Source organism: Sphingobacterium sp. ML3W (genome assembly GCF_000747525.1).
Classification (GTDB): domain Bacteria; phylum Bacteroidota; class Bacteroidia; order Sphingobacteriales; family Sphingobacteriaceae; genus Sphingobacterium.
On the sequence record NZ_CP009278.1, the window covers coordinates 517,520 to 575,190 of the forward strand.

48 protein-coding genes (2 of these 48 running past the window's edge) are annotated in these 57,671 nt (G+C 36.3%); 32 read left to right on the forward strand and 16 right to left on the reverse strand.

Features of this window, described 5'->3' with window-relative positions:
- A protein-coding gene (locus KO02_RS02420; RefSeq protein WP_235212330.1) for a lysylphosphatidylglycerol synthase domain-containing protein crosses the window boundary here: on the forward strand, positions 1-374 show its final stretch. The gene continues 604 nt to the left of window position 1, outside the view; the window shows 374 of its 978 coding nt (coding positions 605-978); its start codon lies off the left edge, out of view; the stop codon is at positions 372-374.
- Positions 375-390: 16 nt separating this feature from the next.
- The gene (locus KO02_RS02425; protein WP_235212331.1) at positions 391-1,488 is read left to right on the forward strand and encodes a glycosyltransferase family 2 protein; all 1,098 of its coding nucleotides are present in this window, start codon (positions 391-393) and stop codon (positions 1,486-1,488) included.
- Position 1,489: 1 nt separating this feature from the next.
- Here KO02_RS02425 and KO02_RS02430 read toward each other — a convergent pair whose 3' ends face one another.
- A complete protein-coding gene (locus KO02_RS02430) occupies positions 1,490-2,227 on the reverse strand; it encodes a lysophospholipid acyltransferase family protein (protein ID WP_038695542.1) in 738 nt (245 codons plus the stop codon).
- Between the two features lie 142 nt (positions 2,228-2,369).
- On the opposite strand from KO02_RS02430, the gene KO02_RS02435 reads away from it, so the two are divergent.
- The 5 genes from KO02_RS02435 (at position 2,370) to KO02_RS02455 (ending at position 7,538) form a co-directional block, all read left to right on the forward strand.
- Complete coding sequence (locus KO02_RS02435) at positions 2,370-2,645, forward strand: DUF2089 family protein (RefSeq protein ID WP_038695544.1); 276 nt, start codon at positions 2,370-2,372, stop codon at positions 2,643-2,645.
- 1 nt (position 2,646) lies between these two features.
- Positions 2,647-3,129 (forward strand): hypothetical protein, encoded by a 483-nt coding sequence (locus tag KO02_RS02440; protein WP_051959736.1) that lies wholly within the window; start codon positions 2,647-2,649, stop codon positions 3,127-3,129.
- A complete protein-coding gene (locus KO02_RS02445) occupies positions 3,126-3,713 on the forward strand; it encodes a hypothetical protein (protein ID WP_038695546.1) in 588 nt (195 codons plus the stop codon). The genes KO02_RS02440 and KO02_RS02445 overlap by 4 nt, the downstream gene beginning before the upstream one ends.
- Positions 3,710-5,083: an alpha/beta hydrolase family protein gene (locus tag KO02_RS02450; RefSeq protein WP_051959737.1), complete on the forward strand. Its 1,374-nt coding sequence runs from the start codon at positions 3,710-3,712 to the stop codon at positions 5,081-5,083. The genes KO02_RS02445 and KO02_RS02450 overlap by 4 nt, the downstream gene beginning before the upstream one ends.
- A 247-nt stretch (positions 5,084-5,330) precedes the next feature.
- Positions 5,331-7,538 (forward strand): glycoside hydrolase family 2 protein, encoded by a 2,208-nt coding sequence (locus KO02_RS02455; protein ID WP_038695548.1) that lies wholly within the window; start codon positions 5,331-5,333, stop codon positions 7,536-7,538.
- Between the two features lie 31 nt (positions 7,539-7,569).
- Here the strand turns inward: KO02_RS02455 and KO02_RS02460 are convergent, their stop codons facing one another.
- The 3 genes from KO02_RS02460 to KO02_RS02470 form a co-directional block, all read right to left on the reverse strand.
- On the reverse strand, positions 7,570-8,277 hold the full coding sequence (locus KO02_RS02460) for an SDR family NAD(P)-dependent oxidoreductase (protein ID WP_038695550.1): 708 nt from the start codon (positions 8,275-8,277) through the stop codon (positions 7,570-7,572).
- Between the two features lie 11 nt (positions 8,278-8,288).
- Complete coding sequence (locus tag KO02_RS02465) at positions 8,289-9,200, reverse strand: lysylphosphatidylglycerol synthase transmembrane domain-containing protein (protein ID WP_038695552.1); 912 nt, start codon at positions 9,198-9,200, stop codon at positions 8,289-8,291.
- A 79-nt stretch (positions 9,201-9,279) separates the two neighbouring features.
- A complete protein-coding gene (locus KO02_RS02470; protein ID WP_038695554.1) occupies positions 9,280-9,612 on the reverse strand; it encodes a hypothetical protein in 333 nt (110 codons plus the stop codon).
- Positions 9,613-9,668: 56 nt separating this feature from the next.
- Between KO02_RS02470 and KO02_RS02475 the strand changes: the two genes are divergently transcribed.
- From KO02_RS02475 to KO02_RS02485, 3 genes are all read left to right on the forward strand, one after another.
- Positions 9,669-10,220, forward strand: coding sequence for a lipocalin family protein (locus KO02_RS02475; protein ID WP_038702013.1), 552 nt, complete (start codon positions 9,669-9,671; stop codon positions 10,218-10,220).
- A gap of 128 nt (positions 10,221-10,348) precedes the next feature.
- Positions 10,349-11,452, forward strand: coding sequence for a GDP-mannose 4,6-dehydratase (locus tag KO02_RS02480; RefSeq protein ID WP_235212332.1), 1,104 nt, complete (start codon positions 10,349-10,351; stop codon positions 11,450-11,452).
- A gap of 153 nt (positions 11,453-11,605) precedes the next feature.
- Positions 11,606-12,532 carry a hypothetical protein gene (locus KO02_RS02485; RefSeq protein WP_038695557.1) on the forward strand — a complete coding sequence of 309 codons (927 nt, stop codon included), beginning with the start codon at positions 11,606-11,608 and terminating at the stop codon, positions 12,530-12,532.
- A gap of 117 nt (positions 12,533-12,649) precedes the next feature.
- Here the strand turns inward: KO02_RS02485 and KO02_RS02490 are convergent, their stop codons facing one another.
- From KO02_RS02490 to KO02_RS02510, 5 genes are all read right to left on the reverse strand, one after another.
- A complete protein-coding gene (locus tag KO02_RS02490; RefSeq protein WP_144243248.1) occupies positions 12,650-16,270 on the reverse strand; it encodes an ATP-binding protein in 3,621 nt (1,206 codons plus the stop codon).
- A gap of 219 nt (positions 16,271-16,489) precedes the next feature.
- Entirely contained in the window at positions 16,490-17,251 is a 762-nt protein-coding gene (locus tag KO02_RS02495) for a succinate dehydrogenase/fumarate reductase iron-sulfur subunit (RefSeq protein ID WP_038702017.1), read from the reverse strand.
- Between the two features lie 62 nt (positions 17,252-17,313).
- Entirely contained in the window at positions 17,314-19,248 is a 1,935-nt protein-coding gene (locus KO02_RS02500; RefSeq protein ID WP_038695559.1) for a fumarate reductase/succinate dehydrogenase flavoprotein subunit, read from the reverse strand.
- Positions 19,249-19,301: 53 nt separating this feature from the next.
- Positions 19,302-20,072 carry a succinate dehydrogenase cytochrome b subunit gene (locus tag KO02_RS02505; RefSeq protein WP_038695561.1) on the reverse strand — a complete coding sequence of 257 codons (771 nt, stop codon included), beginning with the start codon at positions 20,070-20,072 and terminating at the stop codon, positions 19,302-19,304.
- A gap of 162 nt (positions 20,073-20,234) precedes the next feature.
- On the reverse strand, positions 20,235-20,837 hold the full coding sequence (locus KO02_RS02510; RefSeq protein ID WP_038695563.1) for a porin family protein: 603 nt from the start codon (positions 20,835-20,837) through the stop codon (positions 20,235-20,237).
- An 88-nt stretch (positions 20,838-20,925) separates the two neighbouring features.
- On the opposite strand from KO02_RS02510, the gene KO02_RS02515 reads away from it, so the two are divergent.
- The 6 genes from KO02_RS02515 to pruA all read left to right on the forward strand — a co-directional run bounded on the left by KO02_RS02515 (position 20,926) and on the right by pruA (position 25,127).
- Complete coding sequence (locus KO02_RS02515; RefSeq protein ID WP_235212333.1) at positions 20,926-21,135, forward strand: hypothetical protein; 210 nt, start codon at positions 20,926-20,928, stop codon at positions 21,133-21,135.
- On the forward strand, positions 21,135-21,473 hold the full coding sequence (locus KO02_RS02520; protein WP_038695566.1) for a tRNA-binding protein: 339 nt from the start codon (positions 21,135-21,137) through the stop codon (positions 21,471-21,473). Before KO02_RS02515 ends, KO02_RS02520 begins: the two co-directional genes overlap by 1 nt.
- Before the next feature lies 1 nt (position 21,474).
- Positions 21,475-21,942 (forward strand): nucleoside deaminase, encoded by a 468-nt coding sequence (locus tag KO02_RS02525; RefSeq protein WP_038695568.1) that lies wholly within the window; start codon positions 21,475-21,477, stop codon positions 21,940-21,942.
- A 101-nt stretch (positions 21,943-22,043) separates the two neighbouring features.
- On the forward strand, positions 22,044-22,652 hold the full coding sequence (locus tag KO02_RS02530) for a superoxide dismutase (RefSeq protein ID WP_038695570.1): 609 nt from the start codon (positions 22,044-22,046) through the stop codon (positions 22,650-22,652).
- 74 nt (positions 22,653-22,726) lie between these two features.
- Positions 22,727-23,392, forward strand: a complete 666-nt coding sequence (gene msrA, locus KO02_RS02535; protein ID WP_038695572.1) for a peptide-methionine (S)-S-oxide reductase MsrA — start codon at positions 22,727-22,729, stop codon at positions 23,390-23,392.
- Positions 23,393-23,489: 97 nt separating this feature from the next.
- Entirely contained in the window at positions 23,490-25,127 is a 1,638-nt protein-coding gene (gene pruA, locus KO02_RS02540) for an L-glutamate gamma-semialdehyde dehydrogenase (RefSeq protein ID WP_038695574.1), read from the forward strand.
- Positions 25,128-25,201: 74 nt separating this feature from the next.
- Here pruA and KO02_RS02545 read toward each other — a convergent pair whose 3' ends face one another.
- The 6 genes from KO02_RS02545 to KO02_RS02570 form a co-directional block, all read right to left on the reverse strand.
- Complete coding sequence (locus KO02_RS02545; RefSeq protein WP_038695577.1) at positions 25,202-26,386, reverse strand: metallophosphoesterase family protein; 1,185 nt, start codon at positions 26,384-26,386, stop codon at positions 25,202-25,204.
- A 3-nt stretch (positions 26,387-26,389) separates the two neighbouring features.
- Positions 26,390-27,166, reverse strand: coding sequence for an endonuclease/exonuclease/phosphatase family protein (locus KO02_RS02550; protein ID WP_038695579.1), 777 nt, complete (start codon positions 27,164-27,166; stop codon positions 26,390-26,392).
- A 76-nt stretch (positions 27,167-27,242) separates the two neighbouring features.
- Positions 27,243-28,262, reverse strand: coding sequence for a recombinase RecA (gene recA, locus KO02_RS02555; RefSeq protein ID WP_038695581.1), 1,020 nt, complete (start codon positions 28,260-28,262; stop codon positions 27,243-27,245).
- A 76-nt stretch (positions 28,263-28,338) separates the two neighbouring features.
- The gene (gene nth, locus KO02_RS02560) at positions 28,339-29,013 is read right to left on the reverse strand and encodes an endonuclease III (RefSeq protein WP_038695583.1); all 675 of its coding nucleotides are present in this window, start codon (positions 29,011-29,013) and stop codon (positions 28,339-28,341) included.
- A 53-nt stretch (positions 29,014-29,066) separates the two neighbouring features.
- Positions 29,067-29,249: a hypothetical protein gene (locus KO02_RS02565; RefSeq protein ID WP_038695585.1), complete on the reverse strand. Its 183-nt coding sequence runs from the start codon at positions 29,247-29,249 to the stop codon at positions 29,067-29,069.
- A 69-nt stretch (positions 29,250-29,318) separates the two neighbouring features.
- Positions 29,319-30,950, reverse strand: coding sequence for a S8 family serine peptidase (locus tag KO02_RS02570; protein ID WP_038695587.1), 1,632 nt, complete (start codon positions 30,948-30,950; stop codon positions 29,319-29,321).
- A gap of 166 nt (positions 30,951-31,116) precedes the next feature.
- Between KO02_RS02570 and KO02_RS02575 the strand changes: the two genes are divergently transcribed.
- Positions 31,117-33,249 (forward strand): S9 family peptidase, encoded by a 2,133-nt coding sequence (locus KO02_RS02575; RefSeq protein ID WP_081918290.1) that lies wholly within the window; start codon positions 31,117-31,119, stop codon positions 33,247-33,249.
- Between the two features lie 34 nt (positions 33,250-33,283).
- Here KO02_RS02575 and KO02_RS02580 read toward each other — a convergent pair whose 3' ends face one another.
- Positions 33,284-33,475, reverse strand: a complete 192-nt coding sequence (locus tag KO02_RS02580; protein ID WP_235212334.1) for a hypothetical protein — start codon at positions 33,473-33,475, stop codon at positions 33,284-33,286.
- 665 nt (positions 33,476-34,140) lie between these two features.
- Here KO02_RS02580 and KO02_RS02590 point away from each other — a divergent pair.
- From KO02_RS02590 to KO02_RS02660, 15 genes are all read left to right on the forward strand, one after another.
- On the forward strand, positions 34,141-34,857 hold the full coding sequence (locus KO02_RS02590) for an N-acetyltransferase (protein ID WP_038695593.1): 717 nt from the start codon (positions 34,141-34,143) through the stop codon (positions 34,855-34,857).
- A gap of 60 nt (positions 34,858-34,917) precedes the next feature.
- Positions 34,918-36,102, forward strand: a complete 1,185-nt coding sequence (argG, locus tag KO02_RS02595; protein WP_038695595.1) for an argininosuccinate synthase — start codon at positions 34,918-34,920, stop codon at positions 36,100-36,102.
- Between the two features lie 182 nt (positions 36,103-36,284).
- On the forward strand, positions 36,285-37,298 hold the full coding sequence (argC, locus tag KO02_RS02600; RefSeq protein ID WP_038695597.1) for an N-acetyl-gamma-glutamyl-phosphate reductase: 1,014 nt from the start codon (positions 36,285-36,287) through the stop codon (positions 37,296-37,298).
- A 503-nt stretch (positions 37,299-37,801) separates the two neighbouring features.
- Positions 37,802-40,735 (forward strand): SusC/RagA family TonB-linked outer membrane protein, encoded by a 2,934-nt coding sequence (locus tag KO02_RS02605; RefSeq protein WP_081918291.1) that lies wholly within the window; start codon positions 37,802-37,804, stop codon positions 40,733-40,735.
- Positions 40,736-40,754: 19 nt separating this feature from the next.
- Positions 40,755-42,272, forward strand: a complete 1,518-nt coding sequence (locus KO02_RS02610) for a RagB/SusD family nutrient uptake outer membrane protein (protein ID WP_038695599.1) — start codon at positions 40,755-40,757, stop codon at positions 42,270-42,272.
- A 17-nt stretch (positions 42,273-42,289) separates the two neighbouring features.
- The gene (locus tag KO02_RS02615; RefSeq protein ID WP_038695601.1) at positions 42,290-42,955 is read left to right on the forward strand and encodes a hypothetical protein; all 666 of its coding nucleotides are present in this window, start codon (positions 42,290-42,292) and stop codon (positions 42,953-42,955) included.
- A gap of 10 nt (positions 42,956-42,965) precedes the next feature.
- Positions 42,966-44,003, forward strand: coding sequence for a DUF5007 domain-containing protein (locus KO02_RS02620; protein ID WP_235212335.1), 1,038 nt, complete (start codon positions 42,966-42,968; stop codon positions 44,001-44,003).
- 47 nt (positions 44,004-44,050) lie between these two features.
- Entirely contained in the window at positions 44,051-47,206 is a 3,156-nt protein-coding gene (locus KO02_RS02625; RefSeq protein ID WP_158500259.1) for a SusC/RagA family TonB-linked outer membrane protein, read from the forward strand.
- Positions 47,207-47,216: 10 nt separating this feature from the next.
- The gene (locus KO02_RS23915; RefSeq protein WP_038702025.1) at positions 47,217-48,734 is read left to right on the forward strand and encodes a RagB/SusD family nutrient uptake outer membrane protein; all 1,518 of its coding nucleotides are present in this window, start codon (positions 47,217-47,219) and stop codon (positions 48,732-48,734) included.
- 12 nt (positions 48,735-48,746) lie between these two features.
- A complete protein-coding gene (locus tag KO02_RS23920; RefSeq protein ID WP_038702027.1) occupies positions 48,747-49,496 on the forward strand; it encodes a fasciclin domain-containing protein in 750 nt (249 codons plus the stop codon).
- Positions 49,493-51,103: a DUF5008 domain-containing protein gene (locus tag KO02_RS02640; RefSeq protein WP_051959741.1), complete on the forward strand. Its 1,611-nt coding sequence runs from the start codon at positions 49,493-49,495 to the stop codon at positions 51,101-51,103. The genes KO02_RS23920 and KO02_RS02640 overlap by 4 nt, the downstream gene beginning before the upstream one ends.
- 16 nt (positions 51,104-51,119) lie before the next feature.
- Entirely contained in the window at positions 51,120-52,859 is a 1,740-nt protein-coding gene (locus tag KO02_RS02645; protein ID WP_038695605.1) for a LamG-like jellyroll fold domain-containing protein, read from the forward strand.
- Positions 52,860-52,877: 18 nt separating this feature from the next.
- Positions 52,878-54,917, forward strand: a complete 2,040-nt coding sequence (locus tag KO02_RS02650; RefSeq protein WP_038695607.1) for a M60 family metallopeptidase — start codon at positions 52,878-52,880, stop codon at positions 54,915-54,917.
- A 10-nt stretch (positions 54,918-54,927) separates the two neighbouring features.
- The gene (locus KO02_RS02655; RefSeq protein WP_038695609.1) at positions 54,928-56,727 is read left to right on the forward strand and encodes a LamG-like jellyroll fold domain-containing protein; all 1,800 of its coding nucleotides are present in this window, start codon (positions 54,928-54,930) and stop codon (positions 56,725-56,727) included.
- A 17-nt stretch (positions 56,728-56,744) separates the two neighbouring features.
- Positions 56,745-57,671, forward strand: the 5' portion of a protein-coding gene (locus KO02_RS02660; protein WP_038695611.1) for a discoidin domain-containing protein. It continues 444 nt past the right edge of the window; only the first 927 of its 1,371 coding nucleotides appear in the window; it begins with the start codon at positions 56,745-56,747; the stop codon falls past the right edge of the window.

Sequence of the window (57,671 nt, forward strand, 5' to 3'; positions counted from 1 at the left end):
TTTTTTCAATATTGGAAGAATATACCTTTAAAGAATTACTTGTTGTTATTTTGATATCACTAGCTCGTTTTATCATTTTTACTTCACAATATATTATTTTAATGATGGTTATTCTGCCTAATTTGCCAGTTATGGCAATGGTTTTGATGATATTTATACTTTTCTTTGTACAAGCGGCCTTACCGACATTGGATATTTTTGATTTTAGTGTTCGGAGCTTTGTTGCAGGAAATTTATATAGTTATATTACAAATCAAGAATTGGCAGTAATGGCGATTGTTTCTTGTATTTGGTTTGTTAATTTGATCCTGCCAGCAGTTTTAGGGTCTATTTTTGTTTTGAAAATAAATTTTTTCGGTGATTCTAAGTCTTAGCTCTTTAACAATAATATTGGCGGTTATATATATCGCCTTAGTGCTGTATATGCGTTTAGGTTGGTTTGAGATATCCTCTGTGATATCAAACTATCGACCTACGAAGCGCGTATCTGTTATCATAGCTGCTCGTAATGAAGAGTCGGGGATAGCACGTACGATTGAAGCTGTTCTTAATCAAAATTTTCCAATGGAATTGTTGGAGTTGATTATTATAGATGATCATTCGGCCGATCGTACCAGTGAAGTTATTACATCTTATGCCAATCGCGGAGTTAAATTGATTCAATTGAATGAGAGTAATAAATTAAATTCATATAAAAAATTAGCTATTGCAAAAGCGATAGGCTTAAGTACCGGAGAGATTATTGTAACAACAGATGCTGACTGTAGGATGGGAGAGAACTGGTTGAAGACGGTAATAAGTTATTTCGAAACACAAGATTTATTTCTATTATCATCACCAGTCATTTATTCAGAAGAGAAATCTTTTTTTGAGCGTCTGCAGACTCTTGAGTTCTTATATTTAATTGGTTTAGGAGCTGCCGGTATTGGCAACCGAAATCCAACAACCTGTAATGGTGCAAATTTGGCCTACCGTAAAGATATTTTCTATGAGATGGGCGGATTTTCTGGGATTGACGAATTGGCTTCTGGAGATGATGAATTATTTTTGCACAAAGTAGCTGAAAAATATGCTAATAAAATAGGTTTTTGTAAATCCACAGAAGCCATTGTTTATACCGATGCCAAACCAACCTTAAAGTCATTTCTTAGCCAGCGAAAACGTTGGGCTTCTAAAAGCACAAAATATAAAAATAAAGCAGTTGTATTATTAGGGATAACGATTTGGCTATTTAATTTCTGCATGCTTGCCTGTTTTTTGGGAGGCATATGCTACCACTATTCTTACCTGTTTACTTTCTTGGTGATTTTAGTCGTTAAGATATTTGTCGAATATGTATTTATACAACCTTTGACAAAATTTGCAGGGAGAGAAGAGTTAATTCGTTACTTACCTATCCTTTCCCTATTACATATTATTTATCTTGTGTACATTGGTATCTTGGGTAATATTGGTAAATACGATTGGAAAGGTAGACAGGTAAAGTAGTCTAATTATCTTCCACCTTTTTTCGAATCTTTTGTTCAGCTTCCAATACGATTTCCTCTAAACTTTTATTTGTCTTATCAATAGGGTCTAATACTTCCCAACTCATTTTTACAAAAGGAGTAAATGGAAATGAGCCATTCTTAGTCATTTCATACGAGCCCTTAATTGCTATTGGGACAATTAGTGCCTGTGGATTTTTCTTCAATAGAGTAGCGATTCCGCCGATATGAAAAGATTTCATTTTCCCATTCCTTGTTCTAGTCCCTTCTGGGAAAATAAAAGCAGACCAATTTTTTGTCTTCATATTATTCGCAAGCTTTAAAATTTCTCCTATTGATTGTTTTGAATCTTTACGGTCAATGTTAGCCGCGCCACCATGTTTTAAGTTGAAAGAAATACTTGGGATTCCCTTAGCTAATTCAATTTTGGAGATAAATTTACCATGGAATCTCCTTAGAAAGAAAATCATTGCTGGGATGTCAAATGAACTTTGATGATTGGCGACAAAAATTATAGGACGTCCACTTGGAATATTTTTATTATCAATAAAAGTGACACTATTTAGTAAAAGGCAATTACAATAGGTTAACAAAAAATTGAGAATATCTACACTTCTCTTATGTGCTTCATATCCTCCTAATTTTAAACTCAACCACTGAATTGGATGGAAGATTAAAAGGCACAAGCCAAAAAAGAAATAAAAAATGGGTGTCAGAATAAAGCCAATAATCTTCTTCATGTTTAAATCTAGTAATTATTTGCAGCAAATATAATTATTAATATACTTTACAAATAATTGATAGTGCATGTTTTTAATTTTATTCAATTTTACTTTCATAATATTGATATTCCTCTTAATAATATTTATATTTATAGTACTAATGAAAAGATTTCCAAATAAATGTCCGAGCTGTGATGCAAAATTAGAGGTCAGTAAATTAACCTGTACATCGTGTGATACCGAGGTGATTGGTAAATTTACGTTACCCATTTGGACGCAATTAACACTTGAAGAACAACAATTTGTTCTTCAATTTTTATTAAATTCAGGTAGTTTGAAAGAAATGGCAAATCAATTGGGTAAGAGCTATCCGACAGTAAGAAATAAATTAGATGACCTTATCGAAAAATTATTGAAATTTAAAAATATTAAATAATATGGATTTTCACGAAAAACAATCTTTTTGGAATTGGCTGCTCGTTATATTAATGATGATATTGTTTATATCTACATTAGATTTTGATTGGGAAGCAGTATTAAAAGGCAATCTAAAAGAAATCAGTATTAACCCTAGTTTTTGGATTATACTCACAATTACGGTTTTATTTTCTTTGGTTAGGTTAAGAACAACAATTGATAGAAACGGTATTACGGTCCAATTTTTCCCTTTTTTATTAAAAAGTAAATTAATCAAGTGGTCAGAGTTGGAACAAATTTATGTCAAGGATTATAATCCCATCGCAGATTATGGTGGTTGGGGGTATCGAAATGGAGGTGAAGGTAAGGCATATAATACAAAAGGTAATCAAGGCTTACAATTAATATTCAAGGACGGATCTAGACTATTAATTGGCACTCAAAAGAAGAAAGAATTAGGAAGTATAGTTAATAAGGTAAATCAAGAAATATTTCTAAAATGAAGATAAATAAAATCATCGTAAATCCATTTGATAATCTTTCCGAATCGAAATTGATTGTTATTGGTTTCATTTCATTTTTGATAGGGACTTTCGCAGCTTATTATCTAGGGGGGTCTTATCCTGGCTTAATAAGTTTCAAATCTAATTCAGCGACATTATTACAATTATTTTATCAAAATGTGATAGCAACGATTTTACTAACCCTAGTTTTATTTATTCTAGGAAAGATCTTGACTTCTCGCGTGAGATTAGTTGATATGTTTACAACTGTTTTGGTGGCTAGATCTGCTATCTATTTTATGGCATTACTAAACACTAATAAATGGCTGAATCCGATTGCTGATTTAATGACAAAAAATGCATTGGACCCACAAGCTGTAACCACCGTTGATAAAGGTGATTTGATTTTATTGTTTATAGGGGTGATTATTATATTATTACTAATTATTTACTTCTTTTATTTGCTGATTAAAGGTTTTCGTATTGCTATTAATAGTAAGAAAAATTATCATGGTTTACTGTTAATAATAATAGTTTTCTTATCAGAAGCGATTAGCGCAATTTTTATACCCTATTACATATGATGATTTTCAAAAAATTTATTTATATAATTCTTTTATTGTGCGGTTCTTTATCCTCTTTTTCACAAGAATTTTCGGGGAAATGGCAAGGTGACTTGAAAGTTGGTCATTCAAGTTTAGTTTTTGTAATTCATATTTCTCAAGAAAAGGGTGTATGGAAGGCAAGCGCAGATAGCCCAGATCAAGGAGCATTTGATATCCCTGCACAAGTGAACATAACAGGTAATGGTATTGAAGTTGTTATTGATGGGGGTATCCGCTATTTAGGAAAATTAGAGCGAGTAGATTTTATAGGTGGGGAGTTCCAGCAAGGGGCATTTAAAGTGAAATTGGATCTATTAAAGTTAGGGGATATTAACAAAGAAACAAAACGGGTTAGATCACAACGAGTCATTCCGCCTTATTCTTACGATACAGTTGATGTATTTTTTAAAAATAAGTATGATGATGTTCAATTGAGCGGAACTTTAACAACTCCTAAACAGAAAGGAAAATTTCCAGCGGTAATTTTGATTTCAGGGAGTGGGCCTCAAGATCGTAATGAATCCATGATGGGACACGAGCCCTTTCGTATTCTTTCTGATTATTTGACCAAAAATAATATAGTTGTATTGCGTTATGATGATCGAGGAGTCGGGAAATCGCAAGGAAATTTTATGAATGCAACAATTGAGAATTTTAGTAAAGATGCGATGGCAGGGATAGACCTCCTTAAAGGGAGACCAAACGTCGATATGAATAAGATTGGTATTATAGGTCATAGTGAAGGGGGATTGATTGCAGAACTGCTAGCTGGTCAAAAACTACCATCACTATCATATATTATATCATTAGCTGGCCCTGCAATAGCTATTGATTCATTAATGGTAGCGCAATTATACCGTATTGGTCAAGTTGCGGGAATGTCAGAGGAGGCCCTAAATCATGCGATGCAAATCAATAGAAAAAATTTTGAAATTGTCAAGAGTAATAAGCCATACCAAGAAGCGATGACAGCGATACTCGATAATATGAAAATTGATGCAACAAAATTAAACTCAGCTAATCAATTGGAACTCGAGACGCTTTTGTTGCCGTCATATCGGTATTTTATGCGTATTAATCCGATTCCATTTATTAAAAAGATTACGATTCCAGTATATGCGGCTTTTGGAAGCTTGGATGTACAAGTCCCTGCAAATGAAAATCTGAAAAGTCTGAAATCTAATCTACCTTTTAATCGTAAAACTATTTTAAAAGAATATGAAGGCTTGAACCATTTATTTCAAAAAGCGACAACTGGTGCTGTTTCCGAATATGCAGAAATTAGCGAAACCATGAATAATGAGTTGCTAGTTGACTTGGTAAAATGGATTCATACAGTCAACAAATAAGCTAATTATCCTTATTAATTTGTATTATTTAAGTGACAGCATTTCTATTTTATTAAAAATGCGATAACGTTGTAAATTGCTATTGAAGCTAATTGAGACGTGATATTGATATTTTATAATAGTAAATGCTCATAAAGGGGTGCCCACCTCTTTCGTTGGAATTCAAATAGGTTTATATCTTTGTTATTACACGCCATCATTATAATCATGATGGTCACTATTAAACAAAAACCTTTATTTTATTATTATGAATTTCAAGGCAGTTATTATCTTAACTTTCTTAACTATTATGGCTTCAATAGCGACAGCTAGAGAGGTTATAGCTTTTAATCAGGATTGGGCTTTCAAAAAGGGACCTTTTACGACAGATGTTTTACAATACGGCAACGTTTTTTCTGGCAGTTGGCAAGTTGTATCAGTCCCCCATACGTGGAATGCAAAAGATATGCAAGTCCGTAATGACCGATTCACCTCTAATGAGAAGTTTTATGTAGGAGAGGCATATTATCGCAAGACCATTACTCCCGAGGAATCATGGCGTGGTAAGCGTATCTTTATAAAGTTTGAAGGAGTTAATACAAATTCCGAAGTTTACATCAATAATTCTCCCTTATCATCTAAAAAGGAAAAAGGTAACATGATGTATGATAGTTCAAAGCCTAATGGAAATTATCAAATTGTAGGAAGACATCAAGGTGGCTATTCGGCTTTCGTTTTTGAATTGACAAATATGTTGAAATTTGGAGAAGAAAATGAAATCCTTGTTAAAGTAAGTAACGAGGCTACCCCACAAGTTATTCCTGTAAACCATACGCTATTTCCTATGTATGGTGGTATTTATCGTCCAGTTGAGCTTATAGTAACAAATAAAATTAACATCGCTGTATCGGACTATGCTTCTTCTGGAGTATTTATAAGCCAAAAGCAAATAAATAAAAAGAGTGCTCACATAAGTTTAAAAGTAAAACTGGAAAATAAAAATGCTGATGCGCGCAATATAGCTATCGTAAGTACGATTCTGGAGCAGAATGGTACTGTTAAAACAAAGGAAATAAAGAACTATCAGATACTTCCACAAGGTAGACAGGAGGTAGTACAAGAAATTAAAATAAATAATCCGCACCTATGGCAAGGTATTGACGACCCTTACCTGTATAAAGTTGTGACGCAAATTATAGATGGCACCACTGTTATGGACGAAATTATCCAACCATTGGGACTTCGTAAGTTTGAAATGCGCGCCGGGGAAGGTTTCTTTTTAAACGATATTAAATATCCGATGTATGGGGTAACGCGCCATCAAGATAGATGGGGAAAAGGTTCTGCATTATCAAATGCCGATCATGACGAGGATTTAGCAATTATCAAGGAAATTGGGGCGACTACAATTCGCTTAGCACATTATCAACAGGCAGAGTATTTTTATGCCAAATGCGATAGTATGGGCTTTGTGGTTTGGGCGGAGATCCCATTTGTTAACCGTGTAACGACATTTGAAGAAGCAAATGCTAAACAGCAATTGACAGAACTAATAAGGCAGAATTATAATCATCCTTCCATTTATACCTGGGGGCTACACAATGAAGTCTATACACCCAATGCTTATACAATCGAATTAACAACAAAGCTCAACGACTTAGCAAAGACTGAAGATCCATTTCGATATACTGTACAAGTAAGTGGTTATAATATAATCGACCATGCTGTTAATAACAACGCAGACATGCAAGGGATAAATCATTATTTTGGGTGGTACAATGGCGTTATTCGTGATGTAGATAAATGGGCCGATCAAATTTCAAAAGACTTTAAAGATTATAAAATAATCTTTTCTGAATATGGAGCTGAGGCCAATCCCAGTCATCAGCAAGAAATTGTAGGAGATGTTGGCAATCAGTGGGCAAACCCCGCGTTTTTTCCGGAAGAATTTTCAACTAAATTTCATGAGATACATTGGGGGACGATCAAGAGACACCCTGTTTTTTTAGCGTCATATTTGTGGAATACATTTGACTTCGCTACACCTATTACAGCTTTAAATGTTGAGCCAAGAAACTACAAAGGACTGGTTACTTTTGACCGGAAGCTTAAAAAAGACCCTTTCTATTGGTACAAGGCAAATTGGAGTAAAGAGCCGGTATTATACCTAACTCAACGTCGCGTTGTTGAAAGAGCAAATGAGATAACAGCTGTCACTGTTTATTCTAATGTCGGCACACCTAATTTGATGGTAAATGGTGTTGAGGTAAAGGATTTCGCTATTGGAGAGACAGATGTCCATTATATCTTTCAAAATGTTAAACTGAAAGAAGGAGATAATACCATTCAGGTAAAAGCTTCAATAGATGGGCAGCAATTAGAAGATAAAATTAGCTGGCATTATACGAGAGATAATCCAAAGGCAATCAGGAAAGATGGGCCAAAAGATAATAAAAATGAACATATTGGTTTATAATAAAAGGGCTCATTAGAGCCCTTTTATTATTTTATGGAGTAGTCAATGCTACGGGTAAAATTTTACCATTGTAGTATTGATGCCCATTTTGGGCAAATTCTGCGATGTATCTACCCATTTCAAATGCTAATTTACCTGCTTCTACACCAGGGAATGCCGCTTCGAACATTTCTGTTTGAGCTGACCCGAGTGCCAAGCAATTCACACGTATCCCTCTATCCTTAAATTCTTCTGCAAGACATTCTGTCAACACTGCTAATGCAGCTTTGCTTGAAGAATAAGCTGCTAAACCACTGAATTTTGATGATCCTTGAACGCCTCCCATGCTTCCAATATTAAGAATATGGGCACCTTCTTGCATCATCGGGACGATATTTTGAATCATATTGGCATGTGCCAAAATATTGGTTTGAAACATAGAAGCTATTTCCTCCATCGAGCTTTCCATGAAGGGTTTGTTTATTAAAATTCCTGCATTATTGATAAGAATGTCTACCTGATCAAATTTTGATTTAATGAATGGTAATAGCGTTTGATAGTCATCATAGACAATATCGAACTGTGCTGGATATAAGTTGCCCCCATCAAAGTTTAAGTCTGAGGCAATCTCATGTAATCGTTTTAGCTTATCTGCTGAACGCGCCAAAGCAATCACATTATTTTCTTTTTTTGCAGTTAGATCTAAAACAGCTTCAAATCCAACACCACTGCTCGCTCCAGTTATTATAATATTTGGCATAATTTTTTAATTTAATCTTCAGTTTGTGATTCTTCCAGCTCTTTAACAGAGGGTAATTTATCGGTACCTAAGACGGAAGGATGAAAAATATAGTACGAACCTGTAAAGGCCATAATGGCAGATATAATATAAAATAGTAGGCTGATTAAAACAGCTAAATGCGAATCTAGGTGAAAGAAATTAGCCCCCCAAACGTATACCAATTCGCGCATACCCAATCCACCGACCGAAAAGGGGATGATGGCCACTAATGAAGATGCTAGGAAAAGGAACAGATAAGGCGAAAATTTACCTTCAAAACCTAATGCATATAAAATCATGATAGCAGAAATAACCTGCATGGATTGTACTCCTATCGCCTTCAAATGTGTCTTAACAAAATTTGATTTAAAATCTTTAAAGAACTTTCCAACTAAGATATAATATAGAATAGTACCAACAATAAAGCCAATGATGGTTAAATAATTAGGTATTCCAAGCTGAGGCATAAAAATCACCAATGCAGCTATAATTAGGCAAAGCGCCCATAGTCCACTTAGTCGATCAAAAAATAATGCACCTAAAAGTTTTCGGCCCTTAATACTATGTTTTTTTCGAAGAAAATAAATTTTATAACCATCGCCACCTACACCTCCTGGCAAGAACAGGTTATAAAATAATCCCAGTTGATAAAGCTTGAAGTTGTATCGTTCAGAAACATGAAGTCCTATTGCTGTCAGGAAACTGAGTAAGCGAGACGAGGATATCAGGATTGAGATCGCATAGGCTAGGAATGCAAGGAGTAAAAATAGCGGATTTGAATTAATCACAGCTTCTTTCAAATCTTGAATTGAAACCTGGCTAAATACCCAATAGAGAGCTGTGATAGTGACAACAACCTTCAATAGGTTTTTAGCTATTTTCCAAATTAGTTTTTTATTCATTAGATATTAAGAATATATTTTGACTTTCGAGATTGATTTTCAAAGTTATTAATTTGATTAAAAAAATACGTTAGGTCAATTATCCAATTAAAGGATATATACGCGAGTATAAAAGGATAAGATAGATTAACAAAAATATGGTACACAAAGAGAATTGCCAATTGATATCTACACGTGAATATTTATTTTTCAACATGATAACAAGCAAAACAATGAATATAACAAAAAGTAATGCAGGAGCCACTATAGCCATTTCATTTGGAAAAGCAACGTTCTTTGCATCTAATTTAGATTCTGCTTCCTGATTAGATAATAATGGAACAGAAGCAAGTGCTAAAAGTAAAACGAATATACGCATTAGTGATTTTGCTACAATCTTACTAATGGTATGATTTTTGGATGTCTCAATCATGATTTGTTGTTATATTTACAACAAAAATACAATAAGTAACTATAAAATTAATGAATATGAATCGAGTTCTTTTATCTATCACAACTCTCATGTTGAGTTTGGTTCTTTTTTCGGCTTGTAGTATGCAACCAAAAGGAACATCATCCAGTTCTTCATCAACTGCGATGACTACTGGCCCTAGCGCATCTGACTGGAAAGGCGCTGTAAAAGGAACTTGGGTACTAGATCAAATTGATCGTGAAAACTTACCGGCATCTTATACCATTAAAAGTGTATTTGAAGAAGCTCCAGCAGAGTGTTTTGTAGGCAGTACCTGGATTCTACCAGGTAATGGTAAAGGAAATATATCTTTTTCAGCTGATGGAAAGCTATGTGCTCCTGGTGCATCTAGAGATATCATATGGTCTATCTATAACCCGGGAAAAAATAATGGCGAGCCACAATTTCAATTCAAAAAAATCTATGCTGGGGATAAGGCAAAAAATGTTATCACTGGTTATCGTTTAGACCTCTCATATAGTGATGCAAATAAATTGGTTATGCGTATGCCAGTAACCATTACTAATGGAGAAGCATATTTAGTATTTACTTTTTCTAGAGTGAATTAGTAATTATAATGTTTAAATAAATAAAGCTATAGGGAACTATAGCTTTATTTATTTAAAAAAGAATGCTTTACAAGTGTGAATAGATTGAAAAAGTAATAAAATTAGTGCTAAATACGATGTTGTGCAGTGTGAAAAAAGTAGCTTTAATTACGGGAGTTCTGGGACATGACGGAGTATATCTTGCCGCGTTTTTATTAGATAAGGGATATTTTGTACATGTGATTAAAAAGCAAGGATATTTTTTTAATTCCGAACTTGTCAGTGCTTTGTGCCAAGATAGACCACTAATAGATCGACATATCATACTCCATGATAATGATTCGAAAGATTCAACAAATTTGAGCGCTATCATTCAAAAAGTTCAGCCAGACGAAATTTATAATTTAGGAGCTCAATCATTAGACAAAAGATCAAATAAATCCCCAGAATACTGCGTCAATGTTTATGAATTAGGTATCTTACGTATTTTAGAAGCTGTACGTTTATTGGGGCTAACAGATAAATGTCGCATTTATCATGGTTCCTCATCAGAAATATCCAGTCTTTTACAAGAGGAGGGGAAGGATAAGGTTGCACCTTTTTATTCAAGCAGTTCCTATGCTTTATCCCAACTATATGAATATTGGACAACCGTTAACTATCGAGATACCTATCAGATGTATGCATGTAATGCTGTTTTACTGAATCACCAAAGCCCTTTAGAAGCAGCTGAAGCGCATAAAATAATTAAAGCTATAGCACGAATAGCATTAGGCATGCAAGATCGTCTGTATCTAGAGAATTTATCAGTTCAAAGGAAATGGGGCAATGCTAAAGATTATGTAGAAGCAATCTGGCTTACATTACAACAAAATAAAGCCGCAGATCATGTCATCGACATAGGATTAACCTCTACAATACGTGAATTTATCAGATTAAGCTTTGCAGAGCTAGGTATAGAAGTTGAATTTTGTGGCAGGGGAGAGCAGGAAAAAGGTGTCATAATTGACATTGATGAAGAAAGATTAGCAAATCTTAATATTGATAAGGATGCGATAAAATTTGGGCAAACTGTTGTCAAAATCGGGGAACCAATTTTCAGCCCATTAAAAGTTGACTTTATATCAATGGATACTGATAAAACAAAGATTGGCTTGAAATGGACCCCTAAGTATGACTTGGGGATGCTTATTAATGAAATGATGTATTCAGGCCTATCGCAAGTTCGGGAAGAAGAATTTTCACAAGAATAGATTGCTCCTTCCTTAATTAGCGTAGTTTAGGAAAAGATTGCCAAATATTATTGGTGAAATATACTTAAAATACGAAATTGGAATAATATTTGTTGTAAACATATATCTACAGGGCTATTGGGTTAGTCAAATAAAAATTGGAGTTCAAGTGTAATGGAAACTGAATTAGTAAAAGGGAATAAACAGGAAGAGATTAAGAGAAATACGTCGAAAGTTTATTTTTTTATAATAGCAATAGCAGCTTTAGTTGTTACGAATGTTTATTTTTATGTAAAGTTTAAGTCTTCAGGAGAGAAGGTATATGCACTTACAGTCGAAAAAGAAAATCTCGAAGTAGAGATTGATCGGATTGAGGCCGAGCTGGATAAAATGAAAATAGAGAATGTTCAATTATCTCCTCCCTTAGTCGAAAAAGAATTAGATGCTAGAAATAAAATTGTCGATTTACGAGCTAAATTAGCTCGGAAAGAGCTATCACAATCTGATATTGATTATGCGCAATCAACAATTACCTCCTTAAAAAGTGAGGTTGCATATTTTACCTTAGATGTCAACAGGTTGATACAGGAAAATAAAATATTGGCGGAAAAGAATGACCTATTGCAGAAAGAAGTCTCTGAGTCATCCAATAAGATTTCAGATTTAAAAAATTCGAATCTAAATTTAGCGTCAAAAGTAAATGTTGCAGCTGCACTTAAGGTTTCAAATATAGCTGTTTATGGTCTTCAAGAAAAGCGAAATAAGAAGCTTGAAATTGAAGAGAGAGCTAAAAGAGTGGATAAACTCAGTGTCAATTTTACTATAGCTGATAATACTTTGGCTAAAGAAGGAAAAAAAGATGTTTTCGTCAGAATTATTGATCCTCAAGGAAATTTAATCGTCAATCAGGACGGTAATACATTCTATGCTCATGGAGAAAAGCTTCAATTCACTTTTAAAGATAGTCTTCAATTCACAAATCATGGAGAAGAATATACGCTCTACTGGACTGGCGATAATAAATTTGTAAAAGGAGCATATACTGTCCTTCTATATTCAGATAATGCTATTATGGGAAGATCAACAGTCGTATTAAAGTAATTATAACAATATCTTTTATTGCTAACGGTGAATATTATAAAATAAGGAGCACATAGAATATGTGCTCCTTATTTGTTTTTCAGCTTAGTTCAATGACTATTTCTATAACATCGTACCCTAATTAGTCTTGTATTTTGGTAAGACGATATAGAATGTCGTTCCATGTTCTTCTATGGACTCAAATTGTACGGTTCCACCCATTGCCTCAATAGTTTTCTTGACAAATACCAGTCCTAATCCAGTTCCAGAACTTTTTGTTGTAAAATTAATCTCGAATATTTGTGCTCGCATATCTTGAGGTATACCAAGGCCATTATCTTTTATTTTAACGAGGTATGTTTCATTTACTCCATCCGATATACTAATATCTATCTTAATTCTTCTTTTACCGAAACCTGCTTCTATAGCATTCTTCAATAAATTATTAAACGTTCTTAATAATTGGTCGCGATCTGCCTCTACAAATAAGTAGGCATCATTCGTTAGGTTCGTTAACCTAATTTGAGCTTGTGGATTTTGAATATATACACCGATGGATTTATTCAGTTTTTCCAGTAGGTTTACTTTTTCATATTTGGTGTCAGGCAATTTTGCAAAGGCAGAAAACTCTTTCGCAATATGGGTAAGACTATTGATTTGTTCAATAAAAGATGCCGTAATTCGCTTAAAACGTTCCTCAAATTTGACATCATTGTCATGGTATGATTTTGTTAATTGCTGAATTCCAAGTTTCATTGGTGTCAAAGGGTTTTTGATTTCATGGGCTACCTGTTGTGCCATTTCACGCCAGGTGGACTCGCGTTCGTTATCTTTAATTTTATTTGCATAGTCCCCTAGTTTCAATATCATAAGGTTATATTCCTTAATCAGTCCACCTATCTCATCATTTCGCTGCCAAAATAGAGGTTCATTTTGTTGGCCTAAATTAGTTTGAGCAAGTTTTTTACTAATTAGATTTAATGGCTCGGTTATTTTGTTAGCAACAAATGCAGCATAAAAACCAAAACCGATAATGATCAGTGAATAGATATTGATTAATGTATTTAAAAGAAGATTCTTATTTAAGTTATCATCCCTTTGGGCATTAAAATTAGGAATACCTAAGTAAGCGATAGTTGCATAGTTCTCATCCCGAATTGTTGCATAGCTCGATTCATATTTAAAATCTCCGACACGTTCATCTTCAATAGTTTCAGATTTTTTCAAAAGTGATAACTTTCTAAATGCATTTGCATTCATAAAAGTAGATAAGATGTTTAGATCATAAATTTTTGGTTGCGAGCTATAGAGTAAACGGCCTGATTTTGAGTAAAGTGAAAAGTCTTTGGAGAGTGATTCGGATAATAACTTTAGGTAATAAATGAGACGCTCTTCTCTTTCTTCAGCAGTAGCAGCAGTACTGACAATATTTTCTAATCTTTTGCTTATATCCATGACAGATTTCTCTCTTTCCAAAGTATTATTATAAGACAGTTGCATATTGATACTGATGAAAGATATAATACCCGATATCAATATGGCCAAAATGATAGAAGATATAAATAGCGTTTGGATTCTTGAACTATATTGGATGCTATTGACTAAATAAAGATAGTGATATTTTAAACTTCTAACTTTGAAAGATTTATTTTTTAATATTTTACAACCATAAGCGATGATGGAATAGAAAGAAAAAAAGATAAAAATAACCAAGAAAAGAAATGATGCCGTCGCTAAGTATTCCCATGCTGTTTCTTTAGGATTACTCACTAAAAATGTTGTATGACTATTGGGTCTATACATGACATGGAAATATTTATCATCAGTATCTAGATTGATGTATTCTCCTACCTTATTGGGATAAGCATTGTCATGGCTTGGATAGTTATATTTTCCATACTGAGTGATTAAATTTCCATCTTTAAATAAGCCAATTGAACTATTATTAAAAGACGCTACCTCAATGTTATTTAATCTGGAATCAACTAATATCTCTGGATATGGTACACTATTATTAAAAGATCTATTTTTTAGATTAAGATATAGAGATACTGTATTTTGTTGATCGATTGGAAGATTGATTATCGAAAAATACTCATGAGTCCCCAGTTCACTGTTTAATCTGTAAAAATTATTGCTGATTTTTAGTGAATTTTTTATTACCTTTTCTCTATACTCTTCAATTTTATTGTTTTTGTAACGTCCTAATTCCTTATTATTATGATAATAAAATCCCATGAATTCATACTTGGAAAGATATCCACTCAGATATTTTTGCTCAATATATTCATTTATGGTTTGTGTGTTGGTATTTGGTAAACTGATTTTAAATAGATGTTTTAGCTGCGCATCCTCTAAGATATCCTTTTCTATTTCAGTATACAGAGAAACAGCGTTGATATCATCCTCAGCCTCTAAATTACTTATGAAAAGCCTCATATTATCAAGCTTCTTCATTTTGTAGAAATGCCCATGATATATGGAAAAAATCACAGATAACAGGATGATAACGACGATGTGAGTAGCAAGTCTATATCGAGATTTTAATAACGAATTGAAAGATCTAATCAATATAATCAACGCTAATAGGATATTTACTAAACCATTATTCTCTTTTAATAATGTACCTATTAGAATAAATAAAATGAGGCAACTAAGGTGAATATTGATTAAAATGGTATCAGATATTTTCAATTTCCTGATTACAGAAGTGACTATATCAATATATAAAATGAGCGTAATTAAGCTTAAGCATAATATGAATAAGTCAATCCAAGTAAACATGTTTAATTCCACCAATTTAGTGAAATCTACAGCAGTAGTTGTTGAATGTGTAATAAGAGTACCTAAAGTTCTATAAAGTACCGTAAAGAAGAAGTAAATACTCAGTATCGCGATTACCGTAAACACAATCTTTGGTACTTTATTTTTAATATACCTTTCTATACTGAACTTAACTTTGATACTATGTAGGAAAAGAATAAATAGAAAGCAGAATATTACGGTTATAAGTAGCCCCCAAATATTGGGAAACATATTATTGTAGGCATAATTTTTAGGGTTGAAGATACTCAAATTAGCATGAATGCTGAGCCAATTGGAGTTAAGATCGATATACCGTAATATAACTAGAGAAGTTAGGTAAAGAATGACGCCAAGTATTGTCTTTCCTTTATTTACAAGATGTTTAGAAATACTATAGCTCAATGTAATAAAACATATTGCGGCCAATATCCAAGATAATGTTTGCAAGATGCTAAATATGTTCTGCACTTGCCCAGCTTTAAGCTTTATGGAAAATAGGTAGATTTTGTTTTTACTATAAATATTTTTAATGTTACCAATATCCTTATAATCGGCAATTTCGATGTTATTACTTTTGGAAATTAAAGGTGAGAACGCTTTTGTGAAATATTCATTATTGATGTTGAAATATTTTTTTATTGTAACATAGGCTAGTACAGTAGTGTTGCCGATCTCCTTTTTTTTAACGATAAATGTCCGATCGTTAGTAGTGATGTAATTGATTGTGTTTTTAAGACCACCATCGGTTAGCGGTACAAATATATTAGAACTCCAGAGAAGAAGCTCATGGTTTTTAAAAATAAAAAGTTTTATCCCTTCTTCTTTATCATATTTTTCTAATATGCGATAAGATTGGTCAGGATATTTTTCGGCATTTTTAAAAGTTTTTAAAATAATTGGATCCGTGAATAAATGATCGATTAAATCTTCTTTTTCATGGATCTTTGACTCCAAGTTGGCTGTCTCGAAATTTAAAATGTCTTTATCCGATACAACATTCTGTAATGTAATAGCTGTAACGATAAAGCTTAACGTTAGCAGTATAAGTAAAAGTCTTATTTTCGAGGATACAGGCACTTTATAATCTTTATTTTGACAGTGAATAGATATATAAATATATAAAAAAAGTCCTTACAAAAAGATTGTAAGGACTTATCTATAAAGTGATATTTTTTATCCGTGGATATCTTCCTCTTTGAATAATTTTGCACCTAAGTACTCACGATTCATACGAGCGATATTTGTTAATTTAATACCTTTAGGACATTCTGCTTCACAAGCACCAGTGTTAGTACAGTTACCAAAGCCTTCTGCATCCATTTGGTCAACCATCGCTTGAGCACGTTCATAACGCTCTGTTTGACCTTGTGGTAACAAAGCAAACTGAGATATCTTAGCAGAAACGAACAACATTGCCGATGCGTTTTTACATGCAGCAACGCAAGCACCACAGCCGATACAAGTAGCCGATTCGAAAGCCTCATCAGCAATACGTTTTGGTATCAAAATGTTATTAGCATCTTGTGCACCACCTGTGTTGACATTTGTATAACCACCTGCCTGTTGAATACGGTCAAATGATGTACGATCTACCGCTAAATCTTTTAAAACAGGGAAGGCTGCCGCTCTCCAAGGCTCAATAACAATTGTTTGTCCATCATGAAATGAACGCATGTGCAATTGACACGTTGTGATGCCGTATTTAGGTCCGTGAGGACGTCCATTAATCACTAATGAACACATTCCACAGATTCCCTCGCGACAGTCGTGATCAAAGTAAATTGGATCTTCGCCTTTACGCGTCAATTCATCATTGACAATATCAAGCATTTCTAAGAATGACATATCATCAGCGATATCATTTGCTTGTACAGTTACGAATTGACCTTTAGATTTATCGTTTTTTTGACGCCAAACTTTTAGCGTTAAATTCATATGTGCACTCATAATAATAATATTGAGTCTATCACTGACTACCCGCAGGTAGTCAGATGATATTATTTATAACTTCTTTGTGTTAATTTAACGTTTTCGAAAACTAACGCCTCTTTGTGAAGAACTTCTGGTTGGCTTTCACCTTTGAATTCCCAAGCAGAAACATAAGTAAACTCTTCGTCGATACGTAGCGCTTCACCTTCTGCCGTTTGCGACTCTAAGCGGAAGTGACCTCCACAAGATTCTCTACGGTTCAATGCATCATCAACCATCAATTCACCTAATTCGATGAAATCTGCAACACGACCAGCTTTTTCAAGGGACATGTTTAATTCCTCATTTTCACCTAAAACTTTTGCGTTCGACCAGAACTCTTTTTTCAAGTTTTGAATCAATCCTTTAGCTTTCGTTAAACCTATTTCAGTACGAGCCATACCACAGTATTCCCACATGATCAAGCCCAATTCTTTATGGATATCATCTACCGTTTTAGTACCATTCAAAGCTAATAAAGCATTGATTCTTATTTCAACCTCTTTACGAGTAGCTTCAAAAGCAGGATGGTTTTTATCAACAGGAGCAAATGAACCTAAATTAGCCAAATAATCTCCAACAGTATAAGGGATAACAAAGTAACCATCAGATAACCCTTGCATCAACGCAGAAGCACCTAAACGGTTCGCTCCGTGATCAGAGAAATTACATTCTCCTAATGCATATAATCCAGGTACTGTTGTCATTAAATTGTAATCAACCCATACACCACCCATTGTATAGTGAACAGCAGGGTAGATACGCATTGGTTGCTTGTAAGGATTCTCGTCTGTAATTTGGTAATACATATCAAACAAGTTACCGTATTTTTCACGTACAGCATCTTCACCTAAACGACCGATAGCGTCTGCGAAGTCCAAGAATACAGCAACACCGGTTTTACCAACACCACGTTTATCATCTACCGCTTCTTTAGCATTACGAGAAGCAACGTCACGAGGTACCAAGTTACCAAATGATGGATATTTACGTTCTAAGAAGTAATCTCTATCATCTTCTTTAATATCAACAGCCTTTAATTCTCCTTTTTGTAATTTCTGTGCTAACTCAACTGTTTTCGGAACCCAAACACGACCGTCATTACGCAATGATTCTGACATCAAGGTTAATTTCGACTGGTGATCTCCGGTAACTGGAATACAAGTAGGGTGAATTTGTGTATAACAGGGGTTAGCAAATAAAGCACCACGTTTGTGAGCTCTCCATGCAGCTGTTACATTACAACCCATTGCATTTGTTGAAAGGAAAAATACGTTACCATATCCACCTGTACATAGCAATACGGCATGACCTTCGTGAGATTCGATTTTACCGGTAACTAAGTCACGAGTCACGATACCACGAGCCTGACCATCAATTTTAACAAGGTCAAGCATCTCATGACGTGTGTATGATTTTACTTTACCTTTATGGATTTGACGGTTTAATGCTGAATACGCACCTAACAATAATTGTTGTCCAGTTTGTCCACGTGCATAGAAAGTACGAGATACTTGAGCACCACCAAATGAACGGTTATCTAATAAACCGCCATATTCGCGAGCAAAAGGAACTCCTTGAGCAACACACTGATCGATAATGTTATTCGACACCTCAGCTAAACGATATACGTTTGCTTCACGTGCACGATAATCACCACCTTTAATTGTATCATAGAATAAACGATAAACCGAATCACCGTCATTTTGATAATCTTTTGCAGCATTAATACCACCTTGTGCAGCGATTGAGTGCGCACGACGAGGTGAATCTTGATAACAGAAAGTCTTTACATTGTAACCTAATTCTGCTAAAGATGCAGCTGCTGAAGCTCCCGCTAATCCTGTACCAACAACGATAATTGTAAATTTACGTTTGTTAGCAGGGTTAACCAGCTTCATTTCAAATTTATGTTTTGACCATTTCTGGGCCAATGGACCCGCTGGTACTTTTGAATCTAACATATCTTATATTTTATTTATTAGATAGGGTATAGCACCGCTATCCTAAAATATTGTTAACGGAAATAGAAATATAATGGCATCGCTGCAAAAAGAATTGGAACAATAACTCCAAATACCCATACACCAATAAATTGAACCAATCCAATGTATCTTTTGTGATTGAATCCAACGGTCTGAAAAGCAGACTGAAAACCATGAATTAAGTGAAATGCTAAAGCAGCCATTGCGATTACATATAATGCTACTAATGCAACATTTTTAAACGCATAGTCAACTTGCTTGTACAAGTCACGTGCTTTTATAACTTCAACACCATTTTCGACAATTACAGAGTAATCATGAAAATCTGAAGCTTGGATTTCTTGATGTGTCGTAACTCCTGTCGATAAATCTGTACGATATTCGATGTAAGGTGTTTGGTCATTATGGTACTTCCACCAAAAATTTGACATGTGCGTCGCCAAGAATACCAAGATAATAGTACCTAAAATACCCATGTTGCGTGAGTTCCATTTGCTGTTAGCACTTCCATCATAAGATGCATATCCAATAGGACGTGCAGCCTTATTTTTTAATGAAATCACGATTGCATAAATCACGTGAATGATCACGGAAGCATACAATAAATAAGACACCACCTTAATAGGTGTAAAATGCGTCATGAAATAGGCGTACTGGTTGAACGCTAAACCCGCGTCATCTTTAAATAACTGCAAGTTTCCAATCAAGTGAACTATTAGGAACGTACATAAGAAAAGTCCCGTTAAGCTCATGATTAGCTTCTTCCCTATAGAAGAACTTAAAACTGGCTTTGATTTACTCATTATCCTTTGTAATTTAATTTAATTAGGCAAATTTACCATTTGATATTAAATATGATACAATTTTGACATGAAAAGAAGTAATTTAGAACTATTCTAAATCGTAAACTAAAAAGGCTCGTTATTTTTTTAATAACGAGCCTTTTATAATTAGTCTGGAATGGGTTATATGCTAAATAGTCGGTATCCCAATCCGATGCTCCACATATTGATTTTTGTCTTTTCAGTGGTGCCTTTTTGGATATTATTTAAGCCTAGTTCATAGCGTAAATCAACACGTAGACTAGAAACATCAACACCCGCTCCAAAAGCCCAAGAAGTTGAATTCTTTTTGTAATTCGAAGCCTGTAAGTGGGCGCCTATATTTTTATCCTGTTTCTCGTCAACTACAAATGAAAAAACGGGTCCCGTATTAATTCTAGCTCCGATTGGACCTAAACCAAAACGTTTGCCTAATAATACTGGAATGTCAACAGATGTAAATTTTACATCAGTACTTTCCCCTCCGTCTGTCGTTGAGACAACTTTTGTATTTTTACCAGTAATGTAAATTTCAGGTTGTACATGAAATCCTAAGACTCCAACACGACCATACAATCCAGCTTGATAGCCGGTTTTATTATCTGAGTTGAAATATTTTCCATCATTTTTCAATTGCGTAAAATTAAGGGCTCCTTTTAAACCAACTTCGACACCTGGTAGTAATTGGGCATTAGCGGTAGCAACACTACCACAAATGAATAGCAATGCAGGTAAAATTTTCTTCATAACTTTATTTTCTATTTAAATTGTATCTTTAACTGAACTTTTAGTAAGTTGTAAAAATATATACAAATTTTATACCTAAAAAATGTTAATGCTCAAAATAACACAATCTGATTGGATTACGGCAAAAGAAAAAATAAAAAGAAAATATAACCATCTTACTGATTTAGACTTGCATTTCGATGAAAATCAAGAAGAAATATTGATAAATCATTTAATGAATCGTCTAAATAGAGATCGTGAATATGTCGTATTTACTCTATCTAAATCATTAAGTAATATAGCAAGTAATCAGTTATAATGGAAGATATATCTTGGACAGATTTTGAGAAAGTTGATCTGCGTGTTGGGACTATCCAACAAGTAAAAGATTTTCCAAAAGCACGAAAGCCAGCGTATCAATTGACTGTTGATTTTGGGCCGGTTTTAGGAATCAAACAAAGTAGTGCACAGATTACAGTGCATTATACCAAAGAAGAGTTACTAGGAAAACAAGTTGTTGCAGTTGTTAATTTTCCGACGAAACAAATTGGAAACTTCTTCTCAGAATGCTTGATTACAGGATTTGCTGATGAGAATGGAGATATTATATTGACTACCGTGGAAAAGAAAGTGCCGAATGGCGCGAAATTAATGTAACATGCGATATATCGATTTTGAAGGAACATCTGTGGACAACGCAGATGAATTTTTTATGCAGCAGGCTTTAAAAGAAGCGCAGTTAGCACTTGCAGAGGGAGAAGTTCCAATTGGTGCTGTAATAGTACATAAAGGAAATATTATAGGCAGAGGTCATAATCTAACGCAACGATTGAATGATGTAACTGCACATGCTGAAATGCAGGCATTTACAGCAGCAGCTAATCATTTAGGAGGAAAGTATTTGGTGGATTGCACCTTATATGTGACAGTTGAACCATGCGTGATGTGTGCTGGGGCTGCTTATTGGACCCATATTACACGTATCGTTTATGGTGCGAAAGATGATAAACGGGGCTATTCACAATTCCATGATAAAATCTTACACCCAAAAACAATTGTGGAGTCAGGTAAATTAGGCGAAGAATGCGCAGAGCTCGTTAAATCATTTTTTCGTCAAAAACGATAGGGTAGCGCTCATTATTTCATCCATAAATCAAACATAAAAGTATATTAAACGTTATATTTGTATTGTAATAATCTTTTTAATAAACACAAAAATAAATAATTATGGCATTTGTATTAGAGGCGCTACCATACTCGGCAGACGCATTGGAACCACATATTGATAAGGCTACTATGGAAATTCACCATGATAGACATCATCAAGCATACGTAGATAACTTAAATAAAGCAATTGCTGGTACAGACGCAGAAAATTTGTCTTTAGAAGATATCATAAAAAATATCAGTAAGTATCCTGCAGCAGTACGTAATAACGGCGGTGGACATTATAATCATAAACTTTTCTGGACGGTGTTAGGTCCAAATGCTGGTGGAGAGCCAACAGGCGAATTAGCAACTGCAATCAATGAAAATTTTGGTTCTTTCGCAGAATTGAAAACACAATTGCAAAATGCTGGTGCAACACGTTTCGGTTCTGGTTGGTCTTGGTTAATTGTAAACGCGGAAGGTAAATTACAAGTAACTTCAACTCCAAATCAAGACAATCCTTTGATGGATGTTGCAGAAGTAAAGGGTACACCAATTTTGGGTATTGATGTTTGGGAACATGCATACTACTTAAAATTCCAAAATAAGCGTCCAGCTTACTTAGAAGAAATCTTCAATGTAATCAATTGGGATGCAGTAGCAAAAAATTATGCTGCAGCTAAATAATATTTAGGAATCAGTATCGATAGCATTAAGCGGTAAAATGATATCATTTTACCGCTTTTTAATTTCAGGATATTATGATGAAAAAAAATAATTACTTCGGTCTTCTCGCGCTGATTTTGTGTTGTACTTTGTGGACCTCTTGCCAATCTAAAAGTAAGAAAGATCAAAAAATATCCTTTGATCTTCTGCCAGATTCCCAAATCGGTAGTATAGACACCGCAACTTTTGCAGCCGGTTGTTTCTGGTGTGTTGAGGCACAACTCAAGACCTTGGATGGTGTGCAGCAAGTTATTTCCGGCTATACGGGTGGGAAGTTAAAGGATCCTACATATGCACAGGTTATAACAGGTAAGACAGGGCATGCCGAGGCCATCAATGTGGTCTATGATCCGAATAAAATCACATACGATACCTTATTAGAAGCTTTCTTTATCGCACACGATCCTACGCAATTAAATAAGCAAGGAAATGATGTGGGAACGCAGTATCGTTCCGCTATTTTTGTCCATGACAAACAGCAATTAGCGAAAGTAAATTATTATTTAAAAAAAATGAAAGAAGAGCAGCTGTATGATGAACCTATTGTTACAGTAGTTGCACCATATACAGTGTTTTATAAGGCCGAAGATTATCATCAAGATTACTATGCTAATAACAAAGAAGACCGCTACTGTCAATTCGTGATTAAACCAAAATTGGAAAAGTTTAAACATATTTTTACCAGTACAGCTAAAGACTAATTGAATAATTGGAACTCGAATTTAGATCTTGTAAATTTATTCTGAATTTCAACGAATTCACTGAAATTCAGGTTTTTGAAAATATAAAATTATTACTATGATAAAGGGATTTTTTAATGTACCTACACCTACAAATGAGCCAGTTTACTCATATGCTGTTGGTACAAAAGAACGTAAATTATTAAAAGCAGCGATTGACGAAGCGCGTGCTAAACAAGTTGACGTTCCGATGTATATTGGCGGAAAAGAAGTGCGTACGGATAAAAAGGTATCCATGAATCCACCTCATGATCACCAACACATTTTAGGACAATATAGTCAAGGTACAAAAAGTCATGTAACGGATGCTATCAACGCGGCGTTAGCAGCTAAAAATGATTGGGAAAATTTACCATGGGAAGACCGTGCCGCTATCTTTTTAAAAGCAGCTGAATTAGCTTCGACAAAATATCGTTATAAACTGAATGCGGCAACGATGTTAGCGCAGTCAAAAAACCCATATCAAGCAGAGATTGATGCAGCATGTGAGTTCACAGATTTTTTGCGTTTCAATGTACAGTACATGACTCAGATCTATGAACAACAACCTCCAGTATCAGGAAAAGGAGTGTGGAACCGTGTAGAGCAACGCCCTTTAGAAGGTTTTGTTTTCGCTTTGACACCATTTAACTTTACAGCCATTGCTGGTAATTTACCTTCGTGTGTAGCGATGATGGGTAACGTAGTCGTATGGAAACCGTCTAATGCACAGATTTATTCTGCACAAGTTTTAATGGAGATTTTCATTGAAGCAGGTTTACCAGCAGGAGTGATCAACTTAGTATATGTATCAGGACCTGATGCAGGTGATGTGATTTTCAAACACCCAGACTTTGCTGGTATCCATTTTACTGGTTCTACAGGTGTTTTCCAAGATATCTGGAAGACAATAGGACAAAACATTCACCTTTATAAAACATACCCTAGAATCGTAGGTGAAACAGGTGGAAAAGATTTTATTGTCATTCACCCAACAGCGGACTTACAGGTTACCAATACAGCATTAGTGCGCGGTGCTTTTGAATACCAAGGACAAAAATGTTCAGCAGCTTCTCGTGCATATATTCCTGCATCGATGTGGCCTGCTTTGAAAGATGCGATGACTGCTGATATTAATTCATTCAAAATTGGAGGTACGGAAGATTTCACAAACTTTATCAATGCTGTTATCGATGAGAAGTCTTTCGATAAGCTTGCGAAATACATTGACCGTGCTAAAGAATCAAATGATGCTGAAGTAGTAATCGGTGGTACTTACGATAAATCTAAAGGTTATTTTATTACACCAACTGTCATCTTGGCTAAAAAATCTGATTATGAAACAATGTCCGAAGAGTTATTTGGACCAGTTTTGACGATTTTTGTTTATGAAGACGATAAGTGGGAAGAAACGTTAGAGATCGTAGATAAAACATCTATTTATGCCCTAACAGGTTCTGTTATCGCTAAAGATCGTTATGCAATAGCGCAAGCAACACATGCATTGCGTAATGCTGCAGGTAACTTCTATGTTAATGATAAATGTACTGGAGCGGTAGTAGGTCAACAACCATTCGGAGGAGCTCGTGGTTCTGGTACGAACGATAAAGCAGGTTCGATGATTAATTTATTACGTTGGGTATCTCCACGTACGATCAAAGAAACTTTTAATCCAGATACAAACTATAAGTATCCGTTCTTAGAAGAAGGCGAATAATCTTATCGATTATAAATTAGATAGAAAAGGCGCCTACTTAGTAGGCGCCTTTTCTATCTAATATTAAAATATTCTTATGACTTTTTAAGATGTCCTAAAAGATCACCATTATCTTTAATCATTTTTATATCTAGATTTTTTTTATCACCCATCACATCAATTATTGTACGCTCCCCAACTTTCGGTCCACCTCCAATAAATAAGGTGTAATTATGATCTTGATCAGGTGGGTAGTAACCATATTTATGGGTGTGACCTGTAATCATGGCATCAATTCTATATTTTTGAAACAACGGGTGAAAGGTTGAGCGGTTATGTAATGTTCCGTGCCAATCATCAGCGTGAAAAACAGGAATGTGGCTAACTACTATCGTATGCTGGGCTGTTTTTCTTTCTTTAGACTGCAATACTTTCTCTAACCAAGAAGCTTGTTCTTTTCGGTAGTTGTCATAATCCACAGTTCCCCCATATACTTCATGAGTATCGGGTTTATCCTCACCACTATCTAAAAAGATCCAGTAAATCGGACCTAATTTGAAAGATTGATAGAATTTATTGTCTGGATAACCAAAATACTTTTTGAAATGGCGTGAAAAAGCACCTCGTGTTTCATGATTCCCACGATTCATGATAAAAGGTTTATCGGTAGCAAAAAAAGAAAAAGGCTTAAGCAGTTTTTCCGTAAGATCAACTTGATTGGTTACATAGTGAAAAGAATCTCCATTGAGGATCGAAAAATCATATATATCCGTATTTTTATTTGGCACTAATTCCCGATACGTATCCATATTTTCATGGACGTCATTGTAAATCAAGGCGCGAATCTGCTCCTGATCTTGACTCGCTAACGTAGCCGTAAAAACATCCGATTGGATTTCTTCCCCATAAGAAATTTTATAGGGGTCAAACTTAAGTACCTCCTTAGCCGCTACTCTATATTTAAATTTTCTAGGTGCTGTTGCTATTTCAAATTTAAAAAGATCCGTATTTGCTTCAAGCATGCCATCTTCACTTTGATAAATTTTAGTGATGACCTGATTATTATCATCTAATAATTCTAACCAAGCAAAAGCAGGTTTATTGAGTATAGAAAATACAGTAATACTGCTCTCGATTTGATTCTGTAAATATGCAGGGACAATGAAACTAAATTTTTCATCATTCGTGTTTTCCCTCTTGTGATTAGCAAATGTGACGCTCGGCAAAGTTATGCCAGCTAGGGTTAAGGCCTCTAAAAATTTTCTTCGATTGATACTCATGAGCTATTGTGGCGTATAAATTTCTACATATACAGGTCTGTGATCGCTAGCATATGCTTCTTCTAAAACAGAATGATTTTTAAATGATAATTGAGGAGCTTTATTTAACATGATGAAGTCAATTTCATGGTCTGGGTTTACCTCAGGAATTGTAAATCCATTTTTTATTTGACTACGTTTAAATATTTGCTCTAAATTAAGGATAGGCTGCTCTTCAGGGCGTGCATTTAAATCACCAACTAGAATAACCAAATTTTTGTCATTCTTGAATTTGTCAACAATGAAAGCACTTTGTGCGAGCCTATTTTCTTTTTTCAGATCAAGATGAGTGTTCGCAAATTTGATTGTTTTTCCATTTAGTTTAATATGGATGATTGCAAGGCTTCTTTTTTCGCTATCAATAGGAGATGGAAGCTCAAAACGTTCTGTCTTTACAATTGGGTGCTTTGAAAGAATGACCGTTCCATATTCACCTGCATCTAAATCAATACCCTTAGAAAAGAAATAATGCATTCCTGTGAGCTCCGCTAATTTTTTTGCCTGATCGATATTTTGAGATCTACTTAGGTTAACATCAATTTCTTGTAAACCTACCAAGTCGGCATTGGTTCTCTTTATAATTGCTGCAATGGTATCTAGATTAATAATGCTTGCATCTTCACTGGGTGGATTACCATGATGGATATTGTAAGTCAGAATCTTTAATTCCTGAGCTGAAAGCATTCGTGTACTGCACGATAGAGTCAAAAGTGTAAAACAATAAAGGATATATTTTTTCATTGGTCAAGGTTTTTAAAAATAAATATAGCCATTCTTTTGGGAATGGCTATACCTAAACTATTTATATAATATAAAATTAACCTTCTTCTAAAGCTAGGTTAGGATCAATGCCAGAAACCTCAGCTCTAATTTTAGCTTCCAATTCATCGGCTAAATCAGGGTTGTCATGTAATAATGATTTTACAGCATCACGACCTTGTCCCAATTTTGTTTCGCCATAGCTAAACCATGAACCCGCTTTCTTAATGATATTGTATTCAACTCCTAAATCGATGATTTCACCAACTTTAGAAATACCTTCACCAAACATGATATCAAATTCAGCGATACGGAATGGAGGAGCTACTTTATTTTTAACGATTTTTACTTTTACACGGTTACCAGATACTTCATCTGAATCTTTTATCTGAGAAGTACGGCGAATATCCAAACGTACAGAAGCGTAGAATTTTAATGCGTTACCACCAGTTGTTGTCTCTGGATTACCAAACATAACACCGATTTTTTCACGAAGTTGGTTGATGAAAATACAACAACAGTTTGTTTTCGAAATAGTACCAGTTAATTTACGTAATGCTTGAGACATTAAACGGGCTTGAAGTCCCATTTTTGAATCACCCATCTCACCTTCAATCTCTGCCTTAGGAACTAAAGCCGCAACGGAGTCAATGACAATAATGTCAATAGCTCCCGAACGAATTAAATTATCGGCAATTTCTAAAGCCTGCTCGCCGTTATCAGGTTGAGCAATTAATAAATTTTCTACATCAACGCCTAATTTTTGAGCGTAGTATTTATCAAAAGCATGCTCTGCATCGATAAATGCAGCAATACCGCCTTGTTTTTGAGCTTCAGCAATGATATGTGTCGCTAGAGTTGTTTTACCAGAAGATTCAGGACCATAAATCTCAATGACACGACCTTTAGGAACGCCCCCAATACCCAATGCGATATCAAGACCTAAAGAACCTGTAGAGATTGATTCAATTGGGTCAACAGTCGTATCTCCTAATTTCATTATGGCGCCTTTACCATATGATTTCTCTAATTTATCTAATGTAAGCTGTAATGCTTTTAATTTATCTGGATTGCTCATATTCTTAGTATTGATGATTCAAAAGTACAGATTACTTTTGAAAGTACAAAATATTATTACTAAAAAAGTTAGTCTATTATTTTTCGACTGATTTTTCTTTGATTTCTTTAATCTGGTGGGCCTTTTCAAAGTATTTACACATATAGGTAATGGCACATTTGTCACATTGCGGTTTGCGGGCTAAGCAGATATAACGTCCATGCAATATCAACCAATGGTGCGCTATAGCGATGGTCTCTACAGGTAAGTGTTTGACCAGTTGCTTCTCTACGGCTAATGGAGTTGTCGCCCTGCTGGTTAAACCAAGCCGATTACTGACACGAAAGACATGTGTATCTACGGCCATGGCCGGTTTATTATATACAACCGAAGAAATTACATTTGCTGTTTTCCGTCCCACACCTGGGAGCTTAATCAAATCCTCTATTTTTTCAGGAACGATAGAATCGAATTCACTGACCAGCATTTTTGCCATGCCAACTAGATGTTTAGCTTTATTATTGGGGTAACTGACTGAACGGATATAGGTAAAAACCTCATCAGAAGTGCTACATGCTAATGCTTCGGCATCTGGAAATTGTTGAAAAAGCTTTGGGGTGACCAAATTGATTCGTTTATCGGTGCATTGGGCAGATAATATGACAGCGACTAATAATTCATAAGGGTTGCTATAATTTAATTCTGTCTGTGCATCCGGGCTATTCTTAGAAAAATATTCTACAAAAGCTTTATATCTATCTTTTTTCAACATATGTATCAAAGATAGCTAAGTTTTTAAAAAATAAAAAAGGCTTAATCTCTCGACTAAGCCTTTTTATTGACTACCGATTTTGAATAGTTCAAAATACCCTCTATGCAAGAATCACTTGGATTCATCATGATTTTTGGTAGTTGAAGTTTTAAGAGGTTTTCAACATCCTCATCAGAGATTTTAATACCTCTTTCGCTGTTTTTAACTTCGTTTTCTGTTGTAAAGTTTTCGACCATACGCAATTATTGTTATCATTCAATTTATAAGTAGAACGTTCAACAAGATGCGAATATTATGTCAATATGTTACTTTTTCTTTTTTGCGATATAATCATTTGCCTTTTCCACAGCATTATAGGCATTCACAATTCCACCTGAGATAGAAATATCAGCCAAATTCACAGTTTTAAATGAGCCATCTTCTAATTTGATGCGGACCGTATCCTCGACTTTTACAACTGAGTCCATGATGATTTCTTTTGTCTCCAAAGCTGTTAACTGTGGGTAGTAAGAACGCAACATTCCCGCTAATCCTGCCACTACAGGTGCAGCCATACTCGTACCTTGCTCTTCTTTATACTCCGAATGTGGTGCAGTAGAATTGATATATAATCCAGGTGCGAATACATCTACAGAAGTCTTACCATAATTAGAAAAGCTAGCGAGGAGCTCTTCGTCTTTACGTGGGCCAGTTGCACCAACGGTTATCCATGCATGAGCAGTATCAGTAATTGCACCTAAACTATCTGTAAAATATTTATTTGGATAATTTGTCGAAATATCATTATCCTCACTGTCATTACCCGCAGCATGCACCAATAGAACATCCTTAGACATCGCATACTGTACTGCAGCGTCTACTGTATTTTTATTATAAGCATAACTTTTACCAAAGCTCATATTAATGACTTTAGCACCATTATCTACCGCATAACGAATGCCATTAGCGACATCTTTATCACGTTCGTCACCATCAGGGACAAGGCGTACCGAAAGTATCTGAACATTATCGGCTACTCCTTTAATACCGATGCTGTTTTTACGATCTGCCGCAATGATACCAGCTACATGTGTGCCATGTAACGCGTCCGGCCCCGTAACATCCGAGTTACCATAATGATATTCGCTCGCATCGTTATAGTTATCCCCAACAATTGAACGGGAGTCATAATCTTTATTCAGATGGTAAGCGACTTGATTGCCAAAGTATTCGGCTCCCGATTTTAAGTCTTCATAAAACCGAGTGAAACTACCTGCTCGTTCTATTTCCTCCTTAGCAATGCGAATAGCAATTTTTTGACGGTTCACAGTAGGATTCAGACTATCCAGATCTGCTGGCGTTATTGCCGATTTATCTTTATTGATATCTTTTATGAGATTGTCAACACTTTCCTTCAATGCAACATAATTCAAAGCACCATACTTGGCTTCATCAAGTTTTTCGTTATATGCTATCACCATTTTTGAATAAGCATTATAATCTCGCCTCTCTTGGTCGGTTAATATTGTTGTAGCAGTCACGCCCTCGAATTTTGGTGCATTTTTACGGATTAGCCGGGTCAGTTCCAAATTATCGAATTGTACATTTTCTCCCGAAGCATTACCAATGAAATTCCAACCATACTTGTCATTGATGAATCCGTTCTTATCATTATCTATGCCATTAGCTACACTATCTTTTACGTTTATCCACACGACATGCTTTAAGTCCTCATGAAGGACATCAACACCCCCATCTAGAACGGCAACGATAACCGGAACGGACTTTTTTCCTCTTAATAAACTTTCGTAAGTTTTTTCTGTACTTATACCAAGTACACCATCTTTCTCATAATCCAAATTGAACCAATTATCAGGCACACTTTTGTTTTCTTGGGCATGGCCGAAAGTTGGAATTAGTCCAATAGCAAATACATAAAGCAATCTCTTTAATCTCATCTCTTGATATTTTGATGTTGTTACGATTAGCAAATATAATGCTAGTAAGGGGCTTAAAATGTTAATTTTTATTAAATAATGCGAATTCATCCTTATTTTTACTTACAGTAATCCTGAATTGATAGGTTCATACAGGATTATCTGGTTATTATAATAAATTAGACGTATGATTATCTTAAATATCCTTACAGGTGCAGTTTTAAAAGAGCAAGGTGAATCAATTGGATTGCACTCAAAGGCAACTGTAGCTCCTGTTGCAAAGATTAAGACCCATTTCAGAAACATCCACGACGATCAAGTGAGTGACGATTATTACTGGATGAATGATTTTTTCAGGAAGGGACCTGATGCAGATTTGGTAATCGATTATTTAAATAAGGAAAATGACTATACAGATGCTGTCATGGAATCAACCACTGTTTTGCAGGATCAGTTGTTTAATGAAATGAAAGCACGGGTCAAGGAGAAAGATGAATCTGTTCCCTATCTAAAAAATGGCTATTACTACTATACACGTACCGAAGAAGGACAACAATACTTTAAGTTTTGTCGAAAAAAAGATAATCTCCATGCAGTGGAAGAGATGCTGCTGGACGTTGATAAAATGGCAGAAGGTTACCCTTATTATTCAGCAGTAGGATTTTCAATAAGTCCCGATAGTAAATTGATGGCTTTTGCTGTCGATACCGTATCGCGGAGAGAGTATACGATATATGTAAAAAACCTGGTATCAGGTGAATTGTATAAGGATGAAATACCAAGGACATCAGGCAGCTCTATTTGGGCCAATGATAATAAGACACTTTTTTATACGGCAAAAAACCCGATTACGCTATTAAGTGAAAAAATAAATAGGCATACATTGGGCACTGATGTCAAAGCCGATACGACTGTATATCAAGAAAATGATAATACCAATTATATTGGAGTAGGGAAATCGAAAAATGGAGCTTATATATTCATTCAATCCGAGGGCACGCTTTCTTCCGAAGTATACTATCTCAAGTCCGATGATCCTAATGGGGTTTTTCAAATATTCCAACCCAGAATAAAGGATGTATTATATCAGGTGACTGCTTTAGAAGATCGTTTTTTGATTATTACGAATGACGGTGCTAAAAATTTTAAAGTGATGCAATGCCCATTGCACAAAACCAATAAAGAGAATTGGTCGACATTTATAGCACATCGAGCTGATGTGCTATTGAGTGAAATTGATGAATTCAAAGACTTTTTGGTCGTCTCAGAACGTAAAGATGGCTTAACGCAGCTAGCCGTTTATGATTTGAATAATAAAGGACAACATTATTTGGATTTCGGAGAAGTGACATATACCGTTTATCCGAGCACCAATGTCGAGTATAATACAGATAAATTACGCTATGGTTATAGCTCATTAGTTACCCCTTCTTCGACTTTTGAATATGATATGAAATCAAAAGGAAGAAGTTTACTAAAACAGCAAGAAATCGTAGGGGGCTATGATTTAACGGCATACAAGACCGAACGCGTTTTCGCAAAAGCTAAGGACGGAACAGTTATTCCAATTTCGATTGTCTATAAAGATGGTTTTAAAAGAGATGGGAAAGCACCCTTACTGCTATATGCATATGGTTCCTACGGTTATTCAATGGATCCGACCTTCAGTAGTGCTCGATTAAGTTTATTAGATCGTGGATTCTGCTATGCTATTGCACATATCCGAGGAGGTGAAGAAATGGGAAGATATTGGTATGATGATGGAAAAATGATGAAGAAGATGAATACTTTTACAGATTTCATTGATTGCGGTCATTATTTAATCGATCAAAAGTTCACTAGTTTGGGACATCTTTATGCCCAAGGTGGGAGTGCAGGAGGTTTGTTAATGGGGGTAGTTGCCAATCTAGAACCCGAGCTATGGAATGGCATCATCGCACAGGTGCCGTTTGTTGATGTCGTTAATACAATGTTAGATGATAGTATTCCGTTGACCACAAATGAATATGACGAGTGGGGAAATCCAAATGAAAAAGATGCTTATTACTATATGAAAAGCTATTCTCCCTATGAAAATGTTGAGGAAAAGGCATATCCCAATATGTTGGTCACAACGGGACTGCATGATAGTCAGGTACAATACTTTGAGCCTGCAAAGTGGGTTGCGAAATTACGGAAGATGAAAACTGATAATCATGTTCTTCTATTAAAAACAGATATGGAGTACGGGCATGGCGGGGCATCTGGCAGATTTGATTATCTAAAAGATATAGCCCTTAATTATGCTTTCCTGTTTGCATTGGAAAATATTGAAAAATAAATCATAACTAAAAAAAGCGCCTAGAGCGCTTTTTTTAGTTATGATTTAGACTATCCATTCTTTCCTCTTGCTCTATTTCTCGAGAGTCAATTTGATGTTGTTCATAATTATCAATCGCAACCTTACTAGCTTTTTGAGAGACATAAATTGCGACAATTGCAATCAGTGTAATGAGCGCTATTCCCCAAGCATATTTTTGCTTATCTTGCTTGACTAACCAGTACATGAAAATAAAGTATGGAATACCGAAAATGCAATAAAAAATAATACTTGGTGTGCTCATATGATGTTGTGTACTAATGGTGAACTTCATTAGATCACCGATGAACTACAAAATTATCTAATTTTAATGACAATACTAAAAGTTTCTATTTCTTTATTTTCTACGTCATTGATGGTAAGTTATTAATGAATTTAGATTTTTGTTAGCATATTGATTTTTTTAGTAATCACTAATTTATTGTATAAATGTCATTTAAGTATTTGATTTATAGTTTGTATACTTGTAATGTTTATGTTTTTAGTGTTATTTGTCATTTTATAAAAAATGCGCGTAATTATTGCAGAAAAGAAAAAAATTATTTTATACATTTGTACAGTCACATAACGAAGACGATAAAGAAGAAATGAAGAATAACAAAATATATAAGTTCTCAATACCACATGCTTTTCAAAAGTTTGTAGAGAGGGGTTATTGTTTTTTTATTTTTGTAGAAATTCCGGTTCTTCGCTTTCGACGACCTATACTACCTCGGGCTTGATATGAGGTAGTGACTTTTCTTTTCAGTAATATCATCAGGTCCGATGATGGCGCTCCACGATTTTATTAATTGTTTTTTCATAACAAAACGCAATTTCGATTGTTAGTTTTATTATTTGGGTCGTAAGTCAATGACTATTTCAGAATTTTTAATTATTCCCGCAAAACCTGAGCATGTTATATATGCTGAGACGATTTGTAGTGAAATGTTCGAGTCTGCAAAAGCTCGAGGTACTGGCATTGCACGCCGCAAACCAGAATATGTTGCCAATAAAATGATTGAAGGTAAAGCTGTTATTGCTTTACACAAAGATGGTCGATGGGCAGGCTTTGTCTATATCGAGACTTGGGGGCATGGAGACTACGTTGCCAACTCAGGCTTAATCGTTAATCCTGAATTTCGTAAGGTTGGCCTAGCCAAAGCAATTAAAAAAAGAGTTTTCGAACTATCTCGAGAAAAATATCCTCATGCAAAGATTTTCGGTTTAACAACTGGTTTGGCGGTAATGAAAATTAACTCCGAACTGGGATATGAACCTGTGACCTATTCTGAATTAACGCAAGATGAAGAATTTTGGAAGGGCTGTCAGAGTTGTGTAAATTACGATATCTTATTGAGTAAAGATCGTAAAAACTGCATGTGTACAGCCATGCTTTGGGATCCTGTCGATAAAGAGCGTGAATTGAAAGAAAAAATACAACGAAAAGCTGAAGCAAAAGAAAGATTGGAACGTATTACACAAAAACAATCTTTGTTAAAGCGTATTGAAGCAAAGTTATGGAAATCAGCAAAGAAGTTTGTTGCAGTCAATTTTCATAAAAGTAAAAAAGTAGTTAAGGAGTTTTAAGTTTTTTATATTTTTGTTGAAACCTCAATTAGAGGCTTATCAACGAATTAATCCAAAAAGATGAAAAAAGTAGTTTTAGCATTCAGTGGCGGGTTAGATACATCATTTTGTTGTATTTATCTCACACAAGATTTAGGTTTAGAAGTTCACTCAGTGGTCGTTAATACGGGAGGTTTCTCTGAAGAGGAATTAAAACAGATTGAGGAGCGGGCTTACGCTTTAGGTGTAAAATCGCATACAGCAATTGATGAAACAGAAGACTATTACCGCGAAACTATTAAGTATTTGATTTTTGGTAATGTATTAAAAAATGCAACCTACCCTTTATCTGTATCTGCAGAACGTGTATGTCAAGCAACTGCTATTGCTAATTATGCAAAGAAGATTGGTGCTGAATGCGTAGCACATGGATCTACAGGAGCAGGTAATGATCAAGTGCGTTTTGATATGATCTTTCATACCTTAATACCTGGTGTTGAAATTATAACGCCAATTCGTGATCTACAATTATCACGAGAAGATGAAATCGAATATTTAAATAAGCATGGTGTTGAATATTCTGCAGAAAAAGCAAAATACTCCATTAATAAAGGTCTCTGGGGCACCTCAGTAGGAGGAGCAGAAACATTGACTTCAAATCAATATTTACCAGAGTCTGCTTGGCCAACCGCTGTTACTTCAACAGAACCTCAACAAATTACTTTAGATTTTGTTAAAGGTGAACCAACAGCACTTAATGGCAATAAATTAGATGCGGTACGTGTTATTCAGGAATTACAAGCCTTAGCACAACCATATGGTATAGGCCGTGATATTCACGTTGGAGATACGATTATTGGTATTAAAGGACGTGTAGGATTTGAGGCAGCAGCTTCAGTGATCTTGATTAAAGCACATCATGCTTTAGAGAAACATACCTTGACTAAGTGGCAATTATCATGGAAAGACCAGATTTCAGGTTTCTACGGAAATTATATGCATGAAGGTCAGATGCACGATCCTGTAATGCGAGATATTGAAGCATTTTTGTTATCGACTCAAGAGACCGTAACTGGACGTGTGATCATCGAATTACACCCTTATCGTTTTGTCATCATTGGAATCGAATCAGAGCATGATTTAATGTCTAATAAATTTGGAACTTATGGTGAGATGAATGCAGGTTACACAGGTGACGATGTAAAAGGATTTTCTAAAATTTTTGGTAACCAAACTATTATTTGGCATAAAGTCAACGGAAAATAAGCACATTTGCTCGCAAGCGTTTCTTATTTCTTTGCACAATATAGGAATGGATCCCAAAGTCACCAAAGGTGAAATAGGGATCCATTTTTAACATCCAATCAGTAACATTTACTGTTGGAATAATAGCAGTACTATAACATCCATTGTATAGTAAAACCATCATCTAAACTAAATACTAAAAAATGATAAAAGTAGGAATAGTAGGGTCAGCAGGATATACCGGAGGTGAATTATTACGTGTGTTGATCTATCATCCACATGTAGAAATCATATTTGCCAATAGTGCTTCCAATGCTGGCAACAAAATCTATGAGGTACATAATGATCTATTTGGAGACACAGAGTTAACCTTTTCATCTGATTTTCATTCGGATATTGATGTTTTATTTTTATGTGTGGGGCATGGAGATGCACGTAAGTTTTTAGACGCAAATCCAATAGATTCCTCCGTGAAAATTATAGATTTATCACAGGACTATCGTTTAAAAGCAAATACCGAATTTCAAGGTAAACAGTTTATATATGGTTTACCAGAATTGAATAGAGATGCAATTAGATCTGCAGCGTATATTGCAAACCCAGGTTGTTTTGCTACTAATATCCAATTGGCATTACTGCCTTTAGCAAGTAAAAGCCTCTTACCCGACCAGATTCATGTACATGCAACCACGGGTTCTACCGGCGCTGGACAGAAACCTGGTGCCACAACACACTTCTCGTGGCGAAATAATAATTTATCTGCTTACAAGTCTTTTGAACATCAACATGTACAAGAAATTTCCGAATCTTTAGCGCAATTGCAGCAGGGTTTTCTACCACAGTCCGAAAAGACATTATTAGAGCGTGCTGCCGAGAAAATTAATTTTGTGCCTCAAAGAGGCGATTTCACAAGAGGTATTTTCTCCGTTATTTATGTTGATTCTGACTTATCCGAGGAAGAAGCTTATGAGTTATATGAAAGTTTCTATAACGAACACCCATTTACACATGTCAGCCGTAAGAATATCGATTTGAAACAAGTCGTTAATACCAATAAAAGTATTATTCACCTCGAGAAACATGGAGATAAGTTATTAATATTAAATGCGACAGATAACTTGTTAAAGGGTGCATCTGGACAAGCTGTACAAAATATGAATCTCATGTTTAATCTTGATGAGAAAGCAGGTTTAAACTTGAAGAGTGTTGGCTTTTAGATAAGCCACTAATTCAGGATTATAGATAAAAAGGCTTCGGAATTTTCCGGAGCCTTTTTTTATGGATTATTTTTGTATCGCTAATTTGCAATGATTTGCTAAATCAATCGCCTTTATAAACCATCACCGAATTAAACCAATCATTACCTTAAATAAACGTCTGTATTCCTGTTTCTTAGGCGTAAGAATGACTTTGGACTTCAATATTTGTCGATAGAATTTTCTGAAAAGCTGTTTAAGCAGCTCGAGGAGATACTCTTTCCCATACTTAAATCTATTTGCACTGAATAGTAATACATTATATGTATCACATAAAGTTTTGCAATCGATTGTTTCGATTACGCAATCGATTTCGTTTATTGGCGGTCATTTAAATTTGATTATTTGTCATATTATTGTTTCCAACTAACAATTATTCACGCTTTAAAATAGCGAAGAGAGGTAACTACTATCCTAACCAATAGGGGTACTTCTTTAAATTTTTTAAGCCTAAACATATTCGGATGAAAAGACTTTTTTGTTTTTTATTTCTCGTCCCGATGTTGCAAAAAACTCAGGCCCGATCATGGGATTTGTGGAAAATGCAACAAGACACTTCTGAGATAAGTGAAGTGGATCAGCAACTCTTGCGAGGAAGATTAAAATCCTTATTGCAAAAGAAGCAGGTCAAGGATAGCCTTAATTTCAAGCAGGTGGAAAGTTTACCATTGGTAAGTATTTCTGAAGTATTGAAAGGTCAGATTTCAGGATTGTATGTTCAAGAATCCAGTGGTGAACCGGGTTCTTATAAGAACATGGTCATCCGTGGTCTCGGGAGTCCACTTCTTGACACAAAAGATGCCATAAATGTGCAACCTGCAGTTTACATCAATGGTGTCCCTATTGCTCGGGAAAATAATTTCACCTACTCTATCCAACAATATCAATTCAATCGACTAGGTCCAGCAACGGATAATTTTGCTGGAATTGATATCGCTATGATCGAATCCATTCAAGTCATCAAGGATCCGGTTGAATTGTCAAAATTAGGACCTTTGGCAGCGAATGGCGCGATTTGGATCTTAACAAAACCAGGGAAAGAAGGTGCACGAGAAATAAGTTTTGATGCCTATGTGGGTCTAGCGACAAAACCTAATGTAACACCTGTCAATGCACAGTACGAGAATATGTTCCGTTCTTCCTTTTATAATAAATATGGTACAGCAACGGATCGTTTGAATTACCCTGGGTATTTGAGTGATTCGACTAATGTGAATTACTATGGGCCAGCCAATTGGAACGAAGAGTATTATCAAACGGCACCTATTTATGGCGGTAATTTAGGGATTCGTGGTGGTGGTGACCGTGCCAATTTTGCCTTCATGGGCGGCTATACTAAAAATGCGAGCGCAGCTGATAAAACAAATTTCGAACGATATAATGCGTTATTCAATGTGAATATGGCGCCCTTCAAATGGTTTAATTTTGGTACCACCGTAAATGCAAGCCGTAGCCTGCGTGACCGTAACCGAAGTTTACGGGATCGATTTGGTGAAGCTTCGTATGTGCCAGATCTTTCGGTTCCGATATCGCCAAATAAGGACATGTATGGAAAATACCTGGATGTTTACAAACAGGCACTTGACAATAATTCGGTCAATATGCTCAACTTATTGGTTAACCTTGATCTTTACTTATTACCAAATTTAAAATTAAACACCAATCTAGGTGTTGATTATTCGGAAGGAACTCGCCAAGCTTTTTTCCCGGGTTCTTTAATGGAGACAAACAATTACATGTCAAGTTACTTTGGCTTTAATGAGCGTTTGACTTTTAATAGCAGTCTAGACTATAACTTCAGTATTCAAGATCAGCATAAATTCAACTTTGTATTGGGGTCTAATTATACCCAAGATCTATACCGATACCATTATGCCCGTGCTTACGATGGTCCAAATGATTTTATTAAGGTAAACGTTGTAGATGGTGATCCCAATGCAGCTGGGTATTTAAGACCTGTAGGAGGTCTATATGTCAATCGTTGGACAAATAGAGAAGATTTTCGACTCCATTCTCTTCTCCTATCAGGTAACTATAGCTGGAATAATAGGCTGGATGTTAGCGCAGTGTTGCGCTATGATGGATCATCTACGATGCAACCCGACGCTCGATGGTTGATGACACCGGCTTTCTCTGCAAAATACAACCTAATTAATGAGGATGAAAATGCAACGATGGACAACTTGAGTATCAAAGGCTCATGGGCACGTATCGGTAAACCTATTTTTACCAGTAAATATGCTGTTGGACCTAACTATACCGCTGATCTGAATTGGGGCTCTGAGAAATCCCTGGTTTCTTATAATGGTTTTGCTGTCGCATCGCGCCCTTATTCTGAAGGATGGGTAGGCTACGATATCAAATGGCCTTATACAGATCATGCTGATATCACATTGGATGGTTCTTTTTTAGATAAAAGGGCTGATTTTACGGTTTCCTTATATCAGAAAAAGGACATCAACCAGTTGGTCAATATGCCAATACCTGCCGAATACGGTTATTCTGGACAGATCATTAATGGTATGACGGTACAGAATAGAGGTGTTGATCTCAATCTACACGGCCGTATCTTAACCAATCCAAATGGTTTGCAGTGGGATGCAGCGCTAAACCTGAATTACAACCAAAATAAATTGACGGCTTTGCCAAACGGCAAACAGGAGTTGAAGGTGGGCAATCGTTTACTTAAGGTCGGTGAAGCTGTTGATCAATTTTGGCTTTATGAAAACAAAGGAATCTACAATACTGAAGATGAAATCCCAGTTACAAATGGTAATAAGTTGCAATTTGATGGTGTAGATTTTGCCGCTGGAGACCCGATTTGGAAAGATCAAAATGGTGATTTTAAAATTGATGAGAAAGATCGTGTGCTCAAAGGTAATGCGATGCCTAAGCTAGTTGGTGGGTTTAATAATAACTTCAATTATAAGGGCTTTGAGTTGAACATGCAATGGTATTTTGCATTGGGACATAAAGCGCTCAATCAACGGGCATCTACGAAGTATGATTTTATCAATACTGAAAACACCAATTCCTTAGATGGTATCCGTGAAGTATTCCACTGGCAACAGGATGTGGATGTCACGAAGTATCCGATCTACAACCCTTGGAGCCCTATTGTTGCCTATCGAATAGATCAAGATCTTTTCTTAGAAAATGCCTCTTTCTTAAAATTAAGGGCAATGACTGTCGGTTATGATTTGGCATCGTTGCATGCGACAAAAGAGAAAATGAAAACCGTGCGTCGTGCATTTGTCTATGTATCGGGGACCAATTTATTGACCATCACTAAGTTTTCAGGTAAAGATCCGGAGTTGATCGATTTCAACGGGTATTATACTGGATATGGACTACCAATGTCACCGATCGTCAGTTTGGGTATCAAATTGGATTTATAATTATTGAATGCTATTTAAGATGAAAAGATATAATCAATGGGGTACATACCTACTCCTCATGATAGGTATAATGGTGCTCGGCACATCCTGTAATAAAAAATTGGATATCGTTGCGGTCAATGTAGGATCGGAAGAGAAGGAATGGACTTCCATTTCGGACACGAGGGCGCATCTCATGGGTATCTATGGTTTGATGCGTGCTGCAATGGTGGACAACTATGGTCACTGGGTATATGGAGAAATGCGCTATGGTGATTTTAAATCATATTCACGAGCGGACTTAAAAGCTGTTGAAGAAAATAAGTTAAAGTCCGCCTATCCCATGATCAAGGGATTGACAGATTGGCGTCGTTTTTATGCGGTGATCAATGCAGCCTCCCTTTTTATTGAACGTGCTCCTGAGGTAATGGAAAAGGATAGCCGATATACAGAACGTGACCTAAAATACGATGTTGCACAAGCGAAAAGCATTCGTGCGTTGATGTATTTTTACATGGTCCGTATATGGGGTGAAGTACCTTTGTTAAAGGCATCATACGATAATGATAGCTTTGCTGAGGTCGGAAAGGCAACTGAAGCTACAGTTTTAGCTTTTGCGGAGGCCGAATTGTTAGCGGCAGCGCAGGATTTACCCTATCGTTATGCACTTGGTACGCAAAGTTATTATGGTGAAAGCTACTCGACTTGGGTAGGTGTTTTGTTCAATAAGATAACCGCATATTCACTTTTGGCTCATATTGCTGCTTGGCAAGGAAAATACATCAATGCAGATGTGTACTCCAAATTTGTCATTGACAATCAGGCGGAATCTATTTTGGAGCTATTAAGTGTCCCCAATTTAGTCAATCCTACAACTGGTCTTTTTGGACCTAGTATCCGTGGACAGATTCTGGCCGTGCGAGCTTCCTATGAACTGGGCGAGGCGACAAATACCGGTCATATCGAATCATTGACTTTGGGCTTTCCGATCGTCACAAAAGCCAAACCGGATATTTTTGTAAACCGCGATTCCATCAATGTTGTTTTTGATGATGTGAGCGATACGCGTTTTGGAATCGACTCGATTTCGGGACTTATCAGGACCAATTATTTCACAAACTACGATGGCGATATTCCCATTTTTAGTAAAATCAAAGTCATCCGTAATGGCGATGGTGATTCAGATTTCTCGATTTTTGGGTCTAACCTTGTATTTACTCGTTTAGAAGAAATTTACTTATTGCATGCGGAGGCAAAAGCAGTATTGGGACAAAAAGATGAATCCATCAAATACTTAAACCTAATTAAAAATCAGCGTGGATTAAAACCTTATATCAACAGTTCTTCGAAAGATCTTTTAGAGGAAATATTTTTAGAAAGAAGACGGGAATTGATGGGTGAAGGATGGAGATGGTTCGATCAAATCCGTTTGGCAAAGATCAAGAAGAACAATGATACATTGAACTCATTGATTGCTAATGGCGGAATTTATTGGCCGATATCTTCTGATGTCTTGGAACGCAATTCAAAGCTGGAACAAAATTCATATTGGAAATAACCTAACCATTAACCATCATGAAAAGAACACTATATTTTGGTTTTTCCTTCTTGCTACTCGCTATGGCGTTTGTAGCATGTAAAAAAGGAAATACCTATTATGAAGACTATCAAGTAGAATATACGGCCTATAATGGTACCACTTTACAGTTTCTGGAAGAGCAGGGGTCAGTATATGACTCGTTGTTATTGGTATTGGAGCGAGTACCTAATTTACGCGCGAGATTGAACGACCCAACGGATACGATTACATTTTTTGCGCTGACGAACAACAGTTTTACAAATGCAACAGATGCGATGAATGCCGTACGGAGTTCGGCTAATAAACCCCCTTTGTTTCTGGAAGATATCCCACAACCCTTATTGGATACATTGACCTATCACTATGCTTTTGACGGTGTCTATGACACTGATAACCTAAAGGATTTTATCGAAGGAAAAGAAATAAGGAGTATTGATAATTATCGAATGACCATGAAATATAAGGTAACCTCAGCATCTGGTATCGTGGAAGGTGGGCAACAGCAGATCACACTCAGCGATATGAATAACTCCATATTCCAACGTTATTGGCAAGAAAGTAGTACGTCGGTAGTAAATATCAGAACAACAAATGGAAGGTTACATATTTTGGTCCCTAGTCATAATTATGGATTTTCCAAACTTGCTAAATTCCTAAATTAATAACATGAATATGAAATTATATCGTTCAATTAGGCAGGTTGTCCTTTGTGGGCTCGCATTGTTGGCATTGACATCTTGTGAAAAATATATTCCCACAGATCAAGATTCTTTAGGTGAAGATGTGGTCTATAGTATCACTGATTTTCAACCGGTTTTGGGGAGAAATACCTTTTATAATAGTATTGTCAATGTAGGACAAAACACTTCTCAACCCCTTTCATTTAAAATTGTCAATGTGCGTGATGTAGATGGTCAACCCGCTACGCTTTTCAATGATAAATTTCCTGTGAAAATCTGGAAAGGAGCCTATACGGGTTTTGAGAAATCTATTGAAGAAATCGAGAGTAAACGTAAAACGGAGTATCGCCCGTTATTGGAAATATTAGAGAAATCTGGAAATATCAACTTCTGGGGTGAGTCGGGTAGTTCTGGTTTCATAAAGACGCAACCCGATTCTGGATATGTCTTTGATATCGAATTGAATAATACGGGTGGTCGACGATATTTACGAAATTTCAGATTGAAACCACTACGTGAACGACCATATGAGCCAAGTATCATCGATCCGATTACTGGTCTATCGCCAGTTCCTTATACTTATGTGTCTCAGCTATCGGGTAATATGCGTACCGATAGAACAAATTCGGCCATGTTTTATTCTGATATACGGGTGTATTTTAACAAGTTAGAAAGTGAAAGTAAAGGATCTAAAACACTGACTATTTCATTTTTGGACTCCTTGAATAATACGATCGATCCTAAAAAATTCTCTTCTACCGATTGGGAAAAACTAGTGCATGGTTTTAAACACCGCTTTGAAAACAATAAGGTCGTATATGATGTCGCGTATCCTATCCCGTTAACGGCAATGGCAACAGAATATACCGATGTGACAGGAAACAATGCCTTTATGCAGTTCAAATTCCGTCGGAAAGGTGATTTTGGAATAGTGGAAGATAATTACTTTGGGTTGGAATTTGCCATTTTTGAAGAGGGTGATTGGGAAATCCAATTTCGATTCCCTAATGAATCCCCAAAATTTGATTGATAATAGACCAATTGATTTAGCTAACAATTATGAAACAATATTGCATAATGATAATTCTTTTTACCAGTATGTTGGGGAATGCCTTGATGGCACAGACCAAGTTGGTAAAAGGAACGGTTAAAGGAGCCGATAATAAACCTTTAGCTGGGGTTTCCATTCGTATGGAAAATCCAAAAAGAGACCTTGGAAAGACAGGTGGAGATGGACGATTTACCATATCTGTACCTGTTAATGGCGTGATGATCTTTACTTACCAAGGGTATGGTACAGTGAAGGCCTCTGTGACTGCTTCCAAAAATGAATATAACATTGGAATGGAAAGCAAAAATCAAGAAATCGATGAAGTCGTCGTCGTTGGATATCAGCAACGTAAACGGGAAACATTAACGGGTTCCGTGGTGACGATTTCGGGTAAGGAAATTCAGGATATTCCTGCTGGTAATTTTGTGGATCTACTACAAGGTAAGGTGGCAGGTATGAACATCCAAAATAATACGGGTAGCCCTGGTATGAGAGGGACGATTGCTGTTCGTGGTATTTCAAATTTCAACGTGTCTGGAAGTGGTGATAATACGTTTTTGACACCGACCTCTCCGTTGTTTGTTATTGATGGTGTACCAATTGATGACAACTCCGGGTACGAATATGGTTTTGAAACGGCTGGTCCAGGCATATCACCAATTTCGATGATCCCACCTGAGGATATTGAAGATATTACGGTTTTGAAAGATGCCCAAGCAACTGCTTTGTATGGATCTCGTGGTGCCTATGGGGTGATATTGGTCAGAACAAAACGTGGTAATTCTAAAATACCTCTTGTACAATATCAAGGTCAATTCTTTATGAGTGCAGTACCGCAATTGCGGAAAGTAATCGGCGGAAGAGATGAACGAATGATACGTGTCGAACAGATCTTGATGAACGATACGACTTTGGCAGCAGCATTGAGACGTATTAATGACTCGCCATTATTGGCAGATAGTCTAAACCCATACTATAATAATTCGACAGACTGGCAATCGTATTTCTATAGAAATACCTATAATCAAACACATAATGTCAATATCTCTGGAGGTGAACAAGTGTTCAACTATAAGGTGAACATGAACTATTATGATGAGAATGGTATCATCGCCAATACCGGATTTAAACGGTATACCGTACAGTCAAATATGCAGTATGAACCCAATGATCGCTTCCGGATGATGGCCAATGTGAATGCCAATTTAGCCCAAAATCAAATGGGTAGCGGTAATGCCATGATGCAGACTGGAGTAGGTAAATCAGTCAATACCACTTCGCTATTTCCTGCTCCATCGCTTTTCTCGGGAAGTATGGGCGCATTATCTGCATTGAATGTCGATGATCAAAATAAAACTGGAAATTATGTAACACAAGTGGAACTGCAGTACGAACCGATTAAAGGGTTAAGAGCAACTTCAACCTTAAATTATAATTATACAACTTCGACAAAAGATCGCTATACGCCAGAAATGTTGATGGGAAATAGCTCAGAGATATACGGTTATTATGACAATAAAAGTAAGGTCTATAATCGGAATTTGCTTTCTTATGTAAAAGCAGTTAATGAGAAGCATGTGTTTAACATCTATGGGTTTACCGAAATGGAGATTTCTCAATCTTCGGCTAATTTGAATAAAATTAGAGGAACAGCTAACGACCAATTTCAAGCAGGTATAAGTTACGATACTCGTAATACGATTGGTGGATTGTTGAATAGTCTCAATAATTACCGTTCGATCGCATATGCCGGGAACGCATCTTACAACTACGATTCGAAGTATATTGTCGATTTAACCTATCGCGTAGATGGTACGTCGGTGACAGGGGGGGCTTCTCCTTGGACAGCTAACCCATCGGTTGGATTTCGTTGGAATTTCAAGAAAGAAAAATTTATGGAAAACATTTCCTGGTGGGATACCGGTTTTTTACGTGGATCAGTTGGACGTACCATACAGCCTACTGGAACACTGTCGGACCTATATGGATGGTATAAAATTGATGATGGTCGTTATAACAATAGACCAACGACTTCGTTGGATCTGAAAAATGCACCTAATACCGATCTGGTACCGCAAACAACGACGCAATGGTCGGTAGGGGCCGAATTTGGGTTCTTTAATAGTGCTTTATATTTAACTTATGAAACCTATTACAAACAATCGGACAAAATATTACGATCAAAGGCGATTGCCAATCATAATGCTTTCGAAAATGTGTTGACCAATGAGGCAGCTATGGTAAACATGGGTCACGAGGTGTCATTAAATTTTAGACCAAAATTAGCCAATTCGGATTGGGATTTGAGTGGTACGGCAACATTTGCCTTAAACCGAGATTATACCACCGCTTTACCTGATGGTGTGAGGCAGTTAATTCAACCTGATAATGATTCTGGTTATGACTTACCGCAGTTTTTTAGACTTGGAAGAAACCCATTGACATTTGTGTTATATGACTATAATGGTGTTTATAGAACTGATGATGAGGTGCCTGTCAATCCATTGACTGGACAACGTTACCGTGCAGGGGGTGATATTTCGGAAGGAAAATTCTTCCGTGCAGGAGATCCAATTTTTACCGATATCAATGGAGATTATATTCTGGATGAAAATGATTTGGTTTTTGTAGGTAATTCCCAACCTGCTGTAACAGGTGGACTTTCTATCTATACGAGATATAAAAATTGGTCTTTGCGCACACAATTATCTTATACTTTAGATCGTGATATCTTGAACACGGCTTTAACAGATAGATTCCGTAATTACGACACGCCTACAGGTCTAAAAGAAGGAAAACCTGATTATATTCCAGGTGCCTATGTCCCATTGGATGCCTATAATGTATGGCGTCAGACAGGGGATAATGCCGACTATCCGAATGTTTCAGATTTCACAAGACTTTCACTCTATAACCCATACCGCTATAATTCGACCATGTTCTTGGAAGATGGATCATATCTAAAAATCAATTCAGCTACTTTGGGTTATAATTTTGATCGCAAGTGGATTCAACGCTATGGACTGACTTCGGCACGGATTAATTTCACAGCAAATAATATCTATACTTTCAGTAAATATGCCGGACCTGACCCTGAGTTGGTGACTGGAGTAGGTCGTGATGGATCAAATGGATATCCGAGTAAAAGAACCTTTTCTTTAGGTGTTAGTGTACAATTTTAATTATAAACAGATGAAAAAAGTATTTTTATATACACTACTATTAGGCGCAACTTTAGGGTTATCTTCTTGTGGGAAGGATTTCTTAAATATTACCCAAATTGATAAATTGACCGGTAATAATTATTGGACCAATAAAGGTGATGTGGAGCAATACATGGGTGGAATCTATGCGACTTTTAGAAAAGCTACCATGGATAATATATTTTTTCCAGCTTCGGGAGACATGCGTTGTGCGCCCATAAATCGATCAAGTGCAACAACTGGGGCAGGAAGGGATTATATTTCCTATTTGAGACAGAATAATATCAACGCCATTATGGCAAGGACTTCGGTAGATCTGGATTACAATTTCTCCTTTTTTAATTTTCCTGAAATTACCAAATGGAATAATTTTTATAAAATGGTGCAAAATGCCAATATCGTTATTTATCAAATAGATAATATGGAAATGCCATTCTTGTCAGAAGATCAGAAAATGATCTATAAGGCCGAAGCGGTATTTTTAAGATCCTTGGCTTATTTCTTTATGGTGCGTATTTACGGTGATATACCTTATTATACGACTGTCAATACAGATCCATTACCGAGAACCAATATGATTACGGTATTGAAAAATATATCAGCAGATCTGGATGCATCTTATCAGCATCTTCCATGGACCTATGATGATCCTTCTATCATTGCGGTGAAAGCAATGCGCGGAAGTGCTTTGGCCTTGAATATGCACATCAATATGTGGATAGCGGGTTTTACAAATGAGGATAAAGCACCCTTATATGAAAAGGTAGCAGAAATGGGCAGAGAACTGATGGAGGATAATGGTGGAGCCTATGAACTGTTGAGTTTGACCCGTACAAGAGAGATTTTTAAAGGTCGTACCAAAGAGGGTTTATTTGAAATTGTGCAGAACTTTAATTACGGCGAGAGTTTTTCGCTTGCAGCGTCTTATTCCGATTATGTTCTCCATGCTCCAAATAAGATTACCCAAAAGTCCTATATTTTCTATGATCCAAAATTTATGGAGAAAATGTATCCAGCAGCTGGTCAGGATTTGAGAAAAACATATTGGTTTGATGAAGATATATACGCGACAAATGGAGATTTTCAATGTCTGAAATTTGCGAATGTTTTTATGGAAGAAGGGGAGGATAATAATCCCGATGACAACCAGATGATCTTTCGTTATGCAGACCCTATTTTATTACGTGCCGAAGCTTTGGCTGAATTGCAGCGTGATGCAGAAGCGAGAGCTGTTGTCAATGTCATCCGTAATCGTGCTGAGGCTGGAGTTATTACCGATTCGGGTGCAGACTTAAAAGATGCTATCTGGTGGGAGCGTGTCCGCGAGCTGCTTGGAGAGGGTAATTTTTATTATGATCTGGTCAGGACAAAAAAAGTGATCAATTCGGAGTTTACCTCTGCGCCTATGTCGGTGGGAGCTTTTAATGCTGGTGGATGGACTTGGCCTATTGATAAGTCGGCATTAACAAACAATCCATTCATGCGTTTGAACAACTATTGGAACTAAATGAAAATGAAGATGAAAAATTTGTTAAAAAATAGTGTATTTCTCTTGGTTATGCTGTTGATTTTTACAGCCTGTAAAAAAGAGGACTATATGGACACTGGTGTGCACAACCCTAACTATAACGGTACCGTATGGCAGTTCCTGGAAAGCAGACCAGATCTGTTCGATACATTGACCGTAGCGCTTAAAATCGCAAAACTGGACGATATACTTAAGAATGAGGAGGTTACATTTTTTGCTCCCCCAGATCCATCCATCTTGAAATCTGTTTGGCTACTGAACGAAGCTCTATTTCGAAGTGGACAAGATTCCATTACGTCACTGGATCAAATTAAACCAGAGATTTGGCGTAAATATCTTTCTCAATATATCATGAAAGGGAAATATGTAGCCAAAGATTTTACACAGTTAGATACCTTGAAATTGGATTCTTATCCAGGAGGAGTATTTAAAACGATTGACGGAAAAGATATGAACATCGGTGTATTTTATAATGATGTCAAATCTTCGGATAAGCAGGTTATCAAGTATGCAGGTTATCGTCAATTATACTTGAATTATCCTTACGCTATCCCTGGTCTAGAAGAGTTTCTCCTGCCTTTTGTTACTGCACCTGTTGCTACTTCAGATATTCAACCTACCAATGGTGTTTTGCATGTGCTGCAGTTTTCAAAGCATGCACTAGGATTTCGGAGTTATCTATTTGCAGAAGATGCAATGGTACAGGGCATATTACCTAAAACTGATTTGACTGAATTATGATGATAAGATTAAAATTGGAAAAATTATGGCAAGCAACTGCAGTTCTTGTATTTGCATTCTCTTCTTGTTCGAAAGATATTGCCTTGGGTACAGATCCTTATGCTGGAGGTAAGGAATCTCTAGGGGTGGGATTTTACACCAATTATGCAAGTCCAGAAGTGGCTAAGCCTGGTGAATTGGTCGATTTTTATGTAAAAGGATTAAAACCTTATTTGGATAATATCGAATTTACGATAAACAATACCAAGGTCGAGGTTGTCTCGGCAAAAGATTCATTGGTGACCATAAGGGTCCCTGCGCAAATTTCCTCTGGAGACGCTAAGATTATCGTAGATGGACAGGTTTTCTATGGACCTCGGTTAGAAGTAGAGGGAAATGCAGCATTAGATGAAAACTATGGAATAGTTAACGGATTTTTAGGTTCGGTCTATGATATCTTACCTAATGCTGGAGGTTTTATTATAACAGGATCTTTTATCAATTTCGAAAATGAGGCTGTTGATAATGTCCCTGAGGATAAAAAGGTTTTTCGCAATGGTATACACTTTATCGGTGCTGATGGTAAGAGTAATGATGCGATGAAGTTTGGTGAGGGTGTAAAATCTGGAACTATCAATTCGATAGCCAAAACATCTGACGGAAAATTTGTTATCGGGGGAGGGTTTAGCACGTTCAACAAAAGAGGTGTCTATAATATTGCCCGATTAAATTCTGGAGGTAGTTTGGATACCATGATTGTCGATGTAATCAATACAACGGATGATCCTAAAAATTCACTCGATACGGTTTCAGCTTTCAATGGTGGTGTTTTATCCTATCCAATTCAACGTGTATTCACCATGGCGGACAACAAGATTGTAGCTGTAGGGAACTTTAAAACGTATTATAAAATTGATTATACCTACTCCTCTCGTGACAATAGAAGATACTTAGTGACTGAGGCAAGGAATGTTATCAGGATGTTGCCTGATGGTTCTTTGGATTCGACTTTTGCACTGAATAATCTAGGTGCAAATGGTAGTATCTCTGATGCCGCATTGATTGATAATGAGCGCATACTGATTATAGGGTCGTTTACGAGCTATAACGGCTCACCTGCTCCAGGGATCGCTTGTATCAAATCCGATGGTTCGGTTGATCCTGCTTTCAATTTAAGTGGTAACATCGAACGTATATTTAGTGTGACCTATAATGCGCTTTTGAAAAAAATTGCGATTTCGGGTTTGATTCACAAATTAGGACATGGTGGTAAAGTGAACGGTGTTGCGGTTCTGAATACAGATGGATCTATCGATAATCAATTTGTATTAGGGGATATCGGTAATACTGTAGCCAATTTTGCGCAGATCTTAGACAATGGAAGGGTTGTGGTAAAAGGAACTTTTGAAACCTACAATGGTATTGGTCGTCCTAGTTTATTATTATTGGAAAAAGATGGTTCACTAGTACAAAAATACAACAGTCAGGCTCCTTTTTCGGGAACAGTGTACAAAATCGTGGAAACAAAGTCATCGCTTGGCTTACCAGCACTTTTAATTGGTGGTAGCATCTATCAATACGGAAGCAAGTCAATTGGCAATTTATTCCGTTTAGAAGTCAAAGAATAACCTAAAAAGAACCAATATGAACAAGTATATTACTAGATTAAAAAACACTTTATACGTTGTAGGGGGGATTATGCTTCTTGTATCGTGTAATAAGGATTTTCCAAATCTGCTTCAAAATTTTAATGAAGCTAAGGATAGTCCAGAAAATAGAGATAAAGTTTTGATGGTTATCATAGATGGATTGGCTGGTCCAGCAGTACAAGATCTAGAACCCGTCAATCTAACGGAAATGACCCGAAGCGGAATGGTGACTTATGGTAGTCTCGCCGATCCAACGGTAGATTTTAAATTGACGAATGCAGCTGTGGCATCTACCCTGTTAACAGGGGTGAATGCAAAGAAAAACAAGGTAACGACAGATGATTTATCAAACTTGGATACGGATGCTTATCCGACCATATTTAGCCGATTGAAATCTGTGAAAAAGCAAGAAGTATCGGCACTCTATACTTCTTCGGATGATTATGCGACTTACTTGGGAAAAGATGCGCATGTACAAAAGGGAGCTACTGATGAAGCGGTTGTGGCAAATGCTATTAATGGTTTAAAAACCGACTCTGCAGATTTAAATGTCGTGCATCTGAAAGCAGTAGACCAAGCTGGTGCGGCATCAGGGTATGATGTTTCTGCGGCTGCTTATGTCGAGGCTATCAAAAAAATGGACAAGCAGGTGCAGGATTTGGTAAATACCATCAAAGCGCGTGAAAGCTACCTGCATGAGAATTGGTTGGTCGTTATTACTTCTGGAAAAGGGGGAGATGCAGAGACACCGGTTACCGATTACACAGCTTTTGGAGATAGTAAACGCCATACGTATACGTTAATGTACTCGCCAAAATTTGCTAGAAAAATTTTACCAAGACCCAATGCTAAGGATGTGCCTTTTTTCGGAAATGCCCCAAAGTACACATACAAAGAAAATAATCAAGTGGTGGCGTCTTTACCTGATGTGAGTCAATTTAATATGGGCTCTGGATCCGATTGGACGATTACTTTATTCCTTAAATTTAATGCTCCAGGTAAAGAGTATATCTATCCTGCATTTTTAGCAAAGAGAGAGTCTGCATTTACAGCGGGTTCACCTGGCTGGAACTTATTTGTTGAATATGGTTATTGGGGTTTCAATAGTCCAATTTCTGATCAGGCTTTTGGCACAAAGATCAATGATGGTGAATGGCATGCATTGACCACGGTAATAAAACGAAGTGGTAGTCAAGATTCTGTATATGTATATACTGATGGCACCAACGCCTCTGTAGCATCTAAAGTATCGCAATCATCTATTAAAAACAACAATAGTTTAGATAATGAAATACCCTTAGAGATTGGTTTTAACAAGGGTAATGGAAATAGAGATCCTGATTTTTCTATCTGTAATTTACAGATTTATAATCGGGCATTTACGTTTGAAGAAGTGAAGCAATACGGTGGTGTGACGCATATTGATGAGACTTTTCCTTTTTGGGATAATCTAGAGGGATATTGGCCTGGATATGACGATGTAAATACAACTAAGTTGACAGAGAAGACTGGTAAGGCTGCTAACTTTAACATTAAGGGCCCTGTGTCATGGGTAAGTTTCAATGAGCTGGTGCCATTTTTTCAACCACCAATTGGTGATTCATTTTTTCGTCAGGTACCTAATGCAGTGGATGTCCCATTTATGATTTATCAATGGCTGGGTGTTTCAGTTGAAAGCGCATGGGATCTAGATGGTAAAAGCTGGAGCCCCAATTATGCACAAATAAGAAAGTAATCAATAGAATTGACCATTATGAATAAAAGATATATAATATTTGGAGCTTTAGTTGGTATCATAACTTTAGTTGCTTCTTGTGGTAAAGAGGGCTTCGATTTTAAAGATGGCTATCAAGAAGGAGATGATAAGGAATCACCAATCCTTTCAGACACGACGATGGGAAAAGTAGATAAAAGCTTGTACAACCGGGCTCGAATTTATCCAGGATTGATCGGTGAAAATGTGAACCGAATACAGGATACAACATTATCCTTATTGATGGATAAGGTCCATGTCAGTGCATATGATTATAAAGTAAGTTATACGCCTCCGCCTATATATAGTACGGGTCTTTATGCACCTGCTGGAGAGACGGTACGTATCAATGTACCACAGGGGGCTATTGGTATGACCGTACAGATTGGTGTACATACCGATAATATTGCTGGGAAAGATGCACCGCGAAGAGATGCTGTTATTTACACAAAGAAAGAGCTTTTTCCTGGAAATAATTATGTGGGGAATCTATATGGTGGAACAATCTGGATCATCAATGCTAAACACAGTTCAACACCGATAGATTTAAAGATTACAGGAGCTGTCAAAGCGACTGATTTTGTCCTTGGAAAGACGTCGGTTTCAGATTGGAAGAAACAGGTGTTGGCTCATGATGTACCTTGGATGGATTTAATCGGGAAGCGAACAGCGTTTACGGTTCCTAGATCACTCGTAGTGAAATTTATTCAATCGGGTAAAATGGATCATGTGGATGAAGCGCTGGAGCTTTGGGATGAATCGTACGTGAAGGATTATTATAATTGGATGGGGTTGTCAGCTGATGCTGCTAATCCAATCAATCGCTATCCAAGTTTATGGGAGCGTGGTGTGATGGACATCCATCCCTCGGCAGGATATGCACATAGTGGAAATCCATGGATCATGCAGGAGGATGAGTATTGGTTGGAAGAATTAACCAATCCAGCTACCATTAAAAAGGGAGCATCTTGGGGTAGTTATCATGAAGTGGGACACAACTATCAAGCGGGCAACTCGTGGAGTTGGTCGGATCTGGGCGAAACAACTAATAATATTTTCATCTTTAATGCCGCTCGTAATCGTGGAGAAACGAATCGTACAGACTTTCACCCTGCTTTGAAAACCGCAATTCCAAGTGCTTTGAACTATGCTAAATCATCAGTGCCAAAAAATTTCTCAAATTTTCCTGCGGGCTTTGGTTTAGATAAGGATAATGCTGCTTTTGCCCGGATTACGCCTTTTTTGCAAATATTTGATAAAGTAAAAGGTCGAAATGGAGAATCGGGATGGGATTTTTTCCCTTATATTTATACTAAGGCGAGAAATGAAAATTTTTACACATCACTTGAACAGGCAAAAAGAGATTACTTTTATCGTCAGTTATGCCATTTTGCAGGTGTAGATTTTGATCGTTTTTTTAATGCTTGGGGTATCCCGGTAAGTGCGTCTGCGAAAAGGGAAATCCGTAATGCATATGCTCCGATGACAACCAGTTTATGGGAATATGACCCATTGAATTATACCGGGGGAGATAGTCCTTTACCACCTAAATACGACTTGGATCGTACAAGCTGGACAATCATGGCTTCCAGTGAATATCCCGCAGAAGGAGGGGGTAATGGTGTTGTAACGGCATTGACAGATAATAAAACCACTAGTTTTTGGATGAGTAATACGGCTAATAATCCACCACATATACTCACCGTGGATATGACTGAATCATCGGCTATAAAAGGTTTGTATTATCAAGCGCGAGATGCTGGAAATAATGTGCCTAAATCCGTTAGGATAGAGGTCAGTACAGACAATGTCAAATGGACCTTATTAGATTCTGATGAATTGCAGAACGCAAGTGATTATACTTATAATACAACCCTAAATTCTTATGAAATTCCAACCGGAGATAAATCACGTAAAGAATTTGCATTTAAAAAAATCTATGAGGTGCGCTATATCCGTTTCACATTTCCGGATGAAACATCTTGGGCGGGCAGCAAATTTGTGGGTGTAGCAGAGATTGGCGCTTTTTACGATAATTAAGCTGATAAACATGAAAAAGAATTTAAATATATTTAGACAATTGATACTTGCCTTTGGCGTGCTCCTTTTAGTAATTAGCTGTACAAAGTATGAGAATCCCGAAGCTGTGTATGAAGAATATGAACAGGCAAGCAAAGATGGGATGGTCCGTAAAGTGCTCTTTATTTCTATAGATGGTGTGGTTGGGGAAGAGATGAGAAAAGTGATGCCGACAAATGTGGCTGAAATGCTCAAAAATAGTAAATACTCATTCCGTACCCTTTCTGATGCACAAACGACAGATGCATCCACTTGGATGTCCATGATGAGTGGTGTCAAATATGCTATGCATCAGGTTGGCGATGAGTCATATATTCCTAAACCAAATCCTAATCATCCTCATGAGAATACTGCTGGATACTCTTCCATATTGTATCGGATATCTACTTTAGCACCTACATTAAAATCTTATGTGGTGGCAAGGGATGAGTCCATTACGAATAAGCTTTTGGTAAGTGCCGATGAATCTTTTGTATCGAAAACGGACGAAGAGGTGAAAAATACAACTGTAGATTTCTTGGATAAGAAAAATCCTGCTGTGACAGTTGTTCAGTTCAAAGATGTTTTGTTGGCTGGACAACTTGAAGGATTTTCTGCTGGAAAAACTGCATATGCTGATGCTATTAAAAAAGTGGATGGCTATGTAGGTGAGATCATGACCGCTGTAAAAAATAGAAAGAACTATGAAAATGAAGATTGGTTAGTTATATTAACAAGTAATCACGGTGGTTTAGGGAAATCTTATGGTGGAGATTCCTTCAATGAACGTAATGTCTTTGCGGTTTACTATAATCAAAATTTCAAATCGCTAGAGCTGAATGCCGATTTAATGAACAGTTTACGTTATAAAGGTTGGTTTTCCAATAAAAATTTAACTCAGGGTAAGGTAACAATAAATACGGGAGAGGAGGGTACCCGAGCTGTGTCACCAGATGGTGATGTTTCGAAAATGCTGGACATAGGAAACAATCCGGATGGCTTTACCATAGAATTTAAAGCGAAGTTTCAAAAAACAACCTCACATCCAGGTGCTGATTATTTTGATACTTTTTCTTTGTGGTATCATTCCATCTTGGGTAAAAAACAAGAAAATGATGATGTATCAGCTGGTTGGATGTTAAGAACGCAGGGTGATTCTCAAATAGGTGTGAGATTGAGTGATGGAACTACAAATGGACAAGTACTGGTGGGTAATAGAAGAAATGATGAATGGTTCCATTTCGCAGCAACGGTAAAAAAAATAGATAGTAAAACTGTACGTGTAGAAGGATATGTAAATGGCGTATTGGCTACATCGGAAAATATTTCCGTTAATTACGAAAAAGTAATATCGAATTCTCCTTTTTTTGTAGGATATATAACGCCTTTTAGATACGGGTTATTAGATTTTCAACTGTCTGATTTACGTTTATGGAATAAAACACTGAGTGCGGCAGAAGTTTCGAAAGTCTCCTGTCTAATGGATTTTGAAACTTCAGATCCTTTAAAGGCTCATGTAGTGGGGTATTACCGCAGTATGGAAAGCAACAAAGAAATGAAAAATTCATTGGGTCTAGGTCCTGTTCTTATGGTTTCGGGAGCGAAACCTGAAACGGATTTGGTACAGAATTTTTCACCGTGTACTGTTGGGGATGATAGTATCGTGCAAATACAATCCGATGATATTTATACTCAAATATTTTATTGGTTGGAATTGCGTACTCAAAAAGAATGGAATTTACAGGGGCAGTTATTCCTTAATAAATATGAAGTAGAGTTCTTGAAACCTTAACTCTTTAGCCAACTGAGATGAAAAGAAAATTAAAATTAAGCAGATTCTTTTTTTTGGGAACTTTGCTATTGGCTTTAAATGCCTGTAAGGAAGAAGAAATAGTCTTCCCCAAAATTATAAATACAGAAGTGGAAGTTTCTGAAAAGAGACCGACTGCAAAACCAAGTAATTTGACGTTTGTTTCTGCTTTTAATCAATCTATCGAAATCTACTGGCCTGCACTTAGTGATCGTGTTGCCAAAGCTTTATTAACCTATAATGAGGGTAATGCGGTCAAAAATATTGAAATCCAAAACTTTAATGAACCTCTTGTTCTGCTATTGAATGAGATGAAACCCTATAGTTTCGATCTGAAGTACTTTACCACTGATGGGACAGAATCTAAAATCACGACGGTAAAAGCTACTCCTAAGCCATTTGAAGTCGATTATAAGTTAGATAACATATTGACAGACATGGTAGATGGTGGTGTTGAATTTGTATTCCCGAAAACATTGGACAGGACATTGGAATACAAAATCGCTTATCAGAAGGATGGTGTTTCTAAGGAAAATGTATTGTCAGGGGCCGCGGTAGATACGGTCATCATTGATAAACTTTACGATGAGACTAAAGTGATTGACTTTTCGATCTCAATTGTTGATGCTGAATTGAAGAAAACGGCAACAAAAGTTATTCAGATGGCACCCGGTATTTTACCGTTTAAAACGCTGATTCCATCATTTTTATTTAACACGACAAGTGCCACTACGGGCGCAGTGACTTGGGATAATACGATCAATGAAAAGATAACCGTAAAGGTCGATTATTTATCCAATGGTATGGCTAAGTCTGCGCAGGTATCGAGTGATGCGGTTAGTGGTTTGCTCTCTTTTGAAATTGGAAATAATACCACTGATTTGAAGGTGACTTTAACAGGGAAGGAAGGAATATCTACGGTATTT

Bases quoted from the DNA above. Each gene is read 5' to 3' on its own strand.
- KO02_RS02590 (WP_038695593.1), top strand. From the start codon at position 34,141: ATGACTATTTCAGAATTTTTAATTATTCCCGCAAAACCTGAGCATGTT.
- KO02_RS02500 (WP_038695559.1), bottom strand. From the start codon at position 19,248: ATGTTAGATTCAAAAGTACCAGCGGGTCCATTGGCCCAGAAATGGTCA.
- KO02_RS02510 (WP_038695563.1), bottom strand. From the start codon at position 20,837: ATGAAGAAAATTTTACCTGCATTGCTATTCATTTGTGGTAGTGTTGCT.
- KO02_RS02580 (WP_235212334.1), bottom strand. From the start codon at position 33,475: ATGTACTGGTTAGTCAAGCAAGATAAGCAAAAATATGCTTGGGGAATA.
- KO02_RS02460 (WP_038695550.1), bottom strand. From the start codon at position 8,277: ATGCCAAATATTATAATAACTGGAGCGAGCAGTGGTGTTGGATTTGAA.
- KO02_RS02620 (WP_235212335.1), top strand. From the start codon at position 42,966: ATGAAATTATATCGTTCAATTAGGCAGGTTGTCCTTTGTGGGCTCGCA.
- pruA (WP_038695574.1), top strand. From the start codon at position 23,490: ATGATAAAGGGATTTTTTAATGTACCTACACCTACAAATGAGCCAGTT.
- KO02_RS02520 (WP_038695566.1), top strand. From the start codon at position 21,135: ATGGAAGATATATCTTGGACAGATTTTGAGAAAGTTGATCTGCGTGTT.
- argC (WP_038695597.1), top strand. From the start codon at position 36,285: ATGATAAAAGTAGGAATAGTAGGGTCAGCAGGATATACCGGAGGTGAA.
- KO02_RS02445 (WP_038695546.1), top strand. From the start codon at position 3,126: ATGAAGATAAATAAAATCATCGTAAATCCATTTGATAATCTTTCCGAA.
- KO02_RS02470 (WP_038695554.1), bottom strand. From the start codon at position 9,612: ATGATTGAGACATCCAAAAATCATACCATTAGTAAGATTGTAGCAAAA.
- KO02_RS02465 (WP_038695552.1), bottom strand. From the start codon at position 9,200: ATGAATAAAAAACTAATTTGGAAAATAGCTAAAAACCTATTGAAGGTT.
- KO02_RS02565 (WP_038695585.1), bottom strand. From the start codon at position 29,249: ATGGTCGAAAACTTTACAACAGAAAACGAAGTTAAAAACAGCGAAAGA.
- KO02_RS02475 (WP_038702013.1), top strand. From the start codon at position 9,669: ATGAATCGAGTTCTTTTATCTATCACAACTCTCATGTTGAGTTTGGTT.
- KO02_RS02640 (WP_051959741.1), top strand. From the start codon at position 49,493: ATGATGATAAGATTAAAATTGGAAAAATTATGGCAAGCAACTGCAGTT.
- KO02_RS02650 (WP_038695607.1), top strand. From the start codon at position 52,878: ATGAATAAAAGATATATAATATTTGGAGCTTTAGTTGGTATCATAACT.
- KO02_RS02550 (WP_038695579.1), bottom strand. From the start codon at position 27,166: ATGAAAAAATATATCCTTTATTGTTTTACACTTTTGACTCTATCGTGC.
- argG (WP_038695595.1), top strand. From the start codon at position 34,918: ATGAAAAAAGTAGTTTTAGCATTCAGTGGCGGGTTAGATACATCATTT.
- KO02_RS02525 (WP_038695568.1), top strand. From the start codon at position 21,475: ATGCGATATATCGATTTTGAAGGAACATCTGTGGACAACGCAGATGAA.
- KO02_RS02570 (WP_038695587.1), bottom strand. From the start codon at position 30,950: ATGAGATTAAAGAGATTGCTTTATGTATTTGCTATTGGACTAATTCCA.
- KO02_RS02435 (WP_038695544.1), top strand. From the start codon at position 2,370: ATGAAAAGATTTCCAAATAAATGTCCGAGCTGTGATGCAAAATTAGAG.
- KO02_RS02455 (WP_038695548.1), top strand. From the start codon at position 5,331: ATGAATTTCAAGGCAGTTATTATCTTAACTTTCTTAACTATTATGGCT.
- KO02_RS02605 (WP_081918291.1), top strand. From the start codon at position 37,802: ATGAAAAGACTTTTTTGTTTTTTATTTCTCGTCCCGATGTTGCAAAAA.
- KO02_RS02545 (WP_038695577.1), bottom strand. From the start codon at position 26,386: ATGAGTATCAATCGAAGAAAATTTTTAGAGGCCTTAACCCTAGCTGGC.
- KO02_RS02440 (WP_051959736.1), top strand. From the start codon at position 2,647: ATGGATTTTCACGAAAAACAATCTTTTTGGAATTGGCTGCTCGTTATA.
- KO02_RS02430 (WP_038695542.1), bottom strand. From the start codon at position 2,227: ATGAAGAAGATTATTGGCTTTATTCTGACACCCATTTTTTATTTCTTT.
- KO02_RS02450 (WP_051959737.1), top strand. From the start codon at position 3,710: ATGATGATTTTCAAAAAATTTATTTATATAATTCTTTTATTGTGCGGT.
- KO02_RS02515 (WP_235212333.1), top strand. From the start codon at position 20,926: ATGCTCAAAATAACACAATCTGATTGGATTACGGCAAAAGAAAAAATA.
- KO02_RS02625 (WP_158500259.1), top strand. From the start codon at position 44,051: ATGATAATTCTTTTTACCAGTATGTTGGGGAATGCCTTGATGGCACAG.
- KO02_RS02615 (WP_038695601.1), top strand. From the start codon at position 42,290: ATGAAAAGAACACTATATTTTGGTTTTTCCTTCTTGCTACTCGCTATG.
- msrA (WP_038695572.1), top strand. From the start codon at position 22,727: ATGATGAAAAAAAATAATTACTTCGGTCTTCTCGCGCTGATTTTGTGT.
- KO02_RS02530 (WP_038695570.1), top strand. From the start codon at position 22,044: ATGGCATTTGTATTAGAGGCGCTACCATACTCGGCAGACGCATTGGAA.
- KO02_RS02645 (WP_038695605.1), top strand. From the start codon at position 51,120: ATGAACAAGTATATTACTAGATTAAAAAACACTTTATACGTTGTAGGG.
- KO02_RS23920 (WP_038702027.1), top strand. From the start codon at position 48,747: ATGAAAAATTTGTTAAAAAATAGTGTATTTCTCTTGGTTATGCTGTTG.
- KO02_RS02610 (WP_038695599.1), top strand. From the start codon at position 40,755: ATGAAAAGATATAATCAATGGGGTACATACCTACTCCTCATGATAGGT.
- KO02_RS02655 (WP_038695609.1), top strand. From the start codon at position 54,928: ATGAAAAAGAATTTAAATATATTTAGACAATTGATACTTGCCTTTGGC.
- KO02_RS02495 (WP_038702017.1), bottom strand. From the start codon at position 17,251: ATGAATTTAACGCTAAAAGTTTGGCGTCAAAAAAACGATAAATCTAAA.
- KO02_RS23915 (WP_038702025.1), top strand. From the start codon at position 47,217: ATGAAAAAAGTATTTTTATATACACTACTATTAGGCGCAACTTTAGGG.
- KO02_RS02505 (WP_038695561.1), bottom strand. From the start codon at position 20,072: ATGAGTAAATCAAAGCCAGTTTTAAGTTCTTCTATAGGGAAGAAGCTA.
- nth (WP_038695583.1), bottom strand. From the start codon at position 29,013: ATGTTGAAAAAAGATAGATATAAAGCTTTTGTAGAATATTTTTCTAAG.
- KO02_RS02485 (WP_038695557.1), top strand. From the start codon at position 11,606: ATGGAAACTGAATTAGTAAAAGGGAATAAACAGGAAGAGATTAAGAGA.
- KO02_RS02575 (WP_081918290.1), top strand. From the start codon at position 31,117: ATGATTATCTTAAATATCCTTACAGGTGCAGTTTTAAAAGAGCAAGGT.
- recA (WP_038695581.1), bottom strand. From the start codon at position 28,262: ATGAGCAATCCAGATAAATTAAAAGCATTACAGCTTACATTAGATAAA.